The 57,521-nt window shown below is 45.0% G+C and carries 54 protein-coding genes, 3 tRNA genes and 1 riboswitch (2 of these 58 running past the window's edge); of the genes, 21 read left to right on the top strand and 36 right to left on the bottom strand.

All coding sequences use genetic code 11. The features are described from left to right. Both IEW69_RS02375 and IEW69_RS02370 read left to right on the top strand, forming a co-directional pair. Positions 1-1,704, top strand: the 3' portion of a protein-coding gene (locus tag IEW69_RS02375; RefSeq protein WP_229663486.1) for a SusC/RagA family TonB-linked outer membrane protein. 1,488 nt of this gene lie to the left of the window's left edge; the window shows 1,704 of its 3,192 coding nt (coding positions 1,489-3,192); its start codon lies off the left edge, out of view; the stop codon is at positions 1,702-1,704. Positions 1,705-1,732: 28 nt separating this feature from the next. Beyond that, positions 1,733-3,268, top strand: coding sequence for a RagB/SusD family nutrient uptake outer membrane protein (locus IEW69_RS02370; protein ID WP_188625212.1), 1,536 nt, complete (start codon positions 1,733-1,735; stop codon positions 3,266-3,268). Between the two features lie 277 nt (positions 3,269-3,545). On the opposite strand, the gene IEW69_RS02365 is transcribed toward IEW69_RS02370, so the two are convergent. Next, entirely contained in the window at positions 3,546-6,899 is a 3,354-nt protein-coding gene (locus tag IEW69_RS02365) for a TonB-dependent receptor (protein WP_229663485.1), read from the bottom strand. 434 nt (positions 6,900-7,333) lie between these two features. Between IEW69_RS02365 and lpdA the strand changes: the two genes are divergently transcribed. The 3 genes from lpdA to IEW69_RS02350 all read left to right on the top strand — a co-directional run bounded on the left by lpdA (position 7,334) and on the right by IEW69_RS02350 (position 10,807). Then, positions 7,334-8,722: a dihydrolipoyl dehydrogenase gene (gene lpdA, locus IEW69_RS02360; RefSeq protein WP_188625211.1), complete on the top strand. Its 1,389-nt coding sequence runs from the start codon at positions 7,334-7,336 to the stop codon at positions 8,720-8,722. 143 nt (positions 8,723-8,865) lie between these two features. Beyond that, a complete protein-coding gene (locus IEW69_RS02355; RefSeq protein ID WP_188625210.1) occupies positions 8,866-9,705 on the top strand; it encodes an MBL fold metallo-hydrolase in 840 nt (279 codons plus the stop codon). Positions 9,706-9,946: 241 nt separating this feature from the next. Further along, positions 9,947-10,807: a sigma-70 family RNA polymerase sigma factor gene (locus IEW69_RS02350; protein ID WP_188625209.1), complete on the top strand. Its 861-nt coding sequence runs from the start codon at positions 9,947-9,949 to the stop codon at positions 10,805-10,807. Between the two features lie 368 nt (positions 10,808-11,175). Here the strand turns inward: IEW69_RS02350 and IEW69_RS02345 are convergent, their stop codons facing one another. Beyond that, entirely contained in the window at positions 11,176-12,159 is a 984-nt protein-coding gene (locus IEW69_RS02345; protein WP_188625208.1) for a potassium channel beta subunit family protein, read from the bottom strand. Between the two features lie 158 nt (positions 12,160-12,317). Here IEW69_RS02345 and IEW69_RS02340 point away from each other — a divergent pair, with 158 nt between their 5' ends. Then, the gene (locus IEW69_RS02340; protein WP_188625207.1) at positions 12,318-13,259 is read left to right on the top strand and encodes a M28 family peptidase; all 942 of its coding nucleotides are present in this window, start codon (positions 12,318-12,320) and stop codon (positions 13,257-13,259) included. A 157-nt stretch (positions 13,260-13,416) separates the two neighbouring features. Here IEW69_RS02340 and IEW69_RS02335 read toward each other — a convergent pair whose 3' ends face one another. Genes IEW69_RS02335 through IEW69_RS02320 form a run of 4 tightly spaced genes read right to left on the bottom strand, consistent with a single transcriptional unit; the run spans position 13,417 to position 16,874 of the window. Further along, positions 13,417-15,060 carry a S41 family peptidase gene (locus IEW69_RS02335; protein ID WP_188625206.1) on the bottom strand — a complete coding sequence of 548 codons (1,644 nt, stop codon included), beginning with the start codon at positions 15,058-15,060 and terminating at the stop codon, positions 13,417-13,419. A 38-nt stretch (positions 15,061-15,098) separates the two neighbouring features. After that, positions 15,099-15,713, bottom strand: a complete 615-nt coding sequence (locus IEW69_RS02330; RefSeq protein WP_188625205.1) for an HAD hydrolase-like protein — start codon at positions 15,711-15,713, stop codon at positions 15,099-15,101. After that, the gene (locus IEW69_RS02325; protein ID WP_188625204.1) at positions 15,713-16,213 is read right to left on the bottom strand and encodes an ATP-grasp domain-containing protein; all 501 of its coding nucleotides are present in this window, start codon (positions 16,211-16,213) and stop codon (positions 15,713-15,715) included. The genes IEW69_RS02330 and IEW69_RS02325 overlap by 1 nt, the downstream gene beginning before the upstream one ends. A gap of 10 nt (positions 16,214-16,223) precedes the next feature. After that, positions 16,224-16,874 carry an ABC transporter ATP-binding protein gene (locus IEW69_RS02320; RefSeq protein ID WP_188625203.1) on the bottom strand — a complete coding sequence of 217 codons (651 nt, stop codon included), beginning with the start codon at positions 16,872-16,874 and terminating at the stop codon, positions 16,224-16,226. A gap of 138 nt (positions 16,875-17,012) precedes the next feature. Here IEW69_RS02320 and sucC point away from each other — a divergent pair, with 138 nt between their 5' ends. Beyond that, a complete protein-coding gene (sucC, locus tag IEW69_RS02315) occupies positions 17,013-18,203 on the top strand; it encodes an ADP-forming succinate--CoA ligase subunit beta (protein ID WP_188625202.1) in 1,191 nt (396 codons plus the stop codon). Positions 18,204-18,395: 192 nt separating this feature from the next. Continuing rightward, positions 18,396-19,844 carry an asparagine--tRNA ligase gene (asnS, locus tag IEW69_RS02310; RefSeq protein WP_188625201.1) on the top strand — a complete coding sequence of 483 codons (1,449 nt, stop codon included), beginning with the start codon at positions 18,396-18,398 and terminating at the stop codon, positions 19,842-19,844. Positions 19,845-19,869: 25 nt separating this feature from the next. Here the strand turns inward: asnS and IEW69_RS02305 are convergent, their stop codons facing one another. Next, positions 19,870-21,510, bottom strand: coding sequence for an FMN-binding glutamate synthase family protein (locus IEW69_RS02305; protein ID WP_188625200.1), 1,641 nt, complete (start codon positions 21,508-21,510; stop codon positions 19,870-19,872). An 81-nt stretch (positions 21,511-21,591) separates the two neighbouring features. Between IEW69_RS02305 and IEW69_RS02300 the strand changes: the two genes are divergently transcribed. Continuing rightward, positions 21,592-22,212, top strand: a complete 621-nt coding sequence (locus IEW69_RS02300) for an L-threonylcarbamoyladenylate synthase (protein ID WP_188625199.1) — start codon at positions 21,592-21,594, stop codon at positions 22,210-22,212. A 188-nt stretch (positions 22,213-22,400) separates the two neighbouring features. Here IEW69_RS02300 and trpA read toward each other — a convergent pair whose 3' ends face one another. The 6 genes from trpA to recR form a co-directional block, all read right to left on the bottom strand. After that, complete coding sequence (trpA, locus tag IEW69_RS02295; protein ID WP_188625198.1) at positions 22,401-23,171, bottom strand: tryptophan synthase subunit alpha; 771 nt, start codon at positions 23,169-23,171, stop codon at positions 22,401-22,403. 9 nt (positions 23,172-23,180) lie between these two features. Next, positions 23,181-24,362 carry a tryptophan synthase subunit beta gene (gene trpB, locus IEW69_RS02290; protein WP_188625197.1) on the bottom strand — a complete coding sequence of 394 codons (1,182 nt, stop codon included), beginning with the start codon at positions 24,360-24,362 and terminating at the stop codon, positions 23,181-23,183. A gap of 9 nt (positions 24,363-24,371) precedes the next feature. Beyond that, on the bottom strand, positions 24,372-24,998 hold the full coding sequence (locus IEW69_RS02285; protein ID WP_188625196.1) for a phosphoribosylanthranilate isomerase: 627 nt from the start codon (positions 24,996-24,998) through the stop codon (positions 24,372-24,374). Position 24,999: 1 nt separating this feature from the next. Then, entirely contained in the window at positions 25,000-25,989 is a 990-nt protein-coding gene (gene trpD / locus IEW69_RS02280) for an anthranilate phosphoribosyltransferase (RefSeq protein WP_188625195.1), read from the bottom strand. Positions 25,990-26,216: 227 nt separating this feature from the next. Further along, positions 26,217-27,032 (bottom strand): SDR family oxidoreductase, encoded by an 816-nt coding sequence (locus IEW69_RS02275; RefSeq protein WP_188625194.1) that lies wholly within the window; start codon positions 27,030-27,032, stop codon positions 26,217-26,219. 6 nt (positions 27,033-27,038) lie between these two features. Beyond that, positions 27,039-27,656, bottom strand: coding sequence for a recombination mediator RecR (gene recR, locus IEW69_RS02270; protein WP_188625193.1), 618 nt, complete (start codon positions 27,654-27,656; stop codon positions 27,039-27,041). Between the two features lie 77 nt (positions 27,657-27,733). Between recR and IEW69_RS02265 the strand changes: the two genes are divergently transcribed. Next, entirely contained in the window at positions 27,734-29,242 is a 1,509-nt protein-coding gene (locus IEW69_RS02265; protein ID WP_188625192.1) for a sodium:solute symporter, read from the top strand. Between the two features lie 16 nt (positions 29,243-29,258). Then, positions 29,259-29,966 (top strand): LOG family protein, encoded by a 708-nt coding sequence (locus tag IEW69_RS02260; protein WP_188625191.1) that lies wholly within the window; start codon positions 29,259-29,261, stop codon positions 29,964-29,966. A gap of 100 nt (positions 29,967-30,066) precedes the next feature. Here IEW69_RS02260 and IEW69_RS02255 read toward each other — a convergent pair whose 3' ends face one another. Both IEW69_RS02255 and IEW69_RS02250 read right to left on the bottom strand, forming a co-directional pair. After that, positions 30,067-30,660: a DUF502 domain-containing protein gene (locus IEW69_RS02255; protein WP_188625190.1), complete on the bottom strand. Its 594-nt coding sequence runs from the start codon at positions 30,658-30,660 to the stop codon at positions 30,067-30,069. 9 nt (positions 30,661-30,669) lie between these two features. Beyond that, positions 30,670-33,129 (bottom strand): bifunctional UDP-N-acetylmuramoyl-tripeptide:D-alanyl-D-alanine ligase/alanine racemase, encoded by a 2,460-nt coding sequence (locus IEW69_RS02250; RefSeq protein ID WP_188625189.1) that lies wholly within the window; start codon positions 33,127-33,129, stop codon positions 30,670-30,672. Positions 33,130-33,221: 92 nt separating this feature from the next. Here IEW69_RS02250 and IEW69_RS02245 point away from each other — a divergent pair, with 92 nt between their 5' ends. Then, positions 33,222-34,235, top strand: a complete 1,014-nt coding sequence (locus IEW69_RS02245; protein WP_188625188.1) for an alpha/beta fold hydrolase — start codon at positions 33,222-33,224, stop codon at positions 34,233-34,235. Here IEW69_RS02245 and IEW69_RS02240 read toward each other — a convergent pair. Beyond that, positions 34,203-34,790 (bottom strand): TetR/AcrR family transcriptional regulator, encoded by a 588-nt coding sequence (locus tag IEW69_RS02240; RefSeq protein WP_188625187.1) that lies wholly within the window; start codon positions 34,788-34,790, stop codon positions 34,203-34,205. The genes IEW69_RS02245 and IEW69_RS02240 overlap by 33 nt on opposite strands. 273 nt (positions 34,791-35,063) lie before the next feature. On the opposite strand from IEW69_RS02240, the gene IEW69_RS02235 reads away from it, so the two are divergent. Continuing rightward, on the top strand, positions 35,064-35,714 hold the full coding sequence (locus IEW69_RS02235) for an NAD(P)H-binding protein (RefSeq protein WP_188625186.1): 651 nt from the start codon (positions 35,064-35,066) through the stop codon (positions 35,712-35,714). 13 nt (positions 35,715-35,727) lie between these two features. On the opposite strand, the gene IEW69_RS02230 is transcribed toward IEW69_RS02235, so the two are convergent. From IEW69_RS02230 to gntA, 5 genes are all read right to left on the bottom strand, one after another. Continuing rightward, the gene (locus IEW69_RS02230) at positions 35,728-36,114 is read right to left on the bottom strand and encodes an acyl-CoA thioesterase (protein ID WP_188625185.1); all 387 of its coding nucleotides are present in this window, start codon (positions 36,112-36,114) and stop codon (positions 35,728-35,730) included. A 52-nt stretch (positions 36,115-36,166) separates the two neighbouring features. Next, positions 36,167-36,379 carry a hypothetical protein gene (locus tag IEW69_RS02225; RefSeq protein ID WP_188625184.1) on the bottom strand — a complete coding sequence of 71 codons (213 nt, stop codon included), beginning with the start codon at positions 36,377-36,379 and terminating at the stop codon, positions 36,167-36,169. A 64-nt stretch (positions 36,380-36,443) separates the two neighbouring features. Continuing rightward, complete coding sequence (locus IEW69_RS02220; protein WP_188625183.1) at positions 36,444-37,427, bottom strand: glycosyltransferase family 2 protein; 984 nt, start codon at positions 37,425-37,427, stop codon at positions 36,444-36,446. Next, positions 37,418-38,005, bottom strand: a complete 588-nt coding sequence (locus IEW69_RS02215; protein WP_188625182.1) for a DUF1989 domain-containing protein — start codon at positions 38,003-38,005, stop codon at positions 37,418-37,420. Before IEW69_RS02215 ends, IEW69_RS02220 begins: the two co-directional genes overlap by 10 nt. 16 nt (positions 38,006-38,021) lie before the next feature. Further along, positions 38,022-38,780, bottom strand: a complete 759-nt coding sequence (gene gntA, locus IEW69_RS02210) for a guanitoxin biosynthesis heme-dependent pre-guanitoxin N-hydroxylase GntA (RefSeq protein ID WP_188625181.1) — start codon at positions 38,778-38,780, stop codon at positions 38,022-38,024. 257 nt (positions 38,781-39,037) lie between these two features. On the opposite strand from gntA, the gene IEW69_RS02205 reads away from it, so the two are divergent. After that, on the top strand, positions 39,038-39,685 hold the full coding sequence (locus IEW69_RS02205; protein WP_188625180.1) for a hypothetical protein: 648 nt from the start codon (positions 39,038-39,040) through the stop codon (positions 39,683-39,685). 67 nt (positions 39,686-39,752) lie between these two features. Here IEW69_RS02205 and thiD read toward each other — a convergent pair whose 3' ends face one another. From thiD to thiS, 6 genes are all read right to left on the bottom strand, one after another. Further along, positions 39,753-40,592, bottom strand: coding sequence for a bifunctional hydroxymethylpyrimidine kinase/phosphomethylpyrimidine kinase (gene thiD, locus IEW69_RS02200; protein WP_188625179.1), 840 nt, complete (start codon positions 40,590-40,592; stop codon positions 39,753-39,755). After that, positions 40,589-41,704, bottom strand: a complete 1,116-nt coding sequence (gene thiH, locus IEW69_RS02195) for a 2-iminoacetate synthase ThiH (RefSeq protein WP_188625178.1) — start codon at positions 41,702-41,704, stop codon at positions 40,589-40,591. Before thiH ends, thiD begins: the two co-directional genes overlap by 4 nt. Then, the gene (locus IEW69_RS02190) at positions 41,697-42,464 is read right to left on the bottom strand and encodes a thiazole synthase (protein WP_188625177.1); all 768 of its coding nucleotides are present in this window, start codon (positions 42,462-42,464) and stop codon (positions 41,697-41,699) included. Before IEW69_RS02190 ends, thiH begins: the two co-directional genes overlap by 8 nt. Continuing rightward, the gene (locus IEW69_RS02185) at positions 42,458-43,114 is read right to left on the bottom strand and encodes a thiamine phosphate synthase (protein ID WP_188625176.1); all 657 of its coding nucleotides are present in this window, start codon (positions 43,112-43,114) and stop codon (positions 42,458-42,460) included. Before IEW69_RS02185 ends, IEW69_RS02190 begins: the two co-directional genes overlap by 7 nt. A 9-nt stretch (positions 43,115-43,123) precedes the next feature. Continuing rightward, positions 43,124-43,783 (bottom strand): thiamine phosphate synthase, encoded by a 660-nt coding sequence (locus IEW69_RS02180; RefSeq protein ID WP_188625175.1) that lies wholly within the window; start codon positions 43,781-43,783, stop codon positions 43,124-43,126. Then, positions 43,746-44,051 carry a sulfur carrier protein ThiS gene (gene thiS / locus IEW69_RS02175; protein WP_188625174.1) on the bottom strand — a complete coding sequence of 102 codons (306 nt, stop codon included), beginning with the start codon at positions 44,049-44,051 and terminating at the stop codon, positions 43,746-43,748. Before thiS ends, IEW69_RS02180 begins: the two co-directional genes overlap by 38 nt. After that, positions 44,011-44,102: riboswitch (TPP riboswitch) on the bottom strand. It overlaps the preceding gene by 41 nt. 64 nt (positions 44,103-44,166) lie before the next feature. On the opposite strand from thiS, the gene IEW69_RS02170 reads away from it, so the two are divergent. Further along, complete coding sequence (locus tag IEW69_RS02170) at positions 44,167-46,452, top strand: glycoside hydrolase family 95 protein (protein ID WP_188625173.1); 2,286 nt, start codon at positions 44,167-44,169, stop codon at positions 46,450-46,452. Between the two features lie 15 nt (positions 46,453-46,467). Here the strand turns inward: IEW69_RS02170 and IEW69_RS02165 are convergent, their stop codons facing one another. Together IEW69_RS02165 and IEW69_RS02160 are read right to left on the bottom strand one after the other, a co-directional pair. Beyond that, positions 46,468-47,199 (bottom strand): LytR/AlgR family response regulator transcription factor, encoded by a 732-nt coding sequence (locus IEW69_RS02165; protein WP_188625172.1) that lies wholly within the window; start codon positions 47,197-47,199, stop codon positions 46,468-46,470. A 13-nt stretch (positions 47,200-47,212) separates the two neighbouring features. After that, complete coding sequence (locus IEW69_RS02160; protein WP_188625171.1) at positions 47,213-48,226, bottom strand: sensor histidine kinase; 1,014 nt, start codon at positions 48,224-48,226, stop codon at positions 47,213-47,215. Positions 48,227-48,437: 211 nt separating this feature from the next. On the opposite strand from IEW69_RS02160, the gene IEW69_RS02155 reads away from it, so the two are divergent. Beyond that, on the top strand, positions 48,438-49,496 hold the full coding sequence (locus tag IEW69_RS02155) for a DUF5694 domain-containing protein (protein ID WP_188625170.1): 1,059 nt from the start codon (positions 48,438-48,440) through the stop codon (positions 49,494-49,496). A gap of 32 nt (positions 49,497-49,528) precedes the next feature. Further along, complete coding sequence (locus IEW69_RS02150) at positions 49,529-49,933, top strand: PH domain-containing protein (protein WP_188625169.1); 405 nt, start codon at positions 49,529-49,531, stop codon at positions 49,931-49,933. A 210-nt stretch (positions 49,934-50,143) separates the two neighbouring features. Here IEW69_RS02150 and IEW69_RS02145 read toward each other — a convergent pair whose 3' ends face one another. The 6 genes from IEW69_RS02145 to IEW69_RS02120 all read right to left on the bottom strand — a co-directional run bounded on the left by IEW69_RS02145 (position 50,144) and on the right by IEW69_RS02120 (position 52,669). Beyond that, on the bottom strand, positions 50,144-51,370 hold the full coding sequence (locus IEW69_RS02145; protein WP_188625168.1) for an MFS transporter: 1,227 nt from the start codon (positions 51,368-51,370) through the stop codon (positions 50,144-50,146). Between the two features lie 41 nt (positions 51,371-51,411). Next, positions 51,412-51,484, bottom strand: a tRNA-Gly gene (locus tag IEW69_RS02140). A 75-nt stretch (positions 51,485-51,559) separates the two neighbouring features. After that, positions 51,560-51,644: transfer RNA gene (locus IEW69_RS02135), tRNA-Leu, on the bottom strand. A 48-nt stretch (positions 51,645-51,692) separates the two neighbouring features. Beyond that, a tRNA-Gly gene (locus IEW69_RS02130) sits at positions 51,693-51,765 on the bottom strand. Between the two features lie 129 nt (positions 51,766-51,894). Further along, positions 51,895-52,377, bottom strand: a complete 483-nt coding sequence (locus IEW69_RS02125; protein WP_229663484.1) for a regulatory protein RecX — start codon at positions 52,375-52,377, stop codon at positions 51,895-51,897. 67 nt (positions 52,378-52,444) lie between these two features. After that, positions 52,445-52,669 carry a hypothetical protein gene (locus tag IEW69_RS02120; protein ID WP_188625167.1) on the bottom strand — a complete coding sequence of 75 codons (225 nt, stop codon included), beginning with the start codon at positions 52,667-52,669 and terminating at the stop codon, positions 52,445-52,447. A gap of 79 nt (positions 52,670-52,748) precedes the next feature. Here IEW69_RS02120 and IEW69_RS02115 point away from each other — a divergent pair, with 79 nt between their 5' ends. From IEW69_RS02115 to IEW69_RS02100, 4 genes are all read left to right on the top strand, one after another. Further along, complete coding sequence (locus IEW69_RS02115) at positions 52,749-52,940, top strand: hypothetical protein (protein ID WP_188625166.1); 192 nt, start codon at positions 52,749-52,751, stop codon at positions 52,938-52,940. Between the two features lie 104 nt (positions 52,941-53,044). Then, the gene (locus tag IEW69_RS02110; RefSeq protein WP_188625165.1) at positions 53,045-53,671 is read left to right on the top strand and encodes a DUF6266 family protein; all 627 of its coding nucleotides are present in this window, start codon (positions 53,045-53,047) and stop codon (positions 53,669-53,671) included. An 8-nt stretch (positions 53,672-53,679) separates the two neighbouring features. Beyond that, complete coding sequence (locus IEW69_RS02105) at positions 53,680-55,785, top strand: PAS domain S-box protein (protein ID WP_188625164.1); 2,106 nt, start codon at positions 53,680-53,682, stop codon at positions 55,783-55,785. Between the two features lie 173 nt (positions 55,786-55,958). Then, the gene (locus IEW69_RS02100; protein WP_188625163.1) at positions 55,959-57,053 is read left to right on the top strand and encodes a hypothetical protein; all 1,095 of its coding nucleotides are present in this window, start codon (positions 55,959-55,961) and stop codon (positions 57,051-57,053) included. A gap of 31 nt (positions 57,054-57,084) precedes the next feature. Here IEW69_RS02100 and IEW69_RS02095 read toward each other — a convergent pair whose 3' ends face one another. Continuing rightward, on the bottom strand, positions 57,085-57,521 hold the 3' portion of the coding sequence (locus tag IEW69_RS02095) for a DUF4112 domain-containing protein (protein WP_188625162.1). 46 nt of this gene lie beyond the right edge of the window; 437 of the gene's 483 nt are visible here — the last part of the coding sequence; its start codon lies beyond the right edge, outside the window; it ends in the stop codon at positions 57,085-57,087.

Here is a 57,521-nt window from a genome sequence, read left to right as displayed (position 1 = left end):
TTTAGAAGTATTTTAGGTGCAAATGTTGTCACTCGAGGCAGAAATGAATACAACGGTCGGACACTTTATGGCATCTCGTTTGATCAACGCGGCACAGCATTTTTAGATAACAACAGAGAAAGCTACTGGTCTCTTGAAAACTATTTCACATACAACAAGAAGCTCGGAACGGATCACGTGATCAATGCCACCCTTGGTACATCATGGTATCAGACTAACATCTTTGGTTTCAGCGCAAGTGGTGAAAACTTTTCCACAGACTTCTACGGCCCAAACAATCTGGTTGCGGCTGGCAAACCAAACCCTGGAGGCTCGAGACGGTCTGATTTCGCTTTTAACTCCTATTTTGGTCGTGTAAACTATACCTTGAAAGACAAGTATTTGTTCACCGCCACTGCCCGTACTGATGGATCTTCAAAATTTGGCCCTAAAACTAAGTATGCAGTATTTCCATCCGGAGCTGTTGCATGGAGAGTGTCTGAAGAAGATTTTCTTAAAGGAAGCAAAACTATTTCAAACTTAAAACTTCGTGCCAGTTATGGTGTAACTGGTAACTCTGAAATTCCAGCTTATTCATCTAAAAGCCTTTTAGGAAACTACGCCGCAATTTTCAACAACACCAGATTTGCAGGTGTTGGTACAAACCGCTTAGGAAATGATGCCTTAGCTTGGGAATCTACTGCTCAGTCGGATATTGGTGTGGAACTTGGCCTATTTCAAAACCGCATAAACATAGAAGCGGATGTTTATTACAGGAAGACAACGGACATGCTTTTGGATGCACCTGTTCCGAGGACCAGTGGACACGGTTTTGTCTTCAGAAACGTTGGAAAGATGGAAAATAAAGGTTTGGAATTAGGTATCAGCACTGTAAACTTCAGCACCGAGGACTTTACTTGGAATACGACTTTCAATATTTCTCTCAACAGGAACAAGGTACTGGAACTTGCTACGCCGGCAGACATCTTCGGTGTAGGCAACCCTGGCTTTACAAATGAAACCGGTATCATCCGTGTGGGAGAACCTGTAGGCTCTTTCTGGGGACTAACCCGTCTGGGTACCTGGAGTGAAGCGGAACGTGCAGAAGCAGCAAAATATACCTACCGTGGCGGTAAACCTTTACTGCCTGGAGACGTGAAATATTTGGATCGTAACGGTGACTTTGCGATAAATGATGCTGACCGCGGCATTATTGGAAATGGTAGTCCTAAAGGCTGGGGTGCGTTCATCAACAACTTCCGCTACAAAAACTGGGAGCTCTTAGTTGACTTACAGTATTCTTACGGTAATGACGTGATGGACATGAGTACACACTCTGCGGAAGATCGAGTTGGTATCGCGAACAGCTACAAGAGTGTGCTTGGTGCATGGACGCCACAGAATCAAAATAGCGAGATTGCTGCAATCCGTGATACTCGTGCTGGATACGTGACCAATGTTGACACAAGATGGATCCAAGATGGCTCATTCATCCGCGGCAGAAATGCGCTGATCGGCTATACATTCCCCAGCGCAGTTACGCAGAAGTTAAAGCTTAGCCGCCTGAGAATTTATGGAAGTGCACAAAACTTCTTCCTGATTACGAAATACAGAGGTAACGACCCAGAGGTGACTACTTATGGAAACGTGTTCTCACAAGGACAGACTTTCTTTGATTATCCAAAGCCAACAACTTTTCTCATCGGTTTAAACGTTGGCCTGTAGTACTATTTATCATTCAACACGTATAATCATGAATTACAAATTTAAACATATATCGACGCTTGTTCTAGCTACCATGATGGTATTTGGCACGGGCTGTAAGAAGTTTCTGGAAGAAACAGATCCTTCAAACTTAACACCAGATACTTACTATACTATCCCTGAACATGCAGAAGCTGCACTTGCAGCTGGATACGCACAAACGAGGTTTATTGGTGGTGGGGCTGGTATCTTCGTTGCTAACTTCTCTATGCTAGAGGTTGTGACCGGGACAGCGCGAACAGAGACCGGACAGAACTCCGACTTGAACAACCTTGTGGGTCTACAATACAACGGAGATAACCTACTCGTACGGAACTGGTGGAACGGTTTATATAGTGTGATCGCTCAAACAAATCTTGTCCTTGATCGTGTTCCCGCAATTACGCCAATGGATGAAACCCGCAAAGCACAGATTCTTGGTGAAGCTCGATTTTTAAGGGCATGGGCATATTTTTATTTGGTACGTCTTTATGGTGATGTACCTTTAATAACCAAACCGCAAACCACGGAGTCAGAGGACTTCTTGCCACAAAGAAAATCTCTTGAGGAGGGCTATGCGCTAATTGTAGACGACCTATCGCAGGCTGAAGCAGCCGGTTTACCCTGGATGGATGCCAGTGGGCGAGCTAGTAGAGCAGCTGTAAAGTCTCTGCTTGCCAAGGTATACCTGACCATGGCAGGACAGCCACTAAATAAAGGGGCAGAATACTATCGTCTCGCTGCAGATAAAGCAAAAGATGTAATTGATAATTCCGGCGCTACTCTGTTTGCAACATATGCTGACCTACACAGCCTCGCGCAAGAGAACAAGGGAGAACACATCTTCCAAATTCAGTATCTTGCCAGTGTTGCAGGAAATCCAATGCAGCAGTTGCTATTGCCTAACTTCAAAAACGTTTCTGCGTATAGTGATGAGGTGGGTTCTACTGTACCAACCACACAATTCTACAATTCCTATGAGCCGAATGATCTACGTGCACGTGACCGTCAGGGTTTCTTCTACACCTCTTACTACGATGGTGGTGATGGGGCCTTAAAGCCGCTGAATGCACCGTACATATTCAAACATTTTGATGTTGTTGCGAATGGCACCGCTGGCACCAAGGGCACTGCACAGGCAGACTTGAACTGGCCGCTGATCCGCTACGCAGATGTGCTGCTGATCTATGCAGAAGCGCAGAACCGTGCGGATGGTTCGCCAAATGCACAGGCTTATGAAGCACTGAATTCCATCAGACGCCGTGCGCAAATTCCTGTACTTGCCGGATTGTCGCAGACGACGTTTGAGGAAGCGGTTTGGAGAGAGCGCTGGCATGAGCTGTGCTATGAGGGCCAAACCTGGTTCGACATGGTACGTTTGCGTAAAGTTTACAACGAAGCAACCAATGGCTTCGATGCATTTGTTGGACACAAGTTCCCGGACAACCCGACCATTGTGCTTGCAGAAAAACATTATTTGTTCCCACTGCCTACAGCAGAGATGCGTAACAACCCGAACTTAACGCCACAGAATCCTGGATACTAATCCATCCGGATAATGTTCCAGAAGAGTTAAACTCGTTAATTATTAATGCTCAATTTAAAATACCTGGATCGTAACTGATCCGGGTATTTTTTTTTGGAACAAGCGTTAGGCGGTATGTCGAATGTAGTTCTTAGTCGTGCATTGAAAGTCGTGCTTTCGGTTTATGCAGGAGCTAGTGCGCTGGCGTAGGTGGTATTCTGGGAAGGGTACTAAACAGAGAAGGCCGGTCAAATTGACCGGCCTTCTCTTGTATTAAGCATTCGTGTTTAGCTTATAACTAGTTAAAGTTATAACGTACGCCGAATTGCATGTAGTAAGTAGAAGAGATACTTTGAGTAGTACCGTATGTAGATCTAACCACATCACCACCAGAAGTATTCAATCTGAATGTAGGTGCAGTTGTTGCGTTAATCGCAGATACGTTGGTTGGCACCAAAATACTTGCCTGGTTTACGAAGTTGTAAGTACCCCAGTTGCGGTTTAACAAGTTACCAAAGTTGAAGATATCAGCAGTAAACTGGAACGAGTTTTTAGTTCCACCTACGTTTTTGAAAACCTCTTGTACCAATCTGAAATCGAATTGGTTTCTCCATGGAGATGTTGCACCGTTACGTTCTGCATATTGACCTCTGCGTTTTGACAAATAATCATCCTGATCGATATAAGCCTGGAAGATTGCGTTTTGTTCTTCCGGCGAATAAACCTTAGCTGGTGTGTTACCAGATGCAGGGATCGTCAACTGTACGAAGTTAATCTCTGATGCATTTTGAGGAACATAGATCAAGTCGTTGTTCTGACCGTCACGGTTGAAGTCCGTTGAGTAAACATAAGAGAATCTGCCTTGTTGAGAACCTTGGTAGAATAAAGAAAATGAAGTTGCAAGGTTACCTAACCACTCTTTGCGGTAAGAAACGTTTGCAATTACACGATCAGGTGTTAAGTTACTTGAATAGCTTAAAGTCGGAATGTTTGAGTTTCCAGCAGTTTGCGGAATACCCCAAAGGTTTAACAATTGGTCACCACTCTGATCACCGAAGTTACGTTGGTCAGATTTCGTGTAAGCAACCATTAATCCAAGACCGTTACCAAAGTTTTTGGTTAACTGTGCAGTTGCCATCCAGTTGTAACCACCTTTAGCGTTGGTCATCTCGATAACGTTGTTGGTTGAAGTACCAGCTGCAAGGATCTCACCTCTTGAATTCGTGTTTACATATTGTCTTGAATTCGCATTAGGACCGAAGAAAGGTCTGTTGTCTGCTAAAGCTGGGTTGTTGTACTGAATAGGATCTTTTAAGTTCACATTTTTCGCAACCGCAACGTTTAGGTCTTTACCATAGATACCTTCAACAGTTGCAATAACGCCTAGTGGTAATCTGAAGTCTACTGCTAAACTTGATTTCCAGGTTTGCGGGAATTTAAGATCTGAAGAAAGCGCACTGATGGTACCTGGCATAGTTAAACCAGCCTGTGCTTTTGGTCCGGTTAAGTTTGGAGCAGGGCTCGGGCTGAAGTTTGGAACATCGTTACCAGTGTAGCTTTGGGTATATTGTAATAAACCAGCATCACCTGATTGTGAAACGATCCATACGAAAGGAATACGACCAGTGAAGATACCAGTACCACCACGTAGTTGTAATGAACGATCGCCATTAACATCCCAGTTAAAACCGAAACGTGGAGAGTAGGTCATTCTGGATTCAGGTAGCGCACCAGTATTGATGGTTTTACCACCTGCGAAGCTTTGTTGAGCTACTAATGGGTGTGTTCTAACTTCAGATACATCTGGATAAGTCGCTTGTTCGAATCTGATACCACCTGTTAATTTCAAACGGTCAGACACGTTGAACTCATCTTGTAAGTATGCAGAGTATTGTGCAAACTTAAAGCTTGGGAAAGCTTGAGAACCGTCAGCAGTTAATGGGTAAGTGATTGAATATTGTAATGCTTTGTCGCCTCTGGTGAATGCATCCCATGATCCGAAAGTATAGAAACCAGTTCCGAAACGTTGGAAACCATTTTTAGTGGTCGAGAATTCTGCCTGCAAACCAACAGTAACGTTGTGTTTACCTAAAGCAATGTTTAGATCATCACTATAAGTGTAAGTTTCAACATCTCTTAAGTTACCATAAGTAAATGGCTCATAACCGAAGGTTGTTAACACGTTACCAGCGCTAGAAGCAGTTTGTGATCCGTCAAGGATATCTACTAATGGGAATAAAGCACTTTCAGAATTTCTTGGGTCATTCTGGTGCGAGTAAGTTGCACGTGCGATGTTTGTGAATCTGCTACCGAAAGTAGAGTTTAACTCAGCAACTGCAGAATATAAGTTAGCAGCAGTGAAGTAGTTTGAGTTAGAGAATGGTAAACCAGCATTCTGGTTGTTTCCAGATCTGTTGTTACCATAGCTTAAGTTACCTGTTACCCCTGATCCAGAAACTGAAGTACTTGCAGAACTTGGCGTTTGACTTTCAACCTGGTTGTAACGTACGCTGAAGCGGTGGTTATTGCTGATGTTCCAGTCTAATCTTGCGAATAGCTTCTCGTTATCGCTGATGTTGCTGTAACCTTGGTAAATACCCGGGTCATATCCGTAGTTACTTAAAAGGTATGATTTAACATCATTCATGAAAGATGCAGGTGTTCTGGTAACCGTAGAGATTGAACCATAAGGAAGTGCATCTGTTGCCGCGATTCTTGAAGTACCTGGCTGTATTGTTTTTTGTTTTTCAGCGTTCACAAAAAAGAACAACTTGTCTTTAATGATCGGACCACCTAAACTGAAACCATAGTTCTTCTCATCGAAGCTTTGGATTTGTGCATCAGGAAGTCTGAAATCTTTGATACGTTTTCCTTGTTGCTCTTCGCCACGCATGGTGAAGAAAGCGTTTCCAAAGAATTTGTTTGTACCTGAACGGGTTACCGCGTTAACCGAACCACCGGTAAATCCAGATTGACGAACGTCATAAGGCGTTACGTTAACAGAGATTTGCTCTAGCGCGTCGATTGAAATTGGAGAACCGTTCGCCGGAACGTTCTGTCCGATACCGAATTGGTTGTTAAAGTTCGCACCATCCACGCTGAAGTTGTTTGAGCGGTAGTTACCACCACCAATTCCATTGTTACCACCTGCTTGAGGCGTTAAACGGGTTAAGTCGTTAACACTTCTGGAAATGGTTGGAAGGTTTTGAATCTGCGCTCTGGTTACTACGGTAGAAGAACCGCTTTTGTTAGAGTTCATGATGGCATTTGGCTGATTTCCAACTACTCTTACTTCATTAAGTTGAGCAGCATCATCGGTTACGACAACATTCAGTACGAAAGGCTCACCTAGTTTAAGGTAAATATTATCATACTTCTTTGGGCTATACCCTACGTAGCTTACCTCAATGGTGTAAGGTCCGCCTACACGGGCATTCGCAATGGAAAAACGTCCGTCATTGTTTGTGGTTAGACCATAAACAGTTCCGGTTGGCACGTGAATTGCCTTAACACTCGCCCCTGGTAGGGCCTGTGTAGCATCTTTCACTGTACCTGTAATCGAAGAAGTGGTTACCTGTGCCTGTGTAGCAGTACAGAAACTCACAAAAACGAGTACGATTACTACAATCCGAGATAGTAAAGATTTCATCATACTTTTTTTTAAAATAAGTGTGTGTTTTTTTGTTAATTGTGATAAAACGCCGCAAAGGTAATTATTTATTTATCACACCTTTAGTTTCTAATGTTAATTTTATATTAACTAATCGGTTTTTTTCAACAGAAACCTAACTTATTCACATTTTTCCTCAAAAACATCGAATTTTTCTATTGTTTTCAGCAGCGAACTCAGAATCATATCGCTGAAGATCTGCCTGGCAGCTTGTCTCCTGAAGGTGATTAAAGCGCCTGCCAGCTGCCCGTATGACAAGCTTTTAAACGGCAGATGTTCAGAAAACTGGTCAGCGTTTTTTGTAACATCTGTATTCAAAATCACAATTCATTGCATTACCAGGTGCCCCTCACCTATTCCTAAAGTATTTTTTCTAATTTTGCGAGGTACTAAGTATTATTCCTTTATTTTAAAATATGAACTACGATGTGATTATAATAGGCAGCGGTCCGGGTGGATATGTTGCTGCGATCAGAGCTTCTCAATTAGGTTTAAAGACCGCCATTGTAGAGCGTGAGTCTTTAGGTGGGATTTGCCTGAACTGGGGTTGTATTCCAACCAAAGCCCTTTTAAAAAGTGCACAGGTTTTTGAATACATCAATCATGCTGCAGACTACGGCATCAAAACCGCTCCTGCAGAAGCCGACTTCGGTGCTGTTATCAAACGTAGCCGCGGTGTTGCAGAAGGCATGAGCAAGGGTGTTCAGTTCCTGATGAAGAAAAATAAAATTGAAGTGATTATGGGTACCGCTAAGGTAAAGCCGAACAACAAAGTTGAAGTTCGTGCTGCTGATGGTTCCCAGAAAGAAATCACTGCTCCACATATCATTGTTGCAACCGGAAGCAGATCCAGAGAATTGCCTAACCTTAAACAAGACGGCAAAAAGATCATTGGCTACAGACAAGCGATGAACTTGCCACAGCAACCAAAATCTATGGTCGTTGTTGGATCTGGCGCCATCGGCGTGGAGTTCGCTTACTTCTATGCAACCATGGGTACTCAGGTAACCATCGTTGAGTTCCTCGATAACATCGTTCCTGTGGAAGATGAGGATGTGTCAAAACAATTGCTGCGTAACTTCAAGAAAGCAGGCATTAACGTGATGACCTCTTCTACCGTAGAATCTGTTGATACTTCTGGCGCAGGCTGCAAGGTACAGGTTAAAACGGCTACAGGTACGCAAGTGCTTGAAGCGGATATCGTACTATCTGCAGTAGGTATCATTGCTAACCTGGAGAACATCGGCCTTGAAGAAACTGGTATCAAAACGGACAAAGGCAAGATCGTTGTTGACGAGTTCTACCGCACTGGTGTGAAAGGTTACTATGCCATTGGTGATGTGGTAACCGGTCAGGCATTGGCGCACGTTGCTTCTGCTGAAGGTATCATCTGTGTAGAGAAAATTGCTGGTCACCATCCAGAGCCTTTAGACTACAACAACATTCCGGGTTGTACTTACTGTACGCCAGAGATTGCTTCTGTAGGTTACACCGAGAAAGCGGCTAAAGCTGCCGGTTATGAGCTAAAGATTGGTAAGTTCCCATTCTCTGCATCTGGTAAAGCAAGTGCTGCTGGCGCGAAAGATGGTTTTGTTAAAATGATCTACGATGCTAAATATGGTGAGTTATTGGGTGCACACCTAATCGGTGCAAACGTGACAGAAATGATCGCCGAGATTGTCGTTGCCAGAAAACTGGAAACCACTGGTCATGAGATCCTGAAAGCCGTTCACCCACACCCAACCATGAGTGAAGCGATTATGGAAGCTACTGCTGATGCTTACGGTGAAGTGATTCACTTGTAAAAATAAGATTTGAATGAATGATAAAGCAGGGCTTTGTCCGTAATAGGCTTAGCTGTCTTTAAATTCTTTTGGACATAATAATTCGTAAAACCCCCGGCCAAATACCGGGGGTTTTCTATTTTTACGAGAAATCAAGACCAAATATGAAGTTACATACTATTGAAACCGGATTTTTCAAGCTCGACGGCGGCGCCATGTTTGGGGTTGTACCGAAGTCTATCTGGCAGCGGACCAATACGGCAGATGAAAATAACCTTTGCACCTGGGCCATGCGCTGCATGCTTATTGAAGATGGCGATCGGCTGACCCTGGTGGATACGGGAATTGGCGACAAGCAGGACAGTAAGTTTTTAAGTCACTACTACCTTCATGGAGATGATTCCATGGATAAGTCGCTCGCTGCGCTTGGCTTCCAGCGTTCTGATATCACGGATGTATTTCTTACGCACTTACACTTCGACCACTGCGGTGGTGCCATTGTGCGGGATGGCGACAAGCTTAAGCCTGCCTTTGAAAACGCGACGTACTGGAGCAATGAGCAGCACTGGGACTGGGCTGTGAACCCGAACGACCGGGAGAAAGCGTCATTTCTGAAAGAGAACATTCTGCCGATCCAGGAGAGCGGGCAGCTGCAGTTTGTTTCTGATGTAAGCGGGCAAGCGTTTCAGGACAACGTTACGGTACGTTATGCATATGGGCATACCGATGCGATGATGCTACCGCAGATCAGCTATCAAGACCGGACAATCGTATATATGGCCGACCTGCTCCCATCGGTTGGGCACCTGCCCATCCCGTATGTGATGGCTTATGACATGTTTCCGTTAAAAACCCTTGAAGAAAAGAAAGCTTTTTTGGAAGAAGCCGTGCAAAATGATTACGTTCTTTTTTTAGAACACGACAATGTAAATGAATGCTGTACTTTACAGCAGACGGAAAAGGGCGTTCGTGTGAAAGACACTTTCAAACTTTCTGATCTTTAGACGTTAGTGTATTTACGAGCGAATTAAAGCACATCTGGAATCCCCTGTACAGCTAGATTCGAGCCGCGCGGGGGATTGTTCCATGCGGTATTGCAAACAATCTTGGAATAATTTTTGTTGTTAAAAGCAGACACATAAATCAGGTGCAAAGTGTAACGTTTACAGGAATTTAAGTTTTAAAATGCCCGGAATTTTCATACTTTTGCACGTTCAAACTACATAATACGCAGTACGCACATAAATGAGACAACTCAAGATAACGCAATCCATAACCAACCGTGAAAGTCAATCCCTTGACAAATACCTTCACGAAATTGGTAAAGTAGATTTAATCACGGCAGAAGAAGAGGTAATATTAGCTAGAAAAATTCGCGAAGGTGACCAGGCGGCTTTAGAAAGACTAACTAAAACCAACTTACGTTTCGTGGTATCCGTGGCTAAGCAATATCAGAATCAGGGTTTGACTTTGGGTGACTTGATCAATGAAGGTAACCTGGGTTTGATTAAAGCGGCAAAACGTTTTGATGAGACTAAAGGATTTAAATTCATTTCCTATGCGGTTTGGTGGATCCGCCAATCTATTCTGCAGGCGATTGCGGAGCAGAGCCGTATTGTACGTTTACCTTTGAACCAGGTTGGTTCACTAAGCAAGATCAGTAAAGCTTTCTCTAAACTGGAGCAGGAATATGAACGTGAGCCTTCACCAGAAGAGCTTGCAGATATTCTAGAAACCACTGTTGAGAAAATTTCAGATACTTTAAGTAACTCCGGCCGTCACGTATCTATGGATGCGCCCTTTGTACAGGGAGAAGAAAATACGCTTCTTGATGTATTGGAGAACCATGAGCCAAATACAGACAGCAGTCTGATTAACGAATCACTTTCTGAAGAGATCAAGCGGTCTTTATCTACCCTTACGGAACGTGAGCGTGAGATTATCGTATTGTTCTTCGGTTTAAGTACCAATCACCCACTTTCTCTTGAAGAGATTGGTGAGAAGTTTAACTTAACCCGTGAACGTGTACGTCAAATCAAGGACAAAGCACTTCAGCGCCTGCGCCACACCTCAAGAAGTAAAATCCTGAAGTCATACTTAGGATAATTCTAGCCGATACCGGATCAGCGTCATGCTGATCTTTTTTTATATAAGATCCTTTTCTAACCAGAAAACGTTACCAGACATTTACCTATAACAAGGGCGCTATTTCTAGCGCCCTTTTCTGTTTGGCAGCATTTTGTTTTTCTATTGGATGCCACGTGGCTCACCTTTCAGGTTTACAGGACTTTTAAAAGGCCTGTTAAAAGCGTATCTTTTGGTGTTTAGCTAGACATATTACATAAAGAAAGGGCCAATTGCGAGCCCATCCTTTATGTAAATCAAACGCTATTCTGCCGGCCGGCTTTTAATCTTAGGGCATGCACGAATAGCTGCAAAGATCTTAGCGTTGCTGGTCAGCGCAAATTAATACATTAAAATTGTGGCAATACTGGCTTGGTCTGCATGATGTCTTCGATCTTGGTTAACACCTCTGGCGTCAGCATCGGTACGACTTCAATAGCTGTCAGATTTTCTTTCAGCTGTTCCGTTTTAGAAGCGCCTAAAATTACGGTGCTAACATTCGGGTTGGTCAGGCACCAGGCCAGGGATAATTTCGCCAGTGGCACACCGAGTTCATCAGCGAGCCCCTGCAGTTGCTGTGCTTTTTTCAGGTTCTCTTCTGCAAGTACAGATTCCTTTAACCATTCCATACCTTTTAGATCCAAACGCGTATCCTTTACCGCTCCGGCAGTGTATTTACCCGAAAGTAATCCGGATGCGAGTGGCGACCAGATCGTGGTGCCCAGTCCATGCTCCTTGAAAAGCAATTGGTAGTCTTTCTCGAGCTTGGTACGCTCCAGCAGGTTGTATTGCGGCTGCTCCATCGTTGGTCCGATTAGATGGTACTGTTTAGCAATGCTGATGGCTTCCATGATTTCTGTCGCGCTCCATTCAGACGTACCCCAGTAAAGAATTTTACCTTGCTGCAATAGCGTGTTCATCGCAAAGACGGTTTCTTCAATTGGCGTGTTCTTGTCCGGGCGGTGGCAGAAATACAGATCCAGATAATCTACCTGCAAACGCTTTAAGGCAGCGTTGCATGCTTCAATGACATGCTTGCGGGAAAGGCCCACCCTATTCGGTCCTTTGTTTTCTGTTCCGAAAAACACCTTACTGGAAACTACGTACGATTCCCGTTCCCATCCATGGCTTTTAAGAATCCTGCCCATCACCTCTTCCGACTTGCCTTCTGCATAGCCTTCCGCGTTGTCGAAGAAGTTTACACCTGCATCATAAGCAACACCCATAAGTTCATCAGCCACCTGATCTGAGATCTGATTTCCAAAGGTTAGCCAGCTACCCAGCGATAATGCACTAAGCTGTAAACCCGATTTTCCTAATCTTCTATATTCCATTTTGAGAAATTTAATTTTGTGATTTGTTATTGCAAGAGAACATACCCCAGTGCTTTAAGTTTTTGTTGAGGTAAAGCTGTATATCATAAAAATGTAATATATTAGAACAAAAGCTTTGTTGGAAACCTTATTTTCCAGTTAACAACATCAACACATAAATGAAATTTAGATTATTTATACCACTTGCATTACTAATGAGTTGCCAGACGGTGAAGAAGGCAGAAGAGGTTCAGGGCGCAAATAGCTTGCTTGAAGATGTTAAAACGCTTTCTTCTGATGCATACCAGGGCAGAAAGACGGGTACAGATGGCGCAGCACTGGCGCGAACCTTCCTGAAGAAGAGGTTATCAGAACTGGGCCTGAGCAACTATGGTGGCTTGCAGCACTTCGAGCAGCCTTTTAAAGCGAAAGACCGGACCGGTAAGATGGTGGATGCGAAAAACCTCATCGCCTACATACCCGGGAAATCTCCCGAGATCATCGTGATCTCCGGGCATTATGACCACCTGGGCGTGATTAACGAGGAGATTTATAATGGCGCGGACGACAATGCATCTGGCGTTGCGGCAATGTTAAATATTGCGGCACACTATAAAAAGTCGAAGCCCGACCACACGCTTGTGTTTGCATTCTTTGATGCGGGAGAGCTCGACTGGCAGGGCTCTGGCTACTTTGTGGATCATGCGCCGTTCGACTTGAAGAAAGTCTTGCTGAACGTTAACCTGGATATGATCAGCCATAATGAGAAGAACGAGCTTTATGCGGCGGGCACATTCACGAATCCGCAGCTGAAGAAATATCTGACCCATACACAGCCTAATGTGAAGATCATGCTTGGGCATGACAATCCGGAGTTCAACGTGGATGACTGGACTAATCAGAGTGATCAGGGTGCTTTTAATGCCAAGGGCATTCCATTTCTATATTTTGGCGTGGAGGACCATAAAGATTACCATAAGGCCAGCGACAAGTTTGAGAATATTCAACCAGCTTTTTTTATAGATGCTGCTGAGGCTATACTTGAAATTGTGGATAACGTAGATAAAGACCGGGACATCCAGTCCATGTACAAACAGAAGTTACAGATGAAAAAGCAGTAAGCTTTGCTGTATTGCTACTGTTTAATTGCGACTTGTTGATTGGATGTTTCTTTAGTTGTATCTATTGATGTATTCATATCCTTGTGCTAATATCCAGCAATTGGCTTATACGAGAAAAGCCCGGCATTGCCGGGCTTTTCTTGTTATGTAGTTGACCTTATCTGGTCTTGTGTCTGGTTTCGATCATACCCACAAATTCGCCGGGGTTTTTCATGCTTTCTGTCATTGATGGAGAGAAGTTCAGCGTTACGCCGCTTCTGCCCTTCACACTCATGCTTGCTTTGGCATTGGCGTTGGTTGTTGCACTTGGTGCAAGTAGGTTCAGTGCTTTAGCAATGTAGTTTTCACTCGCATCATCAAAGTCACGCTTCGCATCATCCGTAGCATCATTGATGTCCGCTTTCATACCAGCATAATACTTGCCTTCATCTTTCGAGTTCAAGGTTTCAAACATAGAGAAGTAAACATCGTATCTGTTTTCAATGGTTACCGGGAAGAATCCGACAGGTTTACCGTAAGTGGTTGTGCCTACCAATTTCACGTTAACAAAGGGCTTAAGGGCGTTAATGGTCAACTCACTTGCAGAAGCGGTATTTCCGCTTACAATGAATACGATGTTCTTAACACCAGTTAACCCGCCTACTTTCTTAAAGTTCGCCGTATTGCCGCTTACGGAATAATCTACATTCGCATAGGTTAAGATTTTGCCATTGGTATCATATCTCACGTTTCCGCTTGCATCGGTTAGTGGCTGGTTTTTAAGTATGCTCTTGTTTCGATCAATATTCTGCAGCGTCTTGTTGTAGACCTCTTTGTACATCACCCCTGTTGCCGTAGATGGCGCGATGAGGTTGATCAAATGTTCTGCAGTGCTTACGTAACCTCCACCATTATAACGAAGATCAACAATCAGATCCGTTAAACCTTCTGAAGCAAACTTCGCAAACACAGGATCCAGGTTTGTATCGCTTGGGGTAGAACCTTCCGGGCTGGTTAATCTGGAGAAACGGCCGAGGTGGACGTAACCGACTTTTTTGCCGTTTACATCGAACACTTTGCTTTTATATACCGGACTACTGCTGTAAGATGTCCTGGTTAAGGTGACTTCAAAAGGGGTACCATCGACTTTTAAACCTTTCAGGTTTGCAGATGGAATACTGTTGTCGAGTAAGTCATTGATCAGATTCTTTTCCGACTGGAAGTTCGTACCAATACGTTTCCCGTCTATGGTGGTCACTTCAGTTCCTCTGGTCAGGCCCTTCTCAGCAGCTGATGATCCAGGGTATACGGCCTTGATGTAAAGTCGGTAGTTGTTGTCTGTACCAAAAGCGGAGAAAGAATAGATACCCAGGTCGTAGCCATCGCCATCGGTATTCACCGAACCTTTAGGCGCAATACCAGCTGTCGGGTTCTTGTCATTCAGATCAGAGATGTAGGAATATTTAGGGAATTCAGGTGCACCTCTGTTGTATTCGTAAGGCTGACTGGTCTCCGGGTTCGTGCCGTAACGGGAGATCTTAAACAACTCGGATTCGTAGCTCAGAATATCGGTAGCGGCATTGAAGGACCGTGGTTTAAATTGCTCGTAGCTTGGCAAGGACTCATTCCAGAGGTAAACCTCTTTAGCATAATAGAAAATGGAATCTTTAGTCAGATCAGCTCTGTCGCTGGAAGTCGGCTCTTCGGTCGTCGGCTCCGTAGGGTCGACGTCAGAATCCGACTTCTTACATGCCGACAGGCCTGTAAAGATGATAAGTGCAGCTGTAACGGCGCTGCGTATCCAGGTGGATTTTATATTCATTTCAAAGAAATAGCTTGTGTATGGTTGTATTAACGTAGTTAAGATAATAAAAGTTTATTAACCGTTAAAAATTTAATTCCCTGTTCAGCAGCCATATGCTGATCAGATTCTGCCTTTCCCACCACCAAAATAGCAGCTGGGGAAAGCTTGTGGGCCGTGATGAACCTGGCTAAACTGTCGTGGTCCGGATTGCGCGTAATCTCCTCCTTGAAGAAGACCCGAATGTACTGTTCCAGGCCATTCCATTCGATTTGTCTGATCTTATTGAGCTGTTGCTCAGGGTCTCCGCCTACCAGCAGATAGATGGTTTTGCGCTCCACCACCAGATCTTGCATGAACTTCAGGACAGGTTCGAACATCAGGAGCTTCAAGGGCAGCTTCGCGGTTTTGTTCAGCAGTGCGAAGTTCTCCCGGTATTTATCGGCAATGCCGAATGCGGCAAAGGTTTTATCCAGCACTGCTCGCTCGCCATCCTGCTCGTAGGTTTCTTTCATGAACAAGACGATGGCGCTTGCGTCGAGCTGCTCCGTGTATTCCAGAAAAGAAGCAAAGAGGTAATAAACCTGCAGGTGAAAGTCTTTAACGGGATACAACACATCATCGAGCTCGAAAACGAACGCCTCATGTTCCTCCATGTATTTCGCTGCACCCATCACTTAATGGTAAAAAGGATGGCTGTGGGTTGTTCCAACTGTTCAGGGATGTAAAACACGCCATTGAGCTCGTGTTCTTTTCCTAAGGCGTGCAGGGCCGCTGTGGCTTCTACGGGGAACTTAAGTTCACCTTTCACGAATATTGCCCAAGGGCTTTTCGGGTCCACATCCTGAAGCGGGTAAAAGAATTTCGGAAGGTCAATGAGTGATGGTAGCAAAACGGTGATGTTAAATTCCTCGAACAACACTGCAGATTTTGAAACCTGAGAGACCTCAAACTCATGAAGCGGCAACAGGCACTCTACGCCATGGTCGAGGCAGGTGTTAAGCAGATTGTGTGCGATGGCGTCGTTTTCTTCGCCAAGGGATAGGAATGTATATGCGGCCGAGCCAAAGGATGGGGTTTCGCCGTAATCGGCAAGGATTATTTCGTGTCCTTCAAAGGCTTTAAGCAACTTAAGTGTTCCGGCAGATTTGCCGCCAGTGATTAATATTTTCAAAGTATAATAGCTATATAATTAAACCATCTTTCATGGTTACAACGCGGTCACTGATTTTAGCGAGACCTTCGTTGTGGGTGACGATAATAAATGTCTGGTTGAAGTTTTCCCGCAGGGTGATGAAAAACTGATGCAGTGCATCGGCATTGGTAGAATCGAGGTTACCCGATGGCTCATCGGCTAGGACCACCGTTGGGCGGTTGATCAGTGCACGTGCAACGGCAATGCGTTGTTGCTCTCCCCCGGACAATTCATTTGGTTTATGCTGTGCCCGGGCTTTAAGGCCCAACATATCCAGCAGCTCCATGGCTTTGCGTTCCGCTTCTTTCTTTGGCACCTTGGCGATAAATGCAGGAATGCAGATGTTCTCCAGTGCGGTAAATTCCGGCAGCAGGTGGTGGAACTGAAATACAAAACCAATGTTCTTGTTGCGGAATATGGATACCAGCTCACCGCTGAGGCCGCTGATCTTTGTGCCATTGAGCTCTACTGTTCCTGAATCCGGTTTGTCAAGCGTACCCAGGATGTGCAGCAGTGTGCTTTTTCCGGCACCAGAAGCGCCGATGATGCTTACGATTTCTCCCTTTTCAACTTCAAAGTCTACACCTTTTAATATGGGCAGACTTCCATAAGATTTTTTAACTGCTGTGGCTCTAAGCATATATATGCAAACTTACAAAATGCGAGACATTAATAAGGTTGAATAGCCCATTTAAACGTCAAAAAAATCCCAGAAACGTGATTATATGTTTTTATAACCGAACTAGAATTGTAGATTTGACACAAAATAATTCAGCAAATGAACATCCACGAATATCAAGGTAAAGAAATACTAAAGAGTTTTGGTGTTGCCGTTCAAGAAGGCATCGTTGCCGATACAGTTGATCAAGCTGTTGAAGCGGCTAAAAAAATGAAATCTGATTACAACTCTGACTGGGTTGTGATTAAAGCACAGATCCACGCTGGTGGTCGTGGTAAAGGTGGCGGTGTAAAGCTTGCTAAAAACCTGGATGAGGTTAAAGAAAGAGCATCTGCAATCCTTGGAATGCAGTTGGTAACCCCTCAAACTGGTCCTGAAGGTAAAAAAGTGAACAAGGTTCTTGTTGCACAGGATGTTTACTATCCAGGTGCTTCTGAAACCAAGGAATTCTATATGAGTGTTCTTTTAAACAGAACAAACGGTACCAACATCATCATGTACTCTACTGAAGGTGGTATGGATATCGAAGAGGTTGCAGAAAAAACACCTCACTTGATTTTCAAAGAAGATATTGACCCTAAAGTTGGTTTGCAAGGATTCCAGGCGCGTAAAATCGCTTTCAACCTTGGCTTAACTGGTGCAGCACATAAAGAGATGGTAAAATTTGTTACCGCACTTTATAAAGCTTATGATGCTACGGACTCTGCAATGTTCGAGATCAACCCGGTATTAAAAACCTCTGACGATAAAATTATTGCTGTTGATGCGAAAGTAAACCTTGATGAGAACGCTTTGTTCCGTCATAAAGACTACGCAGCAATGCGCGATACTGCAGAAGAAGATCCAACAGAAGTTGAAGCAAGTGCTTCTAACCTGAACTATGTAAAACTTGACGGTAACGTTGGTTGTATGGTGAATGGTGCTGGTCTTGCGATGGCGACAATGGACATCATTAAAATTGCTGGTGGTGAGCCTGCTAACTTCCTTGATGTGGGTGGAACTGCAAATGCTGAAACCGTTAAAGCTGGTTTTAACATCATCCTTAAAGACCCTAACGTTAAAGCGATCCTGATCAATATCTTTGGTGGTATCGTTCGTTGCGACCGTGTTGCTCAAGGTGTGATTGATGCTTACCAGGAAATTGGAAACGTTCCTGTTCCAATTATCTGCCGTCTTCAAGGTACAAATGCTGAAGAAGCTAAAAAACTAATTGATGAATCTGGTCTACAGGTTTATTCAGCTATTGCACTACAAGATGCCGCTAACCTGGTAACTAAAGTATTAGCATAGTATTCTAATTTAAATCATAGGAAGCCGGCCAGCATTAATTTGCTGGCCGGCTTTTTTTGTATTCATTATACCTGGCTTCTTCTACCTGCGGGTTACCCATGCTCATTTCGCATTTAGCAGCAAATAAGACGGTGTATTTGATGGAATTGCTTATTTTTGACAGGCTCCATAAAAAGACATGATTCTAAAGACATGATTAAAAGAGAAAAAATAAAAGATTTACTAGAAACGACCGAGTTTGACAGAGAAGTAACCGTAATGGGTTGGGTTCGTACCTTCCGCAATAACCAGTTTATTGCGCTAAATGACGGCTCTTGCATGGGTACCATTCAAATCGTAGTTGATTTCAATAATACGCCGGAGCAGCTACTAAAAAGAATTACAACCGGGGCTGCAGTTGCGGTAACGGGTACTATCGTAGAATCTATCGGTAAAGGTCAGCGCGTTGATGTTAAAGCAACAACAATCGAGATCTTAGGTGATAGTGATCCTGAAAAATTTCCTTTGCAGCCTAAAAAGCACAGCCTGGAATTCCTAAGGGAGATTGCACACCTGCGTTTCCGCACCAATACCTTCAATGCAGTGTTCAAAGTAAGACACGCACTTGCTTTCGCGATTCACAAGTTCTACAACGAGCGTGGCTTTGTCTACATGCATACGCCGGTAATTACAGCTTCTGACGCTGAAGGTGCTGGTGAGATGTTTAAAGTGACCACCCTTGACTTTGATAATACACCAAGGACGGAAGACGGAAAGGTTAACTATGCGGAAGACTTCTTCGGCAGAGCAACGAACCTAACGGTATCCGGACAGCTTGAAGGGGAGCTTGCAGCAATGGCTTTCGGCCAGATCTATACCTTCGGACCGACCTTCCGTGCGGAAAACTCCAATACCACCCGTCACCTTGCCGAGTTCTGGATGATTGAACCGGAAGTGGCGTTTGCTGATTTAGAGGACAACATGCAGCTTGCAGAAGATATGATGAAGTATGTCATCAGCTATGCGCTGGAAAACTGCAAGGAAGAAATTGAGTTCCTGAACAACCGCCTGCAAGAGGAAGAGAAATCAAAACCACAAGCAGAGCGCAGTGCCATGTCACTGGTGGAAAAACTGAACTTCTGCCTGGAAAATGAATTCGAGCGACTGACCTACACTGAAGCAATCAGAATCCTTAAATCTTCCAAGCCGAACCAGAAGAAGCAATTCAAATACCTGATTGATGAGTGGGGCGCAGATCTGCAGTCTGAACACGAGCGTTACCTGGTGGAGAAACACTTCAAAAAACCAGTAATACTTACAGACTACCCTGCTGATATTAAGTCGTTCTACATGCGTCAGAATGAGCCAGATGAGCAAGGCAGACAAACCGTCGCTGCGATGGATATCCTATTCCCGGGAATTGGTGAAATGATTGGTGGTTCTCAGCGTGAAGAGCGTCTGGAAAGATTGATGCAACGCATGGAACAGATGAACATTCCCCAAGATGAAATGTGGTGGTATTTAGATACCCGTCGTTTTGGTTCTGCACCGCATGCAGGTTTTGGTCTTGGCTTCGAACGCCTGGTCCTATTTGTAACCGGTATGACCAACATTAGAGATGTAATAGCGTTCCCGAGATTCCCCAAGAACGCTGAATTTTAATAATAAGCCGATTGGCTCATGCAAATTACCCGTTCAGGGAATTTGCATGAGCATAATCAATCTGTGATACTTTGTAGTCTGTCGGCGCAAAGCTCTTCGAAGTACTTAAAGCCATACCCAGTTCATATTTTGTAGGATACGGTGTTTTCAATAAACTACCTTCAGGAATGTATGGGAAAGTCTCAATATAAGACTGCATCACATTCGGACTAATCCTTCTGTTGATGTATGCCCGTGTTAACTGATACGGATGTCTCAATCCAGCTGCACCCAGCAACTCAATTGCACTTGCCACCGTTAAACGGTGATAGTTAAACACCCGGGTTTTCTTGTCTTCAACTACCAAACCTTTCATTAAACTTGGATCCTGTGTAGCGACACCTGTTGGGCAGGTATTGGTATTACATTCCAAAGCCTGAATACAACCCAGGGCGAACATCATACCCCTTGCAGAGTTACAAAGGTCTGCACCGAGTGCAATATTCTTGATCAGGTCAAATCCGGAAACAACTTTACCTGAAGCAATGATCTTGATGTGTTTCTTTAAGCCAAAGCCTGTAAGTACATCATATACAAAGGCAACGCCTTCACGAAGTGGCATACCTACCGCGTTGGAGAACTCCTGCGGTGAAGCACCTGTTCCACCCTCACCACCATCAACGGTAATAAAATCAACGTAGATACCCGTCTTCACCATTGCTTTACAAATGGCGAAGAACTCGCTCTTACGGCCGATACACAACTTAATACCGACAGGTTTACCACCAGAAAGTGTTCTCAGCTTTTTCACGAAATCCATCAACTCCAAAGGTGTGGAGAATGCAGCGTGCGAAGGTGGAGATAGTACGTCGAAACCTTCCTTCACCAGACGGATCCTGGCAATCTCAGGCGTTACTTTCTGTGCTGGTAAAATACCACCGTGTCCAGGCTTTGCGCCCTGGGATAGTTTGATGTCAATCATCTTCACCTGTTCCATCTTGGAACGCTCCGCAAAGGCCTCATCATTGAAGGTTCCATCGTGGTGCCTGCAACCGAAGTACCCGGTCCCGATTTGCCAGATAAGGTCGCCCTTCTCTGCCAGGTGGTAATCACTAATTCCACCCTCACCGGTATTGTGGGCGAAATTACCCATAAAAGCACCGCCATTAAGTGCACGGATAGCGTTCTCGCTTAGCGAGCCAAAGCTCATAGCAGAGATATTAAAAATACTGGCAGCGTATGGCTGCTTACAGTCCGGTCCACCGATCATTACGCGGGGATTTGGCTCCAGCTCATGGTGACTGATCGCAGCAATACTATGGCTTAACCATTCGTATCCGTTCTCATAAACATCGAGCTGTGTACCAAAAGGGATTGTGTCCGTTTCTTTTTTTGCGCGCTGGTAGATCAGCGAGCGGCTCAAGCGGCTGAAAGGCTTACCATTGGTATCACTTTCAACGAAATACTGGTATACTTTGGGCCGTAAATCTTCCGCGAAATAGCGTAAACGGCCAAAGACAGGATAGTTTCTTACGATGCTATGTTTGGGCTGATATAAGTCGTAAATACCCAGTAAAACAAACGGGCCAACAAAGATAAAAGCCCAGAAAAATGGTGGCCATGCCAGGCTAATCATTACCGTGGCAGTAACCAAAAATGCTGCGAGAGCGATAAATGCTTTCCTCATATTCTAAATTCTAAAAACAGATTCCTACAATAGTACATTATATATCAATATGCACACCAAACAAATTCGTAAATTGACCCTATGCTTATCAAGATCTATCCAGAAAACCCAAATCCGAAGTTCATTGAACAGGCGGTAGAGGTACTCAGAAACGGCGGTATCATCATTTATCCAACAGACACCATCTACGGTCTGGGCTGCGACATTACCAATCATAAAGCGATTGAACGCATCTGCAGATTGAGAGGCATTAAGCCCGATAAAGCGAATTTCTCGTTCATCTGTTCTGACCTGAGTCATATATCAGACTACATTAAGCCCATAGACACCAATGTCTTTCGTGTATTGAAGAAAGCATTGCCAGGACCTTACACCTTCATTCTCAACGCGAACAACAATGTACCTAAACTTCTGAGTTCCAAGAAGAAAACGGTGGGTATCCGTGTTCCGGACAACAACATCGCCAGGGAAATTGTACGACTGCTAGGCAACCCAATCCTTTCTACTTCTATCCGCGATGACGACGATGTACTAGAATACTCGACAGACCCGGAATTGATACAAGAGAAATACCACGATACGGTAGATCTGGTTATTGATGGTGGTTACGGCGGCAACATCGCCTCTACCGTAATCGATTGTACATCGGGCGAGTTCGAAGTAATAAGGGAAGGTAAGGGAAGTCTTGAAGATGTACTATAACTTAAAACTTCCTACGGTACGGTTTTAAAGGCAAAGCTTGTAATGGCTTTGCCTTTTTTAATGACTTCAGATCATCCGCTTTACCAATCACGCCCAAGACTTTCACTACTCGAGTAACTGATAAGTAGTTTCACCGCTTCAAGCTATGCCTGAGGATCCGCTATTTCGTATAACTCCCAGGTCTTGCGCTACTTCGAGAAGCCTATCATGAAACCTTGTATGCTTTCTTCAAGCTTGTCACTTTGCAGTGCTTTCACGAAAGCAGTACCGATTATGGCTCCACTAGCATACTGGCAGGCTTTTTCAAAGCTAGGCTGATCGCTGATACCGAAACCGATCATCGTTGGATTCTTAAGCTCCAAAGCAGCTACCCTGGAGAAGTAATCCTCGGTAACCTGCGACAATGACAGGTTCTTGCCCGTGGTTGCAGACGAAGAAACCATATAGATAAAGCCATTAGTCAGCTCAACAATCTTGTGGATACGTTCTACTGCGGTTTGTGGGGTAATTAAAAAGACATTACTAATGCCGTACTGTTGAAAGGTATCCTTGTAAAATTCCTCGTACTCGACCATTGGCAAATCTGGAACAATGAGCCCATCAACACCCACCTCAGCGCATGCCTTGCAGAAGTTCTCCACACCATATTGCAGCAGTGGATTTACATAACCCATCAAGAGGACAGGTATGTTCACGTACTTACGTAAGTCTTTAAGTTGTTCAAATAACAACTTCAGATCCATGCCGTTATCCAATGCTTGCTTACTACTTGCCTGGATTACCGGACCGTCTGCAACGGGATCAGAATATGGAAAGCCGATCTCTAACATGTCCGCACCTGCCTCTTCAAGTGCACGTGCGATAGTCAGCGTATCGTCCAAATTCGGATACCCGGCGGTATAGTATATTGAAAGTATATTCTTGTTCTTATTCTGGAATAATTGATTGATTCTATTCATTGTCTGCGCTTATAACCCAAAGTATTTCATGTAAGTTTCCATGTCTTTGTCGCCCCTACCGGATAGACAAACGACGACATTTTCACCAGCTTTAAACTCCATTTTCTCCAGCTGCGCGATGGCATGCGCGCTTTCAATTGCTGGAATAATGCCCTCCAGTTGCGTACACAACAAGCCCGCATTCAGCGCCTCTTCATCAGTGATGGAAACGTATTGGGCGCGGGTAGTTTTGAAAAGGTGTGCATGTTGGGGACCAATGCCCGGATAATCCAGTCCTGCGGAAACCGAGAATGGCTCCACCACCTGTCCATCTTCGGTTTGCATCAGGATGCTCCTGCTGCCATGCAGTACCCCTTCTTTCCCTAGCGCAGTCGTTGCAGCAGTATAGCCACTGGAAACCCCCTTGCCTGCAGCTTCTACCGCGATGAGCTTTACCGCTGCATCATTGATGAAATGGTAAAACATCCCCATGGCATTGCTGCCTCCGCCCACACAGGCGAGTACATAGTCAGGTTGGTCACGCCCAGTCTGTTCGATCAGTTGCTTCTTAGTCTCCTCAGAGATGATGGACTGAAACAGCGCCACCATATCGGGATATGGATGTGGCCCCACAACGGAGCCAATGATATAGTGCGTATCTACTGGATTGTTCACCCAGTCGCGCATGGCTTCATTCGTGGCATCCTTCAAAGTTTTGGATCCTGATGTCGCAGGCACGACCGTCGCGCCCAGCATCTTCATGCGGGCAACATTCGGCGCCTGACGCTCGATGTCAATCTCTCCCATGTAGATCACACATTCCAAACCACGCAGTGCGCATACTGTTGCAGTCGCTACCCCATGTTGTCCGGCACCGGTTTCGGCGATGATCCGCTTTTTTCCCAGACGCTCGGCAAGTAAGATCTGCCCAATCGTGTTGTTGATCTTGTGTGCACCGGTATGGTTCAAATCTTCCCGCTTCAAGAAGATGTTCGCATGGTATTTAGACGATAAGCGTTTCGCCAGGTATAAAGGCGAAGGACGACCTACATAGTCCTTTAAAAGTTTCTTAAATTCCTCCTGGAAGCCCTCATCATTGATGATGGACATGTAGTTCTGGCGCAGCTCCTCTACATTTGGATAAAGCATCTCCGGAATGTACGCGCCACCGAAGTCGCCGTAATATCCTTTTTCATTTACAAAATATTCCATAGCCTATGTTTATAGCTGATTTTTAAATGTCGTTAATAGTTCAATATTCTTCATGGCAGGTGCGCTCTCAAAGCGACTGTTTACATCTACCGCATGCAATCTTGGGTCCGAAATTGCTTTAATCATCGGCAATTCCTCCGTTCCTATGCCTCCACTCAGAAAATAGGGTAACTGAAGTTGATAGTTTTGCAGCAGGGTCCAGTCGAATGTTTTTCCAGATCCCCCATGACCAGCTGTCTGTGTATCAAAAAGAAAATAATCAACAACGGCCTGATAAGGCTCAAGCACATCAAACGTAAATTGATCATTTATACCGAAAGCTTTAATTACCTCAATGTCAGAAAGCTGTTGTTTAAGAAGCATACAGTATTCTGGTGATTCCTTACCATGCAACTGAAGGGCTTTCAGGTCATAGCGCTGCGCTAAACGTACAACTTCCTCCAGGCTTTCATCTACGAATACACCTGTCGCCTTGATACCTGCCGGAATCTGCTTCGTTAGCTCAGGATCAAGATTTCCCACGAAACGTTTGGAGGGTCCGTAGAAAATAAATCCTATGTAATCCGGCCCCAAGCTTACAAGCTGCTCCAGGTTTTCAGGGTCGCGCATGCCACACACTTTCAGTTTGAGGCTCATACTAAGCGGATAGCAACGTTTTAAAACTTCTCAATGCCTGTTTATTCATCAAAGCAGCTTCCGCCTCATAGAAGCAGTCTCCGAATGATTTCTGCTGGTCAATGGTCTGGATTGCGATTGCCGCGTTACAAAGTACCACGTTGCGCTGTGCGTCGGTACCTTCGCCATTCAGGATGGACATGAAGATCTTCGCTGATGATTCCACCGTGTCGCCCCCCTTAATGTCAGCTTCACTCAGCTGCTCAAATCCCAAATCTGCTGTGCTATGCAAAGCCTCCCCCTTACCGGTGAACGTCTTGAAGTCGGAGGTAAGTGAAACTTCATCGAAGCCACCTAACGCATGTAAGATGGTGTAGTTTTTATCAGTCTCTTGATACAAATAAGCATATAACCGCGCCAGTTCCAGACTATAAACCCCAACCAATTGATTCTTTGGTTGTGCTGGATTACACATTGGTCCAAGCATATTAAAGAAGGTTTTCACGCCAAGTTCCTTGCGAATTGGTGCTACGATCTTCATGGCAGGATTGAATAGCGGTGCGTGGATGAAACATATACCCGCCTCATCAAGCGATCGCTTCAGTGACTCCTCGTTATTGGTAAACGTGTAGCCCAGGTATTCCATCACGTTCGAAGATCCGCAGCCCGAAGACACGCCATAGTTACCGTGCTTCGCAACATGATAACCTGCTCCGGCCAGTACAAACGATGCCAGGGTAGAGATGTTGAAGGTATCCTTACCATCTCCGCCGGTTCCACAGAGGTCGATAAGTTCATAATCTGAAAGGTTCACTTTCACACATAGGTCGAGCATCGCATCGCGGAAACCTTGCAGCTCCTGTACAGTTATGCTGCGCATCCCATAGGCCGTGATGAACGCCGCAATCTGCGCCGGCTGATATTCACCCCTTGCAATGGCAATCAGAATTTTTTGTGCTTCAGCTCTACTGAAGATCTTGTTTTCAAAAAGGTGAGCGAGTATTTTCTTCATGGGTATAAACAAAAAAAGGTTGCTTGATAAAGCAACCCACGTAATTTCTTATAGTAAATAAACGAACGACAGGGGTTACACTACGCTTTTGCGTTGTGCCACCACCAAATATTTAATCCGTTTGTTTGTATCATCTGCCAGCAAATATGGAATTGTTTTTATTTAATTCCAACTAAAAACTTAAAATACGATCTTCTTTGATAAAAATGGGACAAAACAAACCCCTGTTACTTAATCAAAGCATGCTTCTCTTTCGTGAAATGCTTGAATACGAGGTTATCAGCCAAACCAGGTAGCAGCTTGTTCAGCCAAACCGTAAGCTTACCCTGCCCGGTCATCACCAGCGTCCTTTTACGACTTGCAATCCCATCAACAATAATCTTTGCCACTGTCTCCGGAAGCATCATCTTGCCCTCTTCCATACTCGTCTCACCGTGGGCCTCCCCGTTTTCAGCCAATGCCGCAACGCGGATATTAGAAGCGGTAAAGCCCGGACATGCAACCAGCACATTTACCCCGGTTTTCAACAACTCCGTGCGCAGCGCTTCCATAAAGCCATTCATCGCAAACTTCGAAGCGGAATAACCGGTCCGGCCTGGCAAGCCTCTATAACCTGCAATCGACGAAACACCCACAATGGTCCCTTTAGTCTTCAGGATTTCCGGCAGCGCAAACTTGCTGCAGTAAACGGTTCCCCAGAAATTCACATCCATAAGATTTTTAAGCACACTTAGATCGAGATCATTGAACAGTGCACGCATGGAAAGTCCTGCATTGTTAATCAGCACATCAATCCTCGAGAATGTCATGATCGCTTGCTTGATCAGGAATTCGCAATCTGCCTCCTTACTCACATCGGCCTGCACCGCTACTGCCTTGATCTGGTACTGCTTTTCCAGTTCAGCGGTCAATTCGCACAACGTTACATATTGCCTTGCTGCAAGTACAAGATTAGCCCCACGGCTAGCCAATTCAATCGCACAAGCCTTGCCTATCCCCGATGAAGCACCAGTAATGATGACAACTTTGTTTTTAAAATCCATGAATGTTTATTTGAGTATTGAATTTTCGTAAGGAACACGGGTGACAATAGATCTACCCAAGGTGATTTCATCCGCATATTCCAGTTCGCCTCCAAAGGCGATGCCCCTGGCGATGGTGGTGATTGGAATCTGAAAGGCTTTGAGCCGTTTGTATAGGTAAAAAATGGTTGTATCCCCTTCCATCGTTGGGCTAATGGCGAGGATCACTTCTTTGACTGGTGTTGTAGACACCCTTTGTACCAGCGTGTCTATAAACAGATCGGAAGGACCAATGCCGTCCATCGGTGAAATCAATCCCCCAAGCACATGATAAACGCCGAAATACTGGGATGTATTTTCAACCGCCATCACATCACGTGTATCCTCAACGACACAGATGATTTCCTTTTCTCTTTTAGCCGAACTGCAGATCTCACATATCTCATTATCAGATATGTTATGACATATTGTGCAATGCTTAATTTCCTGTCTTAATTTGATGATGGCATTTCCAAAGCGCTCTACTTCCTCCGGCTCACGGTTCAGGAGATGGAGCACCAATCGCAGCGCCGTTTTCTGTCCAATGCCCGGTAATTGTGAGAATTCATTAACGGCATCTTCAAGTAATTTAGAAGAAAAGTTCATGTCGCAAATTTATATTTATCTGTCGTAAAACGCTTTTTAAAAGATGTTTTATTACATTTAGCAGCTAAAAACATACGATGAGTCCAGCAATACTTCTTTCTTTTCTACTTGGTTATTTTGTTATACTGATCATAATTGCCTTCGCAACTTCCAAAGAATCATCTGATAACTCTACTTTTTTTATCGCCAACCGAAACTCTAAATGGTACCTCGTTGCCTTCGGAATGATCGGAACGGCGCTCTCCGGCGTAACCTTCATATCTGTTCCGGGCGAAGTTGGTGCACCTTCGGGGAACCAGTTTCAATACTTCCAGTTCGTTCTGGGCAATGCGGTCGGTTTTCTCATCATTGCCACCTTGCTGCTTCCGCTTTATTACCGCATGAAGCTTACCTCTATCTACAGCTACATCGAGCAGCGGCTTGGCTTCTACAGTTACAAAACCGCCGCTTCCATATTCCTAATCAGCCGCACCATCGGCTCAGCATTTAGATTATACCTGGTGGTTATCGTTTTACAACGCTTCATCTTCGATAGCTATGGTGTTCCTTTCTGGGCAACGGTGCTTATCTCCCTGGCGCTTATCTGGTCATATACCTTTAAAGGAGGACTAAAAACCATCATCATCACCGACACGCTGCAAACGTTCTTCCTCGTGCTTTCTGTGTTCCTGACGCTATACTTTATCTGCGACAGTCTTAATCTGGACATTCCGGCGGCATTTGAAACAGTCAAAAACAGTGGCTACGCTAAGGTTTTCTTCTATGAAAACTTTCTTGGTAACGGGTTCCACTTCAGCAAGCAGTTCATCGGTGGGGTGTTCGTCACCATTGCCATGACCGGTCTGGATCAGGATCTGATGCAAAAAAACCTGAGTATGGGCACCATTAAAGAGGCCCAGAAGAACATGTTTACTTTTACCGGGATCTTTGTCGTACTAAACATCTTCTTCCTTAGTGTAGGTGCCCTGCTGTATGTATATGCAGCCAAAAACGGCATCGCAATTCCATTAGATCACGCTACAGGATCACCTAGGACAGACTTCCTGTTCCCGGAGATCGCATTGAACCATCTCGCGGTTATTCCGGCAATCGTGTTTATGCTTGGACTTACGGCAGCTACATTTGCAACCACAGACTCTGCATTAACTGCTTTAACCACCTCTTTCTGTGTGGATTTTCTTAACCTGGACAAAGGAGATCAGACGAATTCTAAGAAATCTGTAAACAAAAGGCACCTGGTTCACGTTTGTTTCTCTTTGTTGATGTTTCTGGTGATCCTGATCTTTAACGCCTTCAATGATGAATCCGTGGTAAAAGGTATATTCAAAGTAGCTTCTTATACCTACGGACCGCTTTTGGGTTTATACAGCTTTGGCTTATTTGTTAGAAACCGCGGACTTCATGATAAACTAGTACCTTTTATTTGTATCCTTTCCCCGGCATTATGTTATCTGCTAAACCTATACTCGTCGGAGTTGCTTGGCGGTTATACCTTCAGCGTGGAACTGATCCTGGTTAATGGGTTCATAACGTTTGTCGGACTACTACTGATCAGCAAGAAGACAGATCAACAAACAAGATTTTAATTTAAAATATTATAGAATGAATAGTGAAGAGAAAATAAGAAGTGCTTTTGAAAATAAAAACTGGCAGGAAATCAAGGTAACAGACTCCTGGCAAATTTTCAAAATCATGGCCGAGTTTGTAGATGGTTTTGAGAAACTTGCCAAAATTGGTCCCTGTGTATCCATCTTTGGTTCTGCGAGAACCGCCGAGACAAACCCCTACTATCAAATTGCGGTAGACTGTGGTCGCTTGCTTACCGAGCGCGGATATGGTGTAATCACCGGTGGAGGTCCAGGTATTATGGAAGCTGGTAATAAAGGTGCACACATGAACGGTGGTAAATCGGTAGGTTTAAACATTGAACTTCCATTTGAGCAGTTCCATAACAAATACATCGATCACAACAAATTGCTGGAGTTCGACTATTTCTTCATCCGTAAGGTGATGTTCATGAAATACTCACAGGGCTTCATCGTACTGCCTGGTGGAATGGGAACCATGGATGAGCTTTTTGAGGCCATCACACTGATTCAAACTGGTAAAGTGGCACGTTTCCCAATCGTATTGGTTGGTAAAGATTACTGGAGTGGCTTGGTAGATTGGATCACCAATACCATGCTTAAGAAAGAACATAACATCCACGCAGAAGATCTAAACCTCTTCCGCCTGGTAGATACAGCAGAAGAAGCTGCAGAACACATCTTCAGGTTCTACGATAAGTATGTCCTGAAGCCAAACTTCTAGTCGTTCCCTGGCACATTTGCCAGAAACCGTTATTAGATTTAAACATAAAAGCCCTGCACAAACAAACCGTTGTGCAGGGCTTTTCCATTATAAAACTTCGTTAATCTAAGTGACTCACCCCACCAGACACCACCAGCTTCATGGCTTCTGCTGCGCTGATGTTAAGTGGCATAATGTTTTCGTTCTTCACAATGTATACCTGCCCGGCAAAAGAGTAAGAGAAAGGGAAATAGACGATTGCCTCCCCTGGCAGTCCGATTGATGATAAATCGTTCTGTGTTAAGAAACCGATACGCTTTAAACCGCCTTCAACATGCACCAATACCGGATGGTTGAATTTTTTTTCGTCTCCAACAAAGGCTTCTGTAAGGTCCTTTATGGATGAATATATAAACTTTAGAATTGGCAACTTGTCCAGCATCTTGCTAAACCAGTTGTACATGGGTTCCGTAACGAGGTTCGTCACGAAAATACCGGCGGCAAGGATAATGGTGATCACCATACCCAAACCAAGCCCTGGAATATTCCGGTTTTCACCTGTTCTGGGGTCTACGCCCAGTATGTTATTTAGGTTCAGCCAGCTATCAACAGTCGTTACCGCCCAAATCACAATAAACACGCTCAGTGCGATTGGCAACACGACCAATAAGCCTTTGATAAAATAATTGATTAAGGCCCTGCCTACTTTGTTCATGCCGCAAAACTACTCATAAAAATACACTCGCTTTACTCTTTGAGAAATATTTGTCAGGATCTCATACGGGATCGTTTGGATTTGTTCAGCCAGCATTTCTATGGTAAGCACATCATCGAAAACAACCACCTCATCACCTGTTTTTACATCCAATCCCGTAACATCCAGCATGCACATATCCATGCAAATTGAACCAATGGTCGGTACAGCCGTTCCATTTACCAACATCCGGCCTACGCCATTGCCGAACATGCGGCTATAACCGTCCGCATACCCGATCTTCACGGTCGCAATACTGCCATCCTGCGGCATCACACCCCTGCGACTATAGCCAACTGATTCATTTGCTTTAACCTGTCTAACCTGCGTCACTGTGGTCTTCAATCTGGCTACCGTCTGCAAGCCCCTGTTGTTCTTCAACGCTGCATCAAAGCCATATAATCCGATGCCAACCCGTACCATATCCAACTGTGCGTCGGGCACACGCGTAATCCCTGCTGTATTCGCGATGTGTTTTAAAGGTTCATAGCCCACAGCCGCTGAGATCCTTCCAGCAATCTCATTAAAGACTTCAAGCTGTTGTCTGGTAAAAGCATCATGCACTGCGTCATCACTAGCCACGAGGTGCGAGAAGATGCTTCTCACTTTGATCCGCTTAGTACGCTGGAGTGCGTTAAGCAAAGTTTCAATATCACCTTCCTCGAAACCTAATCGGTGCATCCCGGTATCTATTTTTAAGTGTACCGGAAAGGTGCCCGCATTATTTTCCATAAAAGCATTGAACTGTTCAAGAATTTCAAGGCTGTAGATCTCGGGTTCAAGTTGGTAGCATACAATGGCATCAAATGCTGCAGGTTCAGGACTCATCACCATGATGGGCAGCTTAATGCCTGCACGACGAAGCGCTATGCCCTCATCTGTATAGGCAACGGCGAGGTAATCTACTTTATGGTACTGCAACACATTTGCAATCTCGAAACTCCCACTGCCGTAAGAAAATGCCTTAACCATCGCCATAACTTTCACGCCGGGCTTCAGCTTAGCACGATAAAACTGCAGGTTGTTAGCGAGTGCGCTTAAGTCAATCTCCAATACCGTGTCATGGACTTTTTGTGTCAGCCGCTTACTGATGCGCTCAAATTCAAAAACCCTTGCACCTTTCACCAGTATACTCTCATTCTGAAAATGAAGATTTGGTAAATCTTCCAGGAAGGCAACTGTGTTGGGGTAAAACTTACTGTCTCCGGGCAGAAGATGTTTATGGGCGGAAAGATCCGGACCAATACCTATTAAATGTTTAATCTGCTTCTGGGCGAGCAAGTCGGCAATTTCTGCATATAGCGCAGCCTTGCTCCTGCCGGTTTCAAAAAGATCAGAAAGAATGACGGTCTTACGTTCATGCTGATTTTGCAGGTTTAGAAAATCCAGCGCGATCGCCAGAGAGGAAATGTCCGCGCTATAAGAATCATCAATAATGGAACACTGATTGATCCCATTCTTCAACTCCAGACGCATGCCCACCATCATCAAGCCATTTAACCTTGATGCGGCAACAGCAACATCGTAGCCCATTGCAATTAGTGTTGCCCAGCAGATCACCGCATTTTCCAGAGATGCTTTATCACTAAATGGCAGCATGCAGCTAACCTTCTTTCCTTTAACAATTGCTGTAAGTAGTGTACGGTGATCCTTTGTTTCACAGGAAATTACCTGTAGGTCCGCCTTACTATTAAAGCTCCAGCTAAATTTCCTTTTCCCGGGTAATTGCGCTTCCGGGATGCCAGTTGTGTAAGCTGGACTATAAACAAAGACGACTACATCCTTGAATAATTTCAGCTTCTCTAAAAGCTTTTCTTCCATTGTGAAAAAACCTTCCGCATGTGCTTCACCGATATTGGTCAGCACCCCGATGCCTGGACGAATCATCGCTTCCAGCACGGCCATTTCTCCCGGTCGGGAAATCCCAGCTTCGATGATGCCGAGGTCATGCGCCTGATCGATTTCCCAAAGCGACAGTGCCACGCCAATCTGCGAGTTAAAACTCTTCGGACTCTTCACCACATTGAAGTCGTTAGCCAATAACTGGTAAAGCCATTCCTTCACAATTGTCTTACCGTTGCTCCCGGTGATGCCGATAACCTTTAAGTCATAAAGACTCCGGTTGTGTGCAGACAGCTGCTGCAGCGCCCGCAGCACATCAGCTACAAGGAGATAATTCGCATCCACATACCGGGTTGTGTAAGCGCGATCACTAACTACAAAACTCCGCACCCCATTATTGTAGGCATCGGAAATAAATTGGTGACCATCCCTGTGACCTTGCAGGGCGAAAAAGAGTGAGGCATCCGGATTGATCAGCCGCCGGCTATCAATAACGAGATGTTCAACTTCTAAATCTTCAACAATCGTGCTTTCCAATGCAGGTAGTAGTGCTGCAATTTTCTGGATGGTATAATGTTGTCTGTTCAATGTGGTTACCTTGAATGAAAATACGCTGCTAAGGTAGGAAACAGTTTGGCACGACTTTATTGCATTTCAAATTTTGAAACTAAATCAACGATATGACCGCTAAGCATCAATGGAAGTTACTTGCATTTGGATTATTCATGGCATTTGGAAGATATCCGATCTCCTGGTTGCTCTCGTCAAACCGGAAAGTTAAAAAACCCGGGATCCTGCCATCAAGAAGCCGTGGCTATCTAACCTGTAGTAGTGGCAACATTTACTACGTTGAACTGGATGGTCCACAGGACGCTGAGGCAATCGTGTACCTGCATGGATTAAATGCAAGTGGCTTACAATGGTACTACCAGCGTGCCTACTTTCGCAAAAAATATAAATTGCTGTTTATTGATGCCCCTGGTCATGGAAGATCTCCCGCCCCGGTTAATGCGGACACAGATGTGCTTGCCCAGGACCTGGCAGAAGTACTGGAGATGCTTAGCATCAAAAACCCAGTTGTACACGGGCACAGTATGGGTGGCATGGTCACCATGAAGTATGCAGCCGGGCCAGGCAAGCAAAATGTGAAAGGCATCATTGTACAACATTCGGGCTATTCGCATCCTTTTAAAACCACCATATTCCCGAAAACGCTTCTGGCACTTGAATTACCGGTGATTAGGCCTTACCTGGCCTTTGCGAAGCGACATCCATTGTTCTTCCGGATCATCAGCATGGTGAATTACCTGAATGGCCTAAGCCTGTTTTCTTACAGGTACCTGCTTTTTTCCGGTGAGCAAACGGCCTCGCAGTTACGCTTTATGACAAGAATTGCGGCCTTCAATCCACCAGAAGGCATTGCCGATGCATTCCTTGGCATTCTCGATTATGATGCGACCACAGCACTTCCGCAGATACAGGTGCCGGCCTTGATTCTGACAGCTGCACAAGACCCGATATTAATTCAGGAGGCAGGCGTTTATTTGGAAACACAAATACCGAACGCTAAACACCTTCAGGTAGATAGTGGTCACCTTAGCCTTATGGAACATGCCGTTGAGCTCAATGTAATGATCAACGACTTTCTGGAAGCCCCCGAACTAATGGATCATCGCGAGGACCAGCTTATGTAAGTGTGCTTTCGATCTTTCTTTAAGCAGCGCGACAAATTTCTTCTCAGGCATTTTCTTCAAATCATTCACATCACGGTAGTAGGCCTGATTAAAGACAATGTGGTTGATCGATCCCGTTAACGTACTGGTTACCAGGGAGACGTCAATGTCGGGATCAAACTCCCCTGCAGCTGCACCAGCTTCAAAGATCGATTTTAACAGATAGTGATTCCGATGCCGCATTGTATTGAAATGTTCCATCAACGAAGCCTGCGAATCGCTCGCCTGCAGCTGGTACAAAAGCTTATAAAAGTGCTTTTGTTCAAAAACCTTATCTATATAAAAGTTGATGATTGCCATAATGTGTTCCAGGTTACTGGAGCTTTGAAGATGAAGTGTTGGCAGTAGTTTATCTAAGTCCGTGGTCCGATAATCTAGGATCGCTTTAACAAGTTTCTCTTTAGACCCAAAGTAGTAAGAGATCATGGCAGAGTTTACCGAAGCGTGCTTCGCTATATCTCTGATAGAAGTTTCCGCATAACCGTTCTCTGAAAATAGCCTTTCGGCACATTCCATCAAATGAATTTTTTTGGTATTTAGCTCCATATGTTAAACCGCTTTTTGTTCACCTAACTGAGCCAAAATATAAATTATATTTCTAAATGTCACCCAGTCTACATAAACCTGTTGTTACAATAGGGTCTGTTAGTAAAAAGCACGGCTACTTAGATCCTGATGGATACCATGGATAACCTATATGTTTGCCCGCGCAGGGCAGGTTAATCGACCACGACGAACCGACTAAAACAAAATGATGCTGATTTTGTAATTAGCTTTAAACATTAGGATATGAAAACAGCGATCATCATTGGAGCAACCGGACTTGTAGGTAATCAACTCCTCCACCTTTTACTTCATGATGATCGCTTTTCAAAACTGCTCGTATTTGTCCGCCGGTCTACCGGTATACAACATGAAAAGATTGAGGAGCACATCATTAACTTTGATCGACCTGCTGAATGGATGCATCTGGTAAAAGGTGACGTCCTTTTCTCCGCACTCGGCACAACTTTAAAACAGGCCGGGAGCAAAGACAAACAATATACCATTGACTATACCTATCAGTACCAGTTTGCACAGGCAGCGGCCCAAAATCAGGTGCCAACCTATGTGTTGATCTCTGCAGCCTCTTCAAGTCCGGATTCCAAAATTTTCTACTCGCGCATGAAAGGCGAACTGGAACGTGATGTCAAGGCTCTGCCTTTTAAACACATCACCATCATTCAGCCAGGACTGCTACATGGCGATCGGCAGGAAGAGCGGTTCGGTGAACAGCTTGCATACAAGGTCTTAAATGTTGTGAATGCTATAGGCTTGTTCAAACAGTATAGACCAATATCAGGAAAAACAGTAGCGATGGCCATGCACAATGCCGCACTTCAATCCAAGCCAGGTGTACATACGCATACCCTGGCACAGGTATTTGACCTTGCAAAATAGTCTTCCTAATGTTTTACTTGATAACGCTTACCGGTTGCTTAAACTCATCTATCGCAACAAAGGTAAAGTTACCTTGTATGGCAAGTTCACGACCCTCAGCGTACATCTGTTCGATGTAGATCTCTACTGCAACTTTAAGACTTGTATTTCCAATGTGTACAACCCTGCCGATTAACTCTACAATGGTACCCGCCGGTATTGGTCTTTTGAAATCTATTTTGTCGCTGCTTACCGTTACCATGATTTGTCTGCTGAACCTGGTCGCGGTGATGAAAGCGACTTCATCCATCATGTGCATGGCTGTTCCGCCAAACAGCGTATCATAATGGTTTGTCGTATTTGGGAATACAGCTTTGAATATTCTGGTTTCTGATCCGTTGATCCGTTCTTCTATCGTCATGTCGCGTGTTGTTTTGCCTGGCATTAGCTGGTTTTTTCTGCAAAAGTAACATTTATGCTGATTTACCAGCCAGATGCCATAGCCATGGCGGTTTTGCCTCCCCTTTCTGGTGAATGATCTCCTGCTGAATCACATTAATAAGCAATTGATGACCACATACTGGACACTCCAGTACATATGCATTGAACCTGAACTTCAAACGCCTTAGTTGGGCAGGTCCGGGAACATCAATCAGCCCCTCATGTTTGCGACAAATTATTTTCATATTCAAAATTACATGAAGCAAATGTCGGAGGTATTAACAGGATGTTAAGCTAAGTGCGCAGAAACTAAATAGACACGGAATTTGCGAGCTGACGTGCATTGATCTTTGATCGTAGTTTCCAGATTGGATTGGCTGCAACGCTAAGGATTTTACCATTATATCGAACGCCACCATTAAGGAGCTTCGCAAACAAAGCCAACCAAGTACAGATGCCTCTTTCCAGTATCCAGCAAGGTGCATAGAATGATGCTGTCAAAGGAAAATGTTTTGCGCCACCATGTCGTCTTCGCCCTACCTCCGCAATCCCAATGGATGAACCAAGCAGCAGCAAAGGCAGCAAAGCAGAAACAAATCCTGCTGCAATCAGCGCAGGCATCAGCAAAAAGAAGATTACAAGTTTAGTGGGCTGCGCATAGTCGTCATAAGCCTGCCGAACGCGTTGAGACCAGAAGTGTTTCGCCGTTGGCGGCAGTCGCTCCACAAACATATCCGGTTTGTATAGTACTTTACCCCCACCTGCCTGAATGGTTCGCATGAGTTCCAGATTTTCGAACAGCACATCTCCATCATAACCGCCCAAGGCATTAATAAAATCACGTTGCAGGGCAAGTGTTCCTGGGTAATCGTGGTGCAAAGCTCGGTTTAGCAGCGTTCGGGCAGTGTCCCACTGTGCGTGCCATGGATTAGGTGCGAAATAGTTTTGAGGTACAATCAAATGCGCTTCATCAAGAAGTTGCGTCATGTGTTCCAGCTGCGCCACGGTATACCTGATGTCGTCATCAGCAATCACCACCTTATCATGCTGCGCAGTTCGAAAACCAGTCATCACGCCATTTACCTTACCGTTGATAAAGGTAAAGGACGCAGCTGGCGGGATATGCTTTCCAAAGTGAGCCCAGGCTTCATGGTGCCGCTTGAAGTTAGCAGCAGCAGAGCCGTCTATAATAAGCAGCTCTACATGGGCGGAAATGGATTCCAGATAACCGGTAAGCTCGTCTATGTCTTGCCCGGCATCCCACTTGATGGGTAACACATAACTCAGGCGCATCTTATGATCTCGTATTGTATGGGTTTAAATGCCCAGTTGTTTGATTGTTCTGCTGAACAAGCGGTAAGTCCAACCACCAAATCCATCTTTGCTTCAAACAACATGTAATCTCCAGCTTTACTTTGTGGCGGATCAACAGAAAGCGTTCCGTCCGGACTAAATTGAACATTCATAAATATGTTGAATGCCGTAGGGATATCATCTGGTTCAATGCCAAAAGAAGCCAGATTTGTATAAAGGTTCTCAAAGCAGCTTGGATGGTATTCTGGATTTTCATACAGAATCTGGAAAGTCTCCGGGCTGCATGGCGCAAGCAGGAAGTCGTTTCTGCCATTTGTATCCTCCAGTATTTCCATCATCTTGTGACTACGGTTACTCCAGAGGTGATGACCTTTAGTAATCAATATGGTGTTTTCAAAGTCAAGGGTTTTCCCGGAGGAGATCTTTTCACGCTTGTCTGAAGCATTAAATAAGACCATGTCGCTCACCTGTTCCCCTTGCGGATCAATAACTTTCAGTCGGTCTCCAGCTTTTAATTCGAATGCAGCGCCGGTTTGTTTTTGTATGGTTTCTATCATAGATTAAATAAGGTGTTTAGATATGTGGATTGGCAAGAGCAGCAAGCTCCGACATACTCCTATTTTTGCTTAGAAATGGACACTTCCAACTTTCATCAACCTCACGCCCACTATACTGTGGTGCTTCCAAACCCTGCCCATGATCCTTAAGCATTGGATTAATCCCACCGTCGTAATTGTTTTCTCTGGTTCTAATGGTCTGCTTCATTTTCTCATATACCCCAGAATCGCGAAGTACTTCAAACTGCTTATGGAGGTTAAACGCCATGGCTGTAAAGCCAAACCGGCGTGCGCGTCTGCTCGCTTGGGGATGAAGCCCCACCACGAAAAATGCGTAACCGTTGAAGCTGAAGCTAAAGTTCGGATCTGAAGGGTCACTGGACACCGAAGGATCCCATTCCGCATCCACGTCAGCATCATGTAACTGCTGCAACTGTTCCCACAGCTTCTTCTCAAAGTCGATCTCTGAGTCAACCTTATCTTCAAACACCGCAATCATAGACATGTAGTTGCAGTCCGTCCCAAGGGAATCCTCAATATATAACTTTAAATCACGTGCAAGCGCAGCCGTGCTTTCTTCAACTCCCATGCGATCGTACACGCCAAGTCTGTATTGCTTTGTGTTAAATGCAGCCTTCGCACCTACACAGGGATATTCCGTAGTATCTACCTTTCTGATAAACTCTTGGTTGATCTGCCATGCCCTAAGGTTGTTTTCCGCTGTAATCTGCTCTGGCAGGAAGTAGGTGTCACTATGTTTAACTTTAATTTCCATATTATTCCTAATATTTGACAGCTTAATACTGAGGTTAAGAACAAGAAGAACAGCTTTAATTTTGGTTTTGTTTGAAGTTATATACTAGACCTGCACCGTACTTCCCCTGCAACTTCACGCATCGGCATACACGCTTTGTTCCTGTGCATAACACGCTTTGTAGCTGGTGAAGTACCCAAATTGCCGAAACCTCAAACCTAGCAGCCGCCCAGTTGTAGTTATGGCAATCACCTATTGAAAACTTAAATTTTAACATTATGAAAAGAGTAATTTTTTCGACAGCAATAATTGCACTGGCTATGAACTATGCAGTTGCACAAACGGGAACAACAGGAACAGGTACGGGAACTAGCGGGAGTGGTACTACTGGGACCGGAACTATTGGAACCGGAACAGGTACTACCGGGACAGGTACTGGAACAATCGGAACTGGTACAACAGGAACCGGCACCATTGGTACTGGAACAACTGGAACTGGAACAATAGGTACTGGTACTACAGGAACTGGTACAATTGGCACCGGAACAATCGGTACGGGCACTGGTACAACTGGAACTGGCACAATTGGTACCGGAACTACTGGAACAGGAACTACTGGAACAGGAACTGGTACGATTGGAACTGGAACAATTGGTACAGGCACCACCGGAACTGGAACTATTGGCACTGGAACCGGCACTACAGGTACTGGAACAATGGGTACTGGTAAAGCAGGAACCGGAACTACAGTTAATGAAAGAAAAGGAAAAGTTAAACCGGGTAAAACCACTGGTACAACTGGAACTGGCACTATGGGCACCACTGGAACTGGTACCACTGGTACAACAGGTTCAGGTACAACCGGCACCACTGGATCGGGTTCAACAACTGGAACTACAGGAACAGGAACGATTCCTCCGATGTAATTCCAAAAAAGAAAATGATAATAAAGGGTGTGACGTTGTCACACCCTTTTTTTGCTTAAAGCATTAACTATATACAAATAATCAACTGCTTTACTGGGTCAAACGCGTGGTTTAAAGGCCCATCCCCGGCACCGGTAAGCACATCCTTGCCGGCTTCCAATGCGGCATTCACGTAGTCTTTTGCCCGTTTAATCGCTTCAACAATCGGTAGACCCAAGGCAAGGTTAGCTGCGATTGCCGCTGAGAGGGTACATCCTGTGCCATGTGTGTTTGTCGTTTGAACTGCCTTAGCTGAAAAAACCTGGTGTGCACCACTGACGTCCATATAAACATCATTCATCACGGGCCCTGCCAGATGACCACCTTTAAGTAAAACACCGCGACAGCCCATGTCCAGCATCGACGCTGCAGCCGTAAACATATCTGCCAAGCTTTCTATTTTTCGTCCACAAAGTAATGATGCTTCATCAATGTTGGGTGTGAGCAGGTTTGCGGACTTCAGCAAACCACACTTTATGGCCGCAACCGTATCATCCTCTATTAGTCTATGCCCGCTGGTTGAGATCATTACCGGATCAAACACTACGGGAACGTTGGGATAGTCCATCAATGTACTTGAAATTACCGCTGCCAGGGCAGCGGTATGCACCATTCCAATCTTTATCGCTGAGGGGCGGATGTCATCGAGCACAGCCCGGATCTGCGCTGCCACAATCGAAGGTGGGATGCTATGTATTCCCCTCACACCAAGTGTGTTCTGAACAGTTACCGCCGTGATCGCAGATGTGCCATAGCATCCAAGCGCTGCAAAAGTTTTCAGGTCCGCCTGAATCCCCGCACCACCCCCACTATCCGAGCCGGCAATTGTTAATACCCGAACATACTGGTTTTGCAAACACGAACTCATGACATCAAACAATTATCCCAGTCCTTCCAAACGGCCTCATACCCTTGTGCAGCAATCATCGCTGCGATCTCTTTCGGGGAGCGTTCATCGGAGATTTCGAACTGTTCCAGTGATTGCGGGTCCACAGCATAGCCGCCCGGATTGGTTTTGGAGCCAGCACTGATGGAAGTAATACCAAGTTTCACAATGTTATTCCGGAAAGACTCCGATTCCCTCGTGGATATGGATAGCTCCAGTTCCTTATTGAATATTCTGTATGCGCAGATTAACTGAACCAGTTCTGCATCACTCATCTCAACCTTGGGTGCTAATCCGCCGCTGAAGGGCCTTAATCTCGGAAAGGAGATGCTGTACTTACTTTTCCAGTATTTACGCTCCAAAAAAGAGAGATGCAATGCAGTGAAAAAGACATCCGTGCGCCAATCCTCCAGTCCAATCAGAACACCCAAGCCCATCTTGTGTATGCCGGCAGCGCCGATGCGCTCAGGTGTTTCCAGCCGGTATTTGAAGTTCGACTTTTTACCTTTAGGATGATGCTTTTTATAATCTTCCTTATGGTAAGTCTCCTGGTACACCAATACGGTGCTGAGTCCGTATGGTTTTAAGACTTCATAATCTTCCACTTCCAGCGGCTGCACCTCCATAGCAATACTTGCAAAATGTGGTTTTATCAATTGCAGCACGCTTTTGAAATATGCCACATCTACGTGCAGGTTGTGCTCACCTGTAACCAGCAACACATGATCGTAGCCCATTTCCTTGATCCTGGCAACTTCCTGCATGATCTCTATTGGATTTAGCGTCTTACGTTTCACCTTATTGTCTAAGCTAAATCCACAGTAGGTGCAAATGTTGTTGCATTCATTTGAAAGGTACAGTGGTACATACATCTGGATAACCTTACCAAAGCGTTTCAACGTTGCCGCACGACTTAACTGGGCCATTTCCTCCAGAAAGGGGGCTGCTGCCGGAGAGATCAAGGCTTTAAAATCCTCCAGGGTTGGCTTTTCTGTGGACAATGCCCTTCTGACATCTGCAGCAGTTTTACGGTATATACTTGCTTTTACAACATCCCAGTCGTATTGCTCAAAAATATCAATGAAATTATTCATCCAGGAAAGAAGTTAATGGGCTGCTGGCAACAGCGTGTGAGAAAGTTGGTGCAAGTTTCGCTTCGAAAGCCATTCTTCCGGCTTCTACCGCCAATTTAAAAGCATGTGCCATGTTCACCGGATCTGCGGACACCGCTATTGCAGTATTCACAAGTACAGCATCCGCACCAAGTTCCATCGCCCAGGCCGCATGAGACGGTGAGCCAATGCCTGCATCAACGATAACCGGTACATTACTTTGATCAATAATGATCTCCAGGAAATCTAAGGTACGTAAACCCTTGTTGCTGCCAATGGGAGCACCCAGCGGCATCACCGCAGCAGTGCCCACATCCTCCAGCCGCTTACACAGTACGGGATCTGCATGAATGTATGGCAATACGATAAACCCGAGTTTTGCGAGTTCTTCAGTGGCCTTCAACGTTTCTATCGGGTCCGGCAACAAATACTTCGGATCGGGATGTATTTCAAGCTTGATCCAGTTTGTTTCCAGGGCTTCCCGGGCAAGTTGCGCCGCGAAGACTGCTTCCTTCGCCGTACGAACACCGGAGGTGTTTGGCAGTAGGTTTAGATGCGAAGCACCCAGGTGTCGCATCAAATCATCTGAGCCGGTGTGATCAAGACTAACGCGTTTAAGCGCCACGGTAACAAGTTCTGTTTCGGAGGCAAGTAGCGCCGCTTCCATGATGCTGGAGTCACTAAATTTCCCAGTGCCGGTAAAGAGGCGCGACGTAAAGCTGCGATCTGCAATTTTTAACATGATGCTGGTTTTAAGTGGTTGGTTCTGGAATTTAATTCGATATTCAATGTCTGGACGACTTCCTGAGCATCAGCAGCATGGGTGATCAGACCGGATACGGCGACGCCATATATACCAAGGCGCATGAGCCTCCTTACATCCGCAAGGGCTATCCCACCGATCGCCACAACCGGAATATCTATGCCCTGCCCCGAAAGCTGATTCAGGATTGACTGGTAGCCTTCAAATCCAAGTAGCGGACTCAAGTTTTTCTTCGTGCTGGTAAACCTCAGGGGTCCAAGTCCGATATAATCAGCACCTTCATTTACCCTTTGTATAACATGCTCATGCGTGTTTGCCGTACCGCCAATGATCATGTCCGGGCCAACGATCTTTCTTGCCTCAGGAATGGCCATATCAAGCAGCCCAAGATGTACACCCTGAGCACCAACCGCGACGGCAATCTCGGGATCATCGTTAATAATCAATTTTGCACCGAAGGTGTCACTTAGCGCTTTAGCCTGTAAGGCTTGCTCGTGGGTGTATGCGCTAGACTGATCCTTTATCCGGAGCTGTATCCAACGGCAACCTGCACCTAACGCCTGTTCAATGGCTGGGATATGACTGCCAGACGGATCTGCCTGAGAAATGTACTGAAGTTTGTTTATCATGGTTTTAGGTTAATTTGTTTCGCTGTTCTTGATTAAGAGGCACGCATGATCCAGGGCTAGAAAGTTTTCCACCGGAGATTGCCCAATGTTCCAGATGGCACCCAGCACGGCCAGTCCATCGAAATTCATCGCGCTGACCTGCTCAACATGGCGCACTTCAATGCCACCCAATGCGATCACGGCCGGCCAGCCTGATTTCGTATCAAGGCGAAAATTCGTTGGCAATTTTGAGCGGTACCCTGCTTTGGAAATACTGTCGAACACGGGACTGAAGAACACGTATTCAAATGCGCTACACGACGCAATTGAATCCAGGTCGTGAATGGACGTACTCAGTTTTATACCAGGTTGTTGTTGATCTGCAAAGCCTGAAGCCGCATGGTGTTGCCGCAGCTGCTCCGGATAGTGCCTGCGGGGCAATTGAAATTCATCACAAAGCGCGTGATGTTGATGCAAGACCAGCATGTGTCGGTAAGCCGGATCGATCTGTTCAATCAGAATTCTCAATGCCGGGATGCTCGCCTCGGGCTTGCGGAGATGAAAAATATTCATGCCTGCATCAAACAAGGCATTGATGACGTCGCCCTCTTCCTTGAAAAGATGCGGCGTAGACATCACGATAAGCTTCATGTTAACCGCCCTGTGTTGCCTTAATGACCATGACCTCATCACCTGCCTGCAGCAGATGTGTTGGCCATGTAGGCCTGGCAATGATATTCTTGTTCAAAGCAATGGCAACTCCTTTTTCGGGTATCTGCGGCAAAAGCTGGAACAATTCAGTGATACTGCACCGATCTGGAATTTCGAAGGTTTTTTGATTTACGGTAACTTCCATCATGTATACGATTTTATACTTTAGGAATGGTCCCGCAGGAGGAAAGAAAGGCAACACGTGATGTGTTCCCGTCACTTTTCCCTTCGGCAGTACGAACTGCATCAGGTTCAAAGGGTATTATCTCAGTCCATTCGGACACCCCTAAAGTATTGTAAATGTATGCAAAATATTTTCACACCAAAGAATTAGCTTTGTCTTACAACCAAATAGCTCAACTATGCCCTTATATACCCGCAGCTTTGCAGTGTTTTTACTGCTTTACCTTTCACTTACCGCATTAAACCTAAAACTTCAGGCGCAAACAACACTATTGGCCGAGAAACATGCTTTGCAACTGTGGGATACGAAGCCTGCAAAGGACTGGATGACTCAAGCTTATCCGATTGGAAATGGAAGAATCGGCGGGATGATCTTTGGCGGTATTGAAACGGAACACATACAGTTCAATGAAAACACCTTGTGGACGGGTGATGAGTCCGATCGCGGAATGTATCAGGCATTCGGAAATATTTTCATAGACTTCATCAATCAAGAAAAGCATGCTGGTGTCAGCGCCTACACCCGTACGTTATCTCTGGCGCAGGCCTTACATCAGGTGCAATACACACAAGACAACATCATCTACAACAGAGCTTACTTTGCCAGCTTTCCGGATAAGGTGATGGTATTTAAGTTTTCGGCAAGCAAAAAAGGTGCATACTCCGCCACGGTCAGACTCAAGGATGAACATGGCAGCACCGCAACGATCTCAGGCCAGACCATAAGCTTCTCAGGAAGCCTCAACAATGGCATGAAGTACCAGGCTTCTGCCTTGGTGCAGCTGGAAGGTGGAACGGGCAGCGTTGTTACAGACGCAAATGGAGGTTCCGCTTTCAAAATCAGCAATGCAGATGGTTTTACCTTAATATTCACCGCATCAACAGATTTCAGCAATAAACGGGAGCTGAACTGGAAAGGCGAAAGTCCCCAGGAAAAAAACCAGAAAGTGCTTACTTCAGCAGCAAAGAAAAGCTATAAATCACTACTGGACGCACACTTAAAGGACCATCAGAATCTTTTTGGCCGCATGTCAATCAACCTTGGCAGCAATCCGGAAGCAAGTAAGCTACCCACAGCAGAGCGGGTTTTGCGCTTCAACAAAACAACAGATCCCGAACTTGAAACTTTGTTATTCCAGTATGGCAGGTATTTGCTGATCGCTTCTTCCCGAGCCGGTGGGCTGCCAGCCAATCTGCAAGGCTTATGGAACAACAGCAATACGCCGCCTTGGGGAAGCGACTACCATTCTAACATCAACATTCAGATGAACTATTGGTTGGCAGAGCCGACCAATCTGGCCGAATGCCACATCCCCTACCTGGATTACATCAACAGCATCCGGGAAGTTAAAAAGATGCATACGCAAAAGCAGTACCCTGGTGTTCGGGGCTGGACCGTCCGCACCGAAGGTAATCCCTTCGGCGGCGAAAGTTTTCTGTGGAATACCCCCGGGAGTGCATGGTTTGCCCAGGCCCTCTGGGAACATTATGCTTTTAATAAGGATGAAAAGTACCTGCGGGAATTCGCCTACCCGATCATGAAAGAGGTTGTAAACTTCTGGGACGATCATTTGAAGCGTCGCGATGATGGAAGCCTGGTCGCGCCAATGGGCTGGTCGCCAGAACATGGCCCAACCGAAGATGGCATATCACATGATCAGCAAATCATCTGGGATTTATTCACGAACTTCCTGGAAGCCGCAACGGTGTTGAAAATTGATCAGGATTATGCCAAACATGTAAGTGAATTGAAGGACCGTTTACTTCCACCAAAGATTGGAAAGTGGGGCCAGTTGCAGGAATGGGAAACAGACCGTGATGATCCCAAGGATCAGCATCGCCATGTGTCACATCTTTTCGCCTTGCATCCAGGCAGACAAATCAACAAAACAGAAACCCCTGCCCTGGCGGATGCGGCAAAAGTGAGCTTACTAGCACGTGGTGACGCGTCCACAGGCTGGTCAATGGCATGGAAGATGAACTTCTGGGCAAGGCTACATGATGGTGATCATGCCCATAAAATCATGCAGAACTTTATCACCCCTGCCGGCGTAGCTGGTCTTAACTATAATGATGGTGGCGGTATTTACAGCAACCTGCTTTGTGCGCACCCACCCTTTCAGATTGATGGTAACCTTGGCTATACGGCCGGCATTGCCGAAATGCTGGTGCAAAGTCAGACCGGCGCAATCGAAATACTGCCCGCCCTGCCTTCCAGATGGCGCAACGGATCGGTCAAAGGCATCCGTGCAAGGGGCAATTTTGAAATCAGTGACCTGAGCTGGGAAAATGGCGCCATCACGGCCTTAAGCATAAAGTCACTTTCTGGGGGCAGCTGCATCTTAAACACCCAAACATCGTTAAAGGGGAAGTTTGACAACCTAAAGGCACGCCGTGTAGGTGAACATATCGAATATCGTTTCGAAACAAAACTAGATAAAACCTATCACTTCGTTGCCCAGTAAGAAAACAACGCATTATTAGCGTCGATCTTTGATGGCTTTGAAAAAGGCTTCTTTAAATGACTCGCCGATTGGTATGAGCTGCCCATTTACAAACAAACTATTGCCATCAACCGTACTGATCTTCCCAAATGGAACGATGTAGGATTTATGGACCCGGATGAATTCTTGTGCGGGTAGTTGCGTTTCAAACTCGCGCAGGCTTTGATACGTAATCAGCCGCTGCGAGCTGGTGTATACAGATATGTAGTTTTTCAGCCCTTCGATATAAAGAATATCCTTTAAATCTACTTTAATGAACTTGTTTTTACTGTCTCCCTTGATGAAGAGGTAATCTGAAACAGCAGGTTGTACCGGGGTAACGGTGGGCTCCTGAGGCTGAACCATGGGTTGAACCTGAAATAGCGGCATCGCTTTCATGATGCTTCGGTAAAACCGCTCATACGGGATTGGCTTAAGTAAGTAGTCCACCACATCATGTTCAAAGCCGTCCAGCGCATACTGCTCGTAAGCGGTGGTTAAAATCACCTTACAGTTCCGACCACAAATTTTCAGAAACTGGATCCCACTTAACTCCGGCATTTGGATGTCAAGGAAAACCAGATCCACCTTGCCCGACTGTACCAGCTGAATGGCTTCAAAAGGGTCTGTAGTGGTACCTGCAAGTTCAAGGGAAGGCGTTTTGTTTATGTAACCCGCAATGATTTCTGTCGCGTAAGCTTCATCATCAACGGCAAGGCATCGTATCATATGCTGTTCTATATTAACTTAGTTCAATGATTAATCTGGTTGCATAATGATACGCATTATGCTCAACATCCAATTCATGCTGTTCCGGATAAATCAGATCCAGGCGGCGCTGAATGTTGACCAGACCAATGCCGCTGGAGTGATCTTTATGCCCAGGATTGATCATGTTTTCAACACTAAATTCCAGATGCCGGCCAATAACCTTAATGCTGATTTTCACGGGATGTTCCGGGTCATTCACAACACCATGCTTAAAAGCATTTTCGACAAAAGGGATCAACAGCAAAGCGGCAATCTTCTGTGCATTTACACTCTGCTTATCCAGCTCGACATAGAATGCAGGTTCAAACCGCATACGGAACAATGCAATGTAACTCTCCAGGTATTCTATTTCCCGACTTAATAAGACCTGCCCGTCGGGACTGTCCTGCAGCGTATAGCGCATTAGGTCTGATAACTTCAAAACCGCGTCTGCCAGCTTTTCAGAAATGGGAATGGCAAGTGCATACATATAGTTGAGCGTATTATAGAGGAAATGTGGATTAATCTGCGACTTCAAAAAAGCGAGTTCCGCTTTTTTTGCCTCTTCCTGCAGCAAACGGTTGTTCTGTTCCGTTCTAAAAGCGTTAACCACTCCCCAGGCTGCACCTGCAACAACAATGTAGGATGTGCCGTAATAGACATTATCCAGAATGTAGTGCTGCATCGTCGTATCATCGGAGTAATTATGGATACCAAAGAATGTGCGGTAAAGCACCTCTTCTATGAGGTAGCGACAGGCTACAAATACAAAGAAGGCAACCAGAATGCCGCCGATAAGTTGCGGCACTTTGCCCCGCTTTAAAAACCTTGGATAAACCCACAAGTAGCACACGTAGAATTCAATGATGTGAACCAAAGACATGGACATGCCAAAGGAAACATCATAAAAGGTGAAATTGTCTTTAAGCAAGTAACTACCGTAACCATAAAGCAGTAAAACTGTCCAGCAGACGATGTGAATGGTTACAATGCTTACTTTTTTCATGTACTAAAACTATTAAAAGATCAGAAATATTCCACCTTTCTTATCCCAAAGGGTCATAAAACGATATCAAACCCCTAGATGGAACCCGGAAGCCGTTTCTGGGAATAAAGCGGTGTTGGGATAATCTTCCGGGCGGTAGGGATTATAAACTTCAAACCTGCATGGGTCGACTCCATATTTGAGGAACAATAAAACAGATATGGAAAAGAATATGAAAATCTTACTAATGCTGCTCAGCCTGCTGCTGGGTAAAGGCGCTTTCGCGCAAACGATCGAAATTTTGGTTTTAGGTTCGGATCACGAGAACAAACCCGGCGCGGAGGACTACGCCATGGTTACCCAGAAGTTGGCGCAATTTAAACCCGATATGGTGTTGGGCGAATACCTCTCGCCTGCCGACTATGAAGCGCTGGAGCCTGGAACCTGGGCTTATCAAGGCATGAAAAAGTCGAAAGATTATGTTGCCAGAACCTACAAGACGATCCCAAAGAACCTGGACAAGAAAATAAAAGATGCAGAACGTGCCCTGAACAAATCTCCCTACGACCATAAACGGAGAATCGATCTCGCAGCCTGGTACGTGATGCAAAGTGATCGTGCAAACGCAGATTATCAGATCTACCTAATCGAACATGAGATGAAAAAACATTTCAAGGCTGCTGAAATGACCTATTATACGGAGCGATTCGGTACGTCGGATAGCCTGAAGAAAGTACGACTTTACCGGCCGCTTAGTGAGTACACGAACATCTACTTTCCGTTGCTGGCAACGTTGAAGCGTCCGAAAATCTATCCCATGGATTGCCAGAAGTACGATCGGCCATGGTCTGTAGCCTGGGCCAAAACAGACTCAGCATACAAGGAACTAACCCGAAAAGCAAAGGCAGACAGCAATTCTGCAGAAGCAAAAACCTATCGGGCGATTATCACCGCTTCAAACTTTACCGCAGATGATAAAAAGCGCATGACAAAATCTCCATACTACAATATGGCGCATCCGCGGTATGCTGAACTAATTGATGTGTGGAACTTCTATGGAGGCAGCGCCTTCTACGGCTGGGCTGGTTTTCCAGATCAGCATGTAAAGGATATGTATAAACAATGGACGCTCCGGAATGAAGGCATGTGCGAAAATGTACGCAGACAGGCTAAAGCAATTGGTGCCAGACGAGTTGTGGTAGCTGTTGGTGCAGGACACAGGGGAATCATGGAAAAAATACTGGCCAGAGACCCCAATGTAAAGATTGTGAGTTATATGGATTTGAAGTAATTTGCAGATTACGTAAATTCGGCAATGTGGATGTGAAGAAGTTTAATTCCCGGAAAAGCTTCATGGTGCCTATTCTTATTAGCTTCATGATCATCCTTGCAGTAATAGGTTCAGGGGATCAATTTTACATCGGTCTCCTTATACCTTTTCCAATCATGCTTTACCTGGTCTGGATGTGGTTCGACACGTACTATGTTATTGTTGGCGATAAATTAACCTACAAGTCAGCCTTGTTCAAAGGTACAATTGATATCAATACAATCAGGGAGATCAACACCGGAAAAACATTATACGCGGGGCTAAAACCTTCGCTCGCCGGTAATGGTCTTGTTATCAAGTACAACAAATGGGACGACATCTACCTTTCACCTACGGATTCAAAACAGTTTGTAGAAGTACTCAAAAGCATCAATCCGCAAATCAAAGTTCAGCAATAAGTAATCTCTATCGAGATCACTTATTGAGTTCCTGAAAGAATGCTTTGACGCCTATAATAAAGAAATACAAGAATAAGATTATTGCTAAGTAGATACCTAAAATAATAATCTCACTACCGCCAGGAGAAAAATAAACGTAAGTGGACATTGCGCGTTAATTTAGTACTACAATATACAAAATACCACAACATAAAACAATGGTGGTGAATACTATAGGCTTGCTTCTTTCGCAGAAGACTGTTTCAGATATCTTGCAAGGATAAACATCAGCACACATGAACTCGAAACCAGTACAAGATACCCGTAACTCAGGTTCTGCTGATCTTTCGCAGGGAAAATATCTATGATTTTATAGCTCAGAAAGGAAACAAGGATGTACACGATACCGCCGGTTAAACCACCTGAAATGCCTGCATTCTTCGGAAATCTGGTTAAGCAATACGCAAAGTAGTTGTTATACGTGTAGCCTGCACCGACATGGATCAGGAATGCAAAAAACAACAAAGTATAGAGATTTACCAGGTATCCAAGACTTACAATCATCAGTATCGTAAAGGTGAGTTGCAATGCAATATTCACGATCATCTTTTTAAGCAAAGGACCTTTGATGGTGGCTTTACCAATGAAACCACCAACCATCCAGGCAAAGCCAAGTATTAGCGAACAATAACCAGTAACAATCGGGCTCATCTCAAATTCATGTTCAATTATGAATGGTCCCGACATGTTGTAGACCATAACCATCGAATATGCAAGGCCCAGCATCACAATACCCAGCGTGAAGCTTGGCGTGCGAATCATCTCTCCATAAATCTTAACAATCTGCCTGATCCGAAATTCCGTCGGGTGATGAATAGTTTCGCCGCTGAACAGCAGCTCCAGTATGAAAATGACGATCGCAAATCCAGCCAGGAAGTAGAAGTTAGACTCCCAGCCGAAAAGGTCTTGAAGGTAGCCACCAAGAAAAGGTGCGATGATGGGACCAGCAGACCACACGATGGTAAATATGCTGAGGTAGCTCTTTAGCTTGTCGCCCGAATACACGTCCACAAAATACGCCCGTTTCGCAACGACAACGCTTGCGACCGTAATCCCTTGTACCACACGCATAAGGTAGATGAGGTAAATGTTACCTGTAGAAGCGATGATAAAGCATGAAGCAATGAATAAAATCATTGCGCCAAGGCTGATGTTATATCGGCCGAAGCTGTCTACAATGCTGCCAATGAACAACTGCCCCACACCGTAGCTGATCAGGAAGAAGCTAAGTGTAAGCTGAACCTGCAAACTGCTGATGTTTAAAGCGGCGCCCATAGATGGCATGGACGGGATGTATATATCCGTGGCAAAGCCTGAAAGTGGTAACAGGGCGAAGGCAAGAATGGTTGAGATGCCTTGGTGACATTTTGCAAGGCGCTTGTTCGAAAGTATATTCATGCTGTTAACGAAAAAAGCCTTCCGGATAGGAAGGCTTTTTGAGCGAAAGACGAGATTCGAACTCGCGACCCCGACCTTGGCAAGGTCGTGCTCTACCAACTGAGCTACTTTCGCATGATGTTGAACATCTCCGATGTTCCGGTCTTAAAGTGACCATAAAAAAAGCCGTCAATTCTAACAGCTTTTTTGTACTCAGAGCGGGAATCGAACCCGCACGACTTTTAAGGTCACAGGATTTTAAGTCCTGCGTGTCTACCAGTTCCACCATCTGAGCAGGCTATTAACCTTCTAAATAAATGCCTCCTGGTAGGAAGACATTTAGAGCGAAAGACGAGATTCGAACTCGCGACCCCGACCTTGGCAAGGTCGTGCTCTACCAACTGAGCTACTTTCGCATTATTTAAAACATCTCCGATGTTTTTCCAATTCAGGCGCCGCAACTTGTTGTGCTTCGTTCCGTTTGGGATTGCAAATATAGTGACAAAACCTTTGCTGACAAGTTTTTTCTAAAATAAATTGGAAGTTTATTGTAAGTTATTGTCTTTCAGGACAGATAAAATCACATCACTTTCAAAGCCCTTCCCCATCAGGTAAGTCACAAGCTTATGCTTCCTTTTATAGGGTTCCTTTTCGGTGATTGTTCTTAATTTTTTCTCCGCAGCATCCTGTATCACCTTTAGATAATCGTCGTAATCAATGCTGTTCAGCGCTTTGGCAATCATCCGATCTGGAACCTTCCGCAGCTTCAGGCCCTGCTTGATCTTAATCTTACCCCACTTTTTGATGTTGAACTTGCCAGACACATAGGCCATCGCAAAGCGCTCTTCATTCAGGAAGTTGGTTGTGATGAGCTCAGAAATGATATTTTCGACATCTGCCGAGTGTAAACCCCATTCATAAAGTTTATTTCGGATTTCCTGTTGCGCACGCTCCTGATAGGCACAATAGTGTTCTGCCTTCATCAGCGCCGCTTTCTTGTCCAGTATGATGGGTTTCTTTGCTTCCAATTTGCTGATAATAAAAAAGCCATTAAATCTTCATTCAATGGCTTTCAGTTCATTTTATCCGATAAGATTATCTTGATCTTCTTGCTTTTGTTCCTGCAAACTCAATTGTGGTAGCAAAAAGAATAAGGCCAATACCAAAAACGATAAAGCCTCCATAAACTAAGCCAGCGGCTGCATTCAGGCTACTTGCCGAATCAAATATGCTGCGGTGATTTGAAGCCGTGAAAATAAATCCACCTGCGATTATCAATAATCCTAAGACTGTAATGCCTAATCCTAATGTTTTTTTCATCTATTTAAAATTTTCTCTGGTTGATGAAGCGATCTCTACTTGGTGCTACAAAGGGCAAATATATAAATTTTCGTCGGCCATGAAAACCATTGTTCCTTATAAATTACATAAACAATTGCCATTCCATTTTAGCGATCCTCACGCCTGCATTGATGCTTCAGCTGCGGGCTGCCGAGGTATCAAACGCACAGCAAACCCAGACCAAACCCAGACCAAGCGCACACGAAACGCACAATTTGAGTGTGCTACCTGTGTGTTTGGTCTGCGCTAAAACTATCCTTGACCAACCCCTGCTATATGGTAGCAGTTAATTTTTCTCACGTAAGCTGAAATAATGTGAAAGTTTTGTATTTTAAAGGAAAATTAATGCTCCAAATGGCAAGATATAAAGATGGCGTAACCGGTGCCTTCTCCGGTAAGATAGGTCCAGTAGTAGGTTCAAGCTGGAACGGTGTCCCTTATATGAAGAGTAAGGGAAATGCACGTACAAGCGTGGCTGGCGGTGCTGAACTCGCCAATCAGGAAAAGTTTTCGGCTGCGCACGCCTGGCTTAAACCACTCCTTCCGCTACTCCGTATTGGCTTCCACGGCTATTCGAAAACTGCATATGGCTTCAATGCCGCTAAATCTTATACGCTTAAGCACGCTATGGAACAGGGACAAGTCCGTCCAGAACTGGTAAAGATCAGTGCCGGTGACCTGATTTCTGCGCCTGACTTAACGGTCAGCACCACGGCCGGCCTGGGGCTTCGTTTTAACTGGTCATCGGTTTATCTTGCCGGTACGGACGGGAAAGATCAGCTCATGGCGCTAGCCTACCATCCAGAAGATGCAACGGCAGTATATGTGTTGCATGGCGCCTTTAGAGACACTGGGGAACAACTACTTAGCCTACCGCCCGAACTTACTCGCAAAACAATCCACATTTACGCAGCATTTGTTGCTGCCGACCGTAGTCGCCAATCGGAAAGTACCTATTTTGGTCCGATAACTGTAGGCTAAAACCTTGTATGCTATCGAAGGAACATCAGACCCTACTCCAGGCCGCTCCCCAGCCCCAAATTGTTGTGGACACTGATGCGCCAAATTTTTCAGTAACATGGCTAAACCCTGCGGCGCTGCTTCTTGCCAATTTAGCTTCAGACCAACTGCTGGAAAGGTCCGTCTTTGACCTTTTTTGCAGCATCACTGGCTCTGCGCATTGCCTGGACAATAGCGAAATTCGGTTGGCATTTCAACATTCACTGGATCATAAGCGTGCCCAGCAAATCGATGTTCATCGTTACACCAAATCAGATCCGGAAGCTGGAAGATTGCAAAGTTCAGTTTGGCACGTTATCATTTATCCGGTTTGTGATGCACAGGGGGATATCATGTTTTTGGTGGTCAATTTACAGCCTGATGCAAGTCAACACGTGGCATCCAGAATTCTGGAAAGTATCACCGATGGCTTTTACGCTGTTGACCGGGACTGGACCGTCACTTACTGGAACAAAGGGGCTGAACGGATTTTGCAGCGTTCCCGTGAATCCATCATCGGGGTGAATTTGTGGAAAGCATATCCAATTGGGGAACATGAAGCGCTTTATACCGTTTACCAGAAAGTCTTAAAAGAAAAAGTCTCCACACATATAGAACTATTTTATACGCCCTTGGACAAGTGGATGGAGATTTCCATTTTCCCTTCAGAACGTGGACTTTCCGTCTACTTCAAAGACGTTAATGACCGAAAAATTTCTGATGAAAAGCTTATGGAGGCCAAAAAGCAGTATGAGGATCTTTTTGATTTAAGTCCATTACCGCAATGGGTGTATGACCTCAAAACCTTCATTATTATAGATATCAATCGAGCGGCAATACAACATTATGGGTACAGCAAAGAAGAGTTCTTAAGCATGAGCATCAGAGATCTTAAGCCTCCTGAGGAAGTACCGATTCTGGAAGAGGTGGTAAAGATTGCGGTAAGCAGTGGCTCCTTTCCAAAGACGGCTGGCAGGCACATCACAAAATCCGGTGCCCTGATCAATGTGCAGGTAGAGGGCAATTCTATCATGTTTGAAGGTCGGCCTTGTATGCTGGTCCTTGCTGTTGATGTAACAGAGACGACAAAAGCACGACAGGATTTACAAGCCAGTGAAAAGAAGTTCAGAGCTCTGGTTCAGGATGGTTCCGACTTGCAAACCATCCTGACGCCCGAAGGTTATTTCATTTATGTCAATCTGACGACAACAAGAATTCTAGAAATGCCTGAAGATAGAATTGTCGGCAAGTTTGGGTTCGACTTTGTTCATGAAGAAGACCGTGCGCGGGTTATGAACGACTTCTTCACTTTGGATGTGAAGAGAACACAGGACATTGCACCTTACCGGTTTATTAACGGACATGGCACATATGTATGGCTCGAAACCATAATTACGAATAGAACAGATGATCCAGCGGTGCAAGGCATCGTTGCAAATTCGAGAGATGTAACCAGTCGCATGGCGATTGCGCAGCAGATGGAGAAAAACATTGATCGATTTAACATTGTCTCACAAGCGACCAGCGATGCCATTTGGGACCTAGACGTTTCCACAGGTATCGTGATTTGGAATGATGTCGCGAAGACCGTTTTCGGTTTTACAGTAACCACCCATGATACCGAATGGTGGGGAAATCACGTTCATCCTGATGATTTATCCTGGGTTACGGCGGCGGAAGATCAGGTGGTGAATAATAAAGGGAGGCGTCTGGTACTTGAATATCGATTCAGATGTGAAGACGGTCGATACAAGCATATTCTGGATCGATCATTCATGTTGTATGATGCACAAGGGCAGCTTAAACGCGTGATTGGCTCGATGCAGGATATGACGGACCGGGTTAAATATCTTCAGCATGTTGAAGCACAGAACGAACATCTAAAAAATATTGCCTGGACACAGTCACACGTTGTCAGGGCGCCCTTATCCAGAATTATGGGCATCGCAGATCTGTTGCAATACTCGCTTAGTCCAGATGACCCGAATGCAGAACTTATCCAACACCTCTCCAGCTCCGCTACGGAGCTTGATGACGTCATCCGGGATCTGGTGAAGAAAACTGAAGACATTTACAAGCAGAAAGACAATTCTTAGTGTCCGCCTTATCCCCCAGGCCATTCAAACATGACCAAGTTATTTCTTGTGCATGTTAAACGCAAATTGGAGCTTGAAGCAGTAGATCAGCATTAATTGTGGTGTGACAAAACAATCTTGATCTGAAAACGGTATCTTTAAGAAGAAACGCTCTCAAAACAATTAACGCTCACATGAAATTAAAGAAACGACTGGTTAAGTTTTCCAGGAGGCTTACGCAACCTTTGAAATACTATCGTCATACACAAAGAAATCCCAGGCAGCATGCGGATCATGCAGTGGCCGAAGTTAATCTAGGCTGGTTCTTACTTGACAAAGACTGGGGCCGCTACTCCTTCATCATCTGCCAGATTCTAAAATTTAGTGGTTTCAAAGTAGTAGTTAAACTGGATTATCAGTATTTCTATTCGTTGATGCCCTATAAGCGAATGCTTTTAGCGCAAGATTATAGGATGGTGAGAAACAGCACTGCAAAACCCGGATCTATTGAATTATATGGGACGGGAAAAAAGAAGAAAACCATCAAACTGCTTTATGGTTACTCCCTTTTCACTAAGAAAATAGATGCCTACTATCTACCATACACCCTCCATCCGAGATTTTACCAGAACATCGATGATAACACTAATTTCAAGGCATTTAGGGAAGCGGACCGCACCGTTCGCATAATTTTTGCTGGAAATTTTGAACGTTCAGCCTATTCAAGACCAATCTTGAAGGAAGATTTCAAAGGTACAATCACACGTGTTGAAGTATTAGACCACATTAGAAATAACCATTCAAGAGATACCCGCATTCTATATTCTCCCACAAAAGAACACCTTTACAATCTTTTGGAAACCAAATCTACCGCTAATAATTTTCTGGTCATAGAAGTCAAAACTCCAGAAAAAGACTGGTTGCGTATATTAAGCAGCGGAGACTTCTATCTTTGTCTACCGGGCGGTGCCATGCCACTCTCGCATAATGCTTTTGAGGCTATGGCAGTAGGTACAATCCCAATCCTTCAATATAACCACCTGTTTTATCCAGCGCTGAAACACCTCGAAAATTGCATTGCGTACAGCAGCTATGACACCCTTGACCAGGCAATTGAATTGGCCTTAAACATGAAGGAGGAGACACTTCAGTTGATGAAACAAGCGGTGCTTAGCTATTACGACGAGTATCTAGCGACCGAACAAACCATCAGAAGGATACAAGACTTTGCGCATTCGGAAAAAGAAACAATGACAATTGCGCTCCCCTTCTTAAATGAAAGGTTATAGGGGTGGCACAAGGCGTTCGGCTAAACTTCTTTTAAAACCAGCTTAGAATCCAGGCACTTAGTTCAATCAAGCCATAAATAAGCAGTCCCAGGATGAGCACGAGTATGATCAGTGCAATGATAATCGTGTTTTTCCCGCTACCCTGATGTTTTCCCTGTACGAAGTACTCCTGCATCAGCTTCAGATTGCGCGTGTTGGATTTAAAATAGAAGTCAAATATGTTGCCGATTACCGGAATCGGGCCGATGATGGAATCCACCAGGATGTTGATGGACATCAAAGCAACCAACTTGCTGCTGGCGCCATTACGGGCAACGGCCAACAGCATTCCGGCAGAGATCAGAAATCCCGTAAAGTCACCTAAAACGGGAAATAGATTAATGATTGGATCTATACCAAAACGGAACCTGGTGCCTGGCAATCTGAACTGCTCATCCATTAAATAGGAAACAGATTTTATCCAGCCTG

The organism is Pedobacter quisquiliarum (genome assembly GCF_014642175.1).
Taxonomy (GTDB): domain Bacteria; phylum Bacteroidota; class Bacteroidia; order Sphingobacteriales; family Sphingobacteriaceae; genus Pedobacter; species Pedobacter quisquiliarum.
The sequence above is the reverse complement of the archived record's forward strand: the minus strand, read 5'-3'. Positions and strand labels throughout refer to the sequence as shown.

Coding starts and splice junctions, on each gene's coding strand:
- IEW69_RS02370 (WP_188625212.1), top strand. CDS start 1,733: ATGAATTACAAATTTAAACATATATCGACGCTTGTTCTAGCTACCATG.
- IEW69_RS02365 (WP_229663485.1), bottom strand. CDS start 6,899: ATGATGAAATCTTTACTATCTCGGATTGTAGTAATCGTACTCGTTTTT.
- lpdA (WP_188625211.1), top strand. CDS start 7,334: ATGAACTACGATGTGATTATAATAGGCAGCGGTCCGGGTGGATATGTT.
- IEW69_RS02355 (WP_188625210.1), top strand. CDS start 8,866: ATGAAGTTACATACTATTGAAACCGGATTTTTCAAGCTCGACGGCGGC.
- IEW69_RS02350 (WP_188625209.1), top strand. CDS start 9,947: ATGAGACAACTCAAGATAACGCAATCCATAACCAACCGTGAAAGTCAA.
- IEW69_RS02345 (WP_188625208.1), bottom strand. CDS start 12,159: ATGGAATATAGAAGATTAGGAAAATCGGGTTTACAGCTTAGTGCATTA.
- IEW69_RS02340 (WP_188625207.1), top strand. CDS start 12,318: ATGAAATTTAGATTATTTATACCACTTGCATTACTAATGAGTTGCCAG.
- IEW69_RS02335 (WP_188625206.1), bottom strand. CDS start 15,060: ATGAATATAAAATCCACCTGGATACGCAGCGCCGTTACAGCTGCACTT.
- IEW69_RS02330 (WP_188625205.1), bottom strand. CDS start 15,713: ATGGGTGCAGCGAAATACATGGAGGAACATGAGGCGTTCGTTTTCGAG.
- IEW69_RS02320 (WP_188625203.1), bottom strand. CDS start 16,874: ATGCTTAGAGCCACAGCAGTTAAAAAATCTTATGGAAGTCTGCCCATA.
- sucC (WP_188625202.1), top strand. CDS start 17,013: ATGAACATCCACGAATATCAAGGTAAAGAAATACTAAAGAGTTTTGGT.
- asnS (WP_188625201.1), top strand. CDS start 18,396: ATGATTAAAAGAGAAAAAATAAAAGATTTACTAGAAACGACCGAGTTT.
- IEW69_RS02305 (WP_188625200.1), bottom strand. CDS start 21,510: ATGAGGAAAGCATTTATCGCTCTCGCAGCATTTTTGGTTACTGCCACG.
- IEW69_RS02300 (WP_188625199.1), top strand. CDS start 21,592: ATGCTTATCAAGATCTATCCAGAAAACCCAAATCCGAAGTTCATTGAA.
- trpA (WP_188625198.1), bottom strand. CDS start 23,171: ATGAATAGAATCAATCAATTATTCCAGAATAAGAACAAGAATATACTT.
- trpB (WP_188625197.1), bottom strand. CDS start 24,362: ATGGAATATTTTGTAAATGAAAAAGGATATTACGGCGACTTCGGTGGC.
- IEW69_RS02285 (WP_188625196.1), bottom strand. CDS start 24,998: ATGAGCCTCAAACTGAAAGTGTGTGGCATGCGCGACCCTGAAAACCTG.
- trpD (WP_188625195.1), bottom strand. CDS start 25,989: ATGAAGAAAATACTCGCTCACCTTTTTGAAAACAAGATCTTCAGTAGA.
- IEW69_RS02275 (WP_188625194.1), bottom strand. CDS start 27,032: ATGGATTTTAAAAACAAAGTTGTCATCATTACTGGTGCTTCATCGGGG.
- recR (WP_188625193.1), bottom strand. CDS start 27,656: ATGAACTTTTCTTCTAAATTACTTGAAGATGCCGTTAATGAATTCTCA.
- IEW69_RS02265 (WP_188625192.1), top strand. CDS start 27,734: ATGAGTCCAGCAATACTTCTTTCTTTTCTACTTGGTTATTTTGTTATA.
- IEW69_RS02260 (WP_188625191.1), top strand. CDS start 29,259: ATGAATAGTGAAGAGAAAATAAGAAGTGCTTTTGAAAATAAAAACTGG.
- IEW69_RS02255 (WP_188625190.1), bottom strand. CDS start 30,660: ATGAACAAAGTAGGCAGGGCCTTAATCAATTATTTTATCAAAGGCTTA.
- IEW69_RS02245 (WP_188625188.1), top strand. CDS start 33,222: ATGACCGCTAAGCATCAATGGAAGTTACTTGCATTTGGATTATTCATG.
- IEW69_RS02240 (WP_188625187.1), bottom strand. CDS start 34,790: ATGGAATGTGCCGAAAGGCTATTTTCAGAGAACGGTTATGCGGAAACT.
- IEW69_RS02235 (WP_188625186.1), top strand. CDS start 35,064: ATGAAAACAGCGATCATCATTGGAGCAACCGGACTTGTAGGTAATCAA.
- IEW69_RS02230 (WP_188625185.1), bottom strand. CDS start 36,114: ATGACGATAGAAGAACGGATCAACGGATCAGAAACCAGAATATTCAAA.
- IEW69_RS02225 (WP_188625184.1), bottom strand. CDS start 36,379: ATGAAAATAATTTGTCGCAAACATGAGGGGCTGATTGATGTTCCCGGA.
- IEW69_RS02220 (WP_188625183.1), bottom strand. CDS start 37,427: ATGCGCCTGAGTTATGTGTTACCCATCAAGTGGGATGCCGGGCAAGAC.
- IEW69_RS02215 (WP_188625182.1), bottom strand. CDS start 38,005: ATGATAGAAACCATACAAAAACAAACCGGCGCTGCATTCGAATTAAAA.
- gntA (WP_188625181.1), bottom strand. CDS start 38,780: ATGGAAATTAAAGTTAAACATAGTGACACCTACTTCCTGCCAGAGCAG.
- IEW69_RS02205 (WP_188625180.1), top strand. CDS start 39,038: ATGAAAAGAGTAATTTTTTCGACAGCAATAATTGCACTGGCTATGAAC.
- thiD (WP_188625179.1), bottom strand. CDS start 40,592: ATGAGTTCGTGTTTGCAAAACCAGTATGTTCGGGTATTAACAATTGCC.
- thiH (WP_188625178.1), bottom strand. CDS start 41,704: ATGAATAATTTCATTGATATTTTTGAGCAATACGACTGGGATGTTGTA.
- IEW69_RS02190 (WP_188625177.1), bottom strand. CDS start 42,464: ATGTTAAAAATTGCAGATCGCAGCTTTACGTCGCGCCTCTTTACCGGC.
- IEW69_RS02185 (WP_188625176.1), bottom strand. CDS start 43,114: ATGATAAACAAACTTCAGTACATTTCTCAGGCAGATCCGTCTGGCAGT.
- IEW69_RS02180 (WP_188625175.1), bottom strand. CDS start 43,783: ATGAGGTCATGGTCATTAAGGCAACACAGGGCGGTTAACATGAAGCTT.
- thiS (WP_188625174.1), bottom strand. CDS start 44,051: ATGCAGTTCGTACTGCCGAAGGGAAAAGTGACGGGAACACATCACGTG.
- IEW69_RS02170 (WP_188625173.1), top strand. CDS start 44,167: ATGCCCTTATATACCCGCAGCTTTGCAGTGTTTTTACTGCTTTACCTT.
- IEW69_RS02165 (WP_188625172.1), bottom strand. CDS start 47,199: ATGATACGATGCCTTGCCGTTGATGATGAAGCTTACGCGACAGAAATC.
- IEW69_RS02160 (WP_188625171.1), bottom strand. CDS start 48,226: ATGAAAAAAGTAAGCATTGTAACCATTCACATCGTCTGCTGGACAGTT.
- IEW69_RS02155 (WP_188625170.1), top strand. CDS start 48,438: ATGAAAATCTTACTAATGCTGCTCAGCCTGCTGCTGGGTAAAGGCGCT.
- IEW69_RS02145 (WP_188625168.1), bottom strand. CDS start 51,370: ATGAATATACTTTCGAACAAGCGCCTTGCAAAATGTCACCAAGGCATC.
- IEW69_RS02120 (WP_188625167.1), bottom strand. CDS start 52,669: ATGAAAAAAACATTAGGATTAGGCATTACAGTCTTAGGATTATTGATA.
- IEW69_RS02115 (WP_188625166.1), top strand. CDS start 52,749: ATGAAAACCATTGTTCCTTATAAATTACATAAACAATTGCCATTCCAT.
- IEW69_RS02110 (WP_188625165.1), top strand. CDS start 53,045: ATGGCAAGATATAAAGATGGCGTAACCGGTGCCTTCTCCGGTAAGATA.
- IEW69_RS02105 (WP_188625164.1), top strand. CDS start 53,680: ATGCTATCGAAGGAACATCAGACCCTACTCCAGGCCGCTCCCCAGCCC.
- IEW69_RS02100 (WP_188625163.1), top strand. CDS start 55,959: ATGAAATTAAAGAAACGACTGGTTAAGTTTTCCAGGAGGCTTACGCAA.